This window comes from Pseudomonas sp. UBA4617 (assembly GCF_002386445.1).
Taxonomy (GTDB): Bacteria; Pseudomonadota; Gammaproteobacteria; order Pseudomonadales; family Pseudomonadaceae; genus Aquipseudomonas.
The window spans coordinates 57,251-114,921 of sequence record NZ_DGIR01000036.1; the positions used below are offsets into that span (position 1 = coordinate 57,251).

At 62.9% G+C, this 57,671-nt stretch carries 47 protein-coding genes, 2 tRNA genes and 1 pseudogene (2 of these 50 running past the window's edge); 37 read left to right on the forward strand and 13 right to left on the reverse strand.

Going from position 1 to position 57,671, the window contains the following annotated elements; genetic code table 11:
* The 5 genes from parE to B4L76_RS16205 form a co-directional block, all read left to right on the forward strand.
* Window positions 1-1,198: the 3' portion of a DNA topoisomerase IV subunit B gene (parE, locus tag B4L76_RS16185; RefSeq protein ID WP_225779454.1), read on the forward strand. Its footprint begins 707 nt before the window's first position; only the last 1,198 of its 1,905 coding nucleotides appear in the window; the start codon falls outside the window, past its left edge; its stop codon occupies window positions 1,196-1,198.
* Window positions 1,195-2,181: an esterase-like activity of phytase family protein gene (locus B4L76_RS16190; RefSeq protein WP_296233849.1), complete on the forward strand. Its 987-nt coding sequence runs from the start codon at window positions 1,195-1,197 to the stop codon at window positions 2,179-2,181. Before parE ends, B4L76_RS16190 begins: the two co-directional genes overlap by 4 nt.
* A complete protein-coding gene (locus B4L76_RS16195; protein WP_296233850.1) occupies window positions 2,178-2,696 on the forward strand; it encodes a retropepsin-like aspartic protease family protein in 519 nt (172 codons plus the stop codon). The genes B4L76_RS16190 and B4L76_RS16195 overlap by 4 nt, the downstream gene beginning before the upstream one ends.
* Window positions 2,697-2,706: 10 nt before the next feature.
* The gene (parC, locus tag B4L76_RS16200; protein WP_296233851.1) at window positions 2,707-4,965 is read left to right on the forward strand and encodes a DNA topoisomerase IV subunit A; all 2,259 of its coding nucleotides are present in this window, start codon (window positions 2,707-2,709) and stop codon (window positions 4,963-4,965) included.
* A 172-nt stretch (window positions 4,966-5,137) separates the two neighbouring features.
* Window positions 5,138-5,848: a PqiC family protein gene (locus tag B4L76_RS16205; protein ID WP_296233852.1), complete on the forward strand. Its 711-nt coding sequence runs from the start codon at window positions 5,138-5,140 to the stop codon at window positions 5,846-5,848.
* 101 nt (window positions 5,849-5,949) lie between these two features.
* On the opposite strand, the gene B4L76_RS16210 is transcribed toward B4L76_RS16205, so the two are convergent.
* Entirely contained in the window at window positions 5,950-7,413 is a 1,464-nt protein-coding gene (locus B4L76_RS16210) for an AhpA/YtjB family protein (protein WP_296233853.1), read from the reverse strand.
* A 134-nt stretch (window positions 7,414-7,547) separates the two neighbouring features.
* On the opposite strand from B4L76_RS16210, the gene serB reads away from it, so the two are divergent.
* A complete protein-coding gene (gene serB, locus B4L76_RS16215; protein WP_296233855.1) occupies window positions 7,548-8,762 on the forward strand; it encodes a phosphoserine phosphatase SerB in 1,215 nt (404 codons plus the stop codon).
* A 75-nt stretch (window positions 8,763-8,837) separates the two neighbouring features.
* Here serB and asd read toward each other — a convergent pair whose 3' ends face one another.
* The 3 genes from asd to B4L76_RS16230 are packed head-to-tail and all read right to left on the reverse strand — an operon-like array spanning window position 8,838 to window position 12,100.
* Window positions 8,838-9,701, reverse strand: a complete 864-nt coding sequence (asd, locus tag B4L76_RS16220; protein ID WP_296233856.1) for an archaetidylserine decarboxylase — start codon at window positions 9,699-9,701, stop codon at window positions 8,838-8,840.
* Between the two features lie 9 nt (window positions 9,702-9,710).
* Window positions 9,711-10,520 (reverse strand): rhodanese-like domain-containing protein, encoded by an 810-nt coding sequence (locus tag B4L76_RS16225; RefSeq protein ID WP_296233858.1) that lies wholly within the window; start codon window positions 10,518-10,520, stop codon window positions 9,711-9,713.
* A gap of 44 nt (window positions 10,521-10,564) precedes the next feature.
* A complete protein-coding gene (locus tag B4L76_RS16230) occupies window positions 10,565-12,100 on the reverse strand; it encodes an HDOD domain-containing protein (protein ID WP_296233860.1) in 1,536 nt (511 codons plus the stop codon).
* 130 nt (window positions 12,101-12,230) lie between these two features.
* Between B4L76_RS16230 and motA the strand changes: the two genes are divergently transcribed.
* Both motA and motB read left to right on the forward strand, forming a co-directional pair.
* Window positions 12,231-13,082: a flagellar motor stator protein MotA gene (gene motA / locus B4L76_RS16235; protein WP_296233862.1), complete on the forward strand. Its 852-nt coding sequence runs from the start codon at window positions 12,231-12,233 to the stop codon at window positions 13,080-13,082.
* A gap of 3 nt (window positions 13,083-13,085) precedes the next feature.
* The gene (gene motB / locus B4L76_RS16240) at window positions 13,086-14,099 is read left to right on the forward strand and encodes a flagellar motor protein MotB (protein WP_296233864.1); all 1,014 of its coding nucleotides are present in this window, start codon (window positions 13,086-13,088) and stop codon (window positions 14,097-14,099) included.
* A gap of 159 nt (window positions 14,100-14,258) precedes the next feature.
* On the opposite strand, the gene rsgA is transcribed toward motB, so the two are convergent.
* Window positions 14,259-15,290: a small ribosomal subunit biogenesis GTPase RsgA gene (gene rsgA, locus B4L76_RS16245; protein ID WP_296233866.1), complete on the reverse strand. Its 1,032-nt coding sequence runs from the start codon at window positions 15,288-15,290 to the stop codon at window positions 14,259-14,261.
* A gap of 146 nt (window positions 15,291-15,436) precedes the next feature.
* Between rsgA and orn the strand changes: the two genes are divergently transcribed.
* Together orn and B4L76_RS16255 are read left to right on the forward strand one after the other, a co-directional pair.
* Window positions 15,437-15,979, forward strand: coding sequence for an oligoribonuclease (gene orn, locus B4L76_RS16250; RefSeq protein ID WP_296233868.1), 543 nt, complete (start codon window positions 15,437-15,439; stop codon window positions 15,977-15,979).
* A 100-nt stretch (window positions 15,980-16,079) separates the two neighbouring features.
* Window positions 16,080-16,691 (forward strand): trimeric intracellular cation channel family protein, encoded by a 612-nt coding sequence (locus B4L76_RS16255; protein ID WP_170033022.1) that lies wholly within the window; start codon window positions 16,080-16,082, stop codon window positions 16,689-16,691.
* Between the two features lie 135 nt (window positions 16,692-16,826).
* On the opposite strand, the gene queG is transcribed toward B4L76_RS16255, so the two are convergent.
* Window positions 16,827-17,891: a tRNA epoxyqueuosine(34) reductase QueG gene (gene queG, locus B4L76_RS16260; RefSeq protein ID WP_296233965.1), complete on the reverse strand. Its 1,065-nt coding sequence runs from the start codon at window positions 17,889-17,891 to the stop codon at window positions 16,827-16,829.
* Window positions 17,892-17,956: 65 nt separating this feature from the next.
* Here queG and B4L76_RS16265 point away from each other — a divergent pair, with 65 nt between their 5' ends.
* The 13 genes and pseudogenes from B4L76_RS16265 (at window position 17,957) to B4L76_RS24385 (ending at window position 32,406) form a co-directional block, all read left to right on the forward strand.
* On the forward strand, window positions 17,957-18,817 hold the full coding sequence (locus tag B4L76_RS16265; RefSeq protein ID WP_296233872.1) for an NAD(P)H-hydrate dehydratase: 861 nt from the start codon (window positions 17,957-17,959) through the stop codon (window positions 18,815-18,817).
* Between the two features lie 2 nt (window positions 18,818-18,819).
* Window positions 18,820-19,278 carry a tRNA (adenosine(37)-N6)-threonylcarbamoyltransferase complex ATPase subunit type 1 TsaE gene (gene tsaE, locus B4L76_RS16270; RefSeq protein ID WP_414707207.1) on the forward strand — a complete coding sequence of 153 codons (459 nt, stop codon included), beginning with the start codon at window positions 18,820-18,822 and terminating at the stop codon, window positions 19,276-19,278.
* A gap of 11 nt (window positions 19,279-19,289) precedes the next feature.
* Window positions 19,290-20,720, forward strand: a complete 1,431-nt coding sequence (locus tag B4L76_RS16275) for an N-acetylmuramoyl-L-alanine amidase (RefSeq protein WP_296233876.1) — start codon at window positions 19,290-19,292, stop codon at window positions 20,718-20,720.
* Window positions 20,717-22,615 carry a DNA mismatch repair endonuclease MutL gene (gene mutL, locus B4L76_RS16280; RefSeq protein WP_296233878.1) on the forward strand — a complete coding sequence of 633 codons (1,899 nt, stop codon included), beginning with the start codon at window positions 20,717-20,719 and terminating at the stop codon, window positions 22,613-22,615. The genes B4L76_RS16275 and mutL overlap by 4 nt, the downstream gene beginning before the upstream one ends.
* Before the next feature lies 1 nt (window position 22,616).
* Window positions 22,617-23,588 (forward strand): tRNA (adenosine(37)-N6)-dimethylallyltransferase MiaA, encoded by a 972-nt coding sequence (miaA, locus tag B4L76_RS16285; RefSeq protein WP_296233880.1) that lies wholly within the window; start codon window positions 22,617-22,619, stop codon window positions 23,586-23,588.
* A 94-nt stretch (window positions 23,589-23,682) separates the two neighbouring features.
* The gene (gene hfq, locus B4L76_RS16290) at window positions 23,683-23,943 is read left to right on the forward strand and encodes an RNA chaperone Hfq (protein WP_003258160.1); all 261 of its coding nucleotides are present in this window, start codon (window positions 23,683-23,685) and stop codon (window positions 23,941-23,943) included.
* A 12-nt stretch (window positions 23,944-23,955) separates the two neighbouring features.
* Window positions 23,956-25,257: a ribosome rescue GTPase HflX gene (hflX, locus tag B4L76_RS16295; RefSeq protein WP_296233901.1), complete on the forward strand. Its 1,302-nt coding sequence runs from the start codon at window positions 23,956-23,958 to the stop codon at window positions 25,255-25,257.
* A gap of 96 nt (window positions 25,258-25,353) precedes the next feature.
* Window positions 25,354-26,529, forward strand: a complete 1,176-nt coding sequence (hflK, locus tag B4L76_RS16300) for an FtsH protease activity modulator HflK (protein WP_296233902.1) — start codon at window positions 25,354-25,356, stop codon at window positions 26,527-26,529.
* A complete protein-coding gene (gene hflC / locus B4L76_RS16305) occupies window positions 26,529-27,398 on the forward strand; it encodes a protease modulator HflC (protein WP_296233903.1) in 870 nt (289 codons plus the stop codon). Before hflK ends, hflC begins: the two co-directional genes overlap by 1 nt.
* Before the next feature lie 302 nt (window positions 27,399-27,700).
* The gene (locus tag B4L76_RS16310) at window positions 27,701-28,888 is read left to right on the forward strand and encodes an ATP phosphoribosyltransferase regulatory subunit (RefSeq protein ID WP_296233904.1); all 1,188 of its coding nucleotides are present in this window, start codon (window positions 27,701-27,703) and stop codon (window positions 28,886-28,888) included.
* A gap of 56 nt (window positions 28,889-28,944) precedes the next feature.
* Window positions 28,945-30,237, forward strand: a complete 1,293-nt coding sequence (locus tag B4L76_RS16315; protein WP_063911922.1) for an adenylosuccinate synthase — start codon at window positions 28,945-28,947, stop codon at window positions 30,235-30,237.
* Window positions 30,238-31,287: 1,050 nt separating this feature from the next.
* Window positions 31,288-31,500, forward strand: a pseudogene (locus B4L76_RS24380) (methyl-accepting chemotaxis protein); the annotation flags it as partial.
* A 201-nt stretch (window positions 31,501-31,701) separates the two neighbouring features.
* Window positions 31,702-32,406, forward strand: a complete 705-nt coding sequence (locus B4L76_RS24385; RefSeq protein ID WP_414707208.1) for a methyl-accepting chemotaxis protein — start codon at window positions 31,702-31,704, stop codon at window positions 32,404-32,406.
* 110 nt (window positions 32,407-32,516) lie between these two features.
* Here the strand turns inward: B4L76_RS24385 and B4L76_RS16325 are convergent, their stop codons facing one another.
* The 4 genes from B4L76_RS16325 to B4L76_RS16340 form a co-directional block, all read right to left on the reverse strand.
* Window positions 32,517-34,082: an ABC transporter permease gene (locus B4L76_RS16325; RefSeq protein WP_296233909.1), complete on the reverse strand. Its 1,566-nt coding sequence runs from the start codon at window positions 34,080-34,082 to the stop codon at window positions 32,517-32,519.
* Window positions 34,082-35,095, reverse strand: coding sequence for an extracellular solute-binding protein (locus B4L76_RS16330; protein WP_296233912.1), 1,014 nt, complete (start codon window positions 35,093-35,095; stop codon window positions 34,082-34,084). Before B4L76_RS16330 ends, B4L76_RS16325 begins: the two co-directional genes overlap by 1 nt.
* Before the next feature lie 239 nt (window positions 35,096-35,334).
* Window positions 35,335-35,421 (reverse strand) — tRNA-Leu (locus tag B4L76_RS16335).
* 88 nt (window positions 35,422-35,509) lie between these two features.
* Window positions 35,510-35,596, reverse strand: a tRNA-Leu gene (locus B4L76_RS16340).
* A gap of 271 nt (window positions 35,597-35,867) precedes the next feature.
* On the opposite strand from B4L76_RS16340, the gene rnr reads away from it, so the two are divergent.
* From rnr to B4L76_RS16380, 8 genes are all read left to right on the forward strand, one after another.
* Complete coding sequence (gene rnr, locus B4L76_RS16345) at window positions 35,868-38,444, forward strand: ribonuclease R (RefSeq protein WP_296233913.1); 2,577 nt, start codon at window positions 35,868-35,870, stop codon at window positions 38,442-38,444.
* On the forward strand, window positions 38,441-39,187 hold the full coding sequence (gene rlmB, locus B4L76_RS16350; RefSeq protein WP_170033004.1) for a 23S rRNA (guanosine(2251)-2'-O)-methyltransferase RlmB: 747 nt from the start codon (window positions 38,441-38,443) through the stop codon (window positions 39,185-39,187). Before rnr ends, rlmB begins: the two co-directional genes overlap by 4 nt.
* Window positions 39,188-39,433: 246 nt before the next feature.
* Window positions 39,434-39,859: a 30S ribosomal protein S6 gene (rpsF, locus tag B4L76_RS16355; RefSeq protein WP_013974420.1), complete on the forward strand. Its 426-nt coding sequence runs from the start codon at window positions 39,434-39,436 to the stop codon at window positions 39,857-39,859.
* A gap of 28 nt (window positions 39,860-39,887) precedes the next feature.
* Complete coding sequence (rpsR, locus tag B4L76_RS16360; protein ID WP_003249563.1) at window positions 39,888-40,118, forward strand: 30S ribosomal protein S18; 231 nt, start codon at window positions 39,888-39,890, stop codon at window positions 40,116-40,118.
* 33 nt (window positions 40,119-40,151) lie between these two features.
* The gene (locus tag B4L76_RS16365) at window positions 40,152-41,015 is read left to right on the forward strand and encodes a hypothetical protein (RefSeq protein ID WP_296233920.1); all 864 of its coding nucleotides are present in this window, start codon (window positions 40,152-40,154) and stop codon (window positions 41,013-41,015) included.
* A gap of 20 nt (window positions 41,016-41,035) precedes the next feature.
* Window positions 41,036-41,482: a 50S ribosomal protein L9 gene (rplI, locus tag B4L76_RS16370; protein WP_003249568.1), complete on the forward strand. Its 447-nt coding sequence runs from the start codon at window positions 41,036-41,038 to the stop codon at window positions 41,480-41,482.
* 113 nt (window positions 41,483-41,595) lie between these two features.
* Entirely contained in the window at window positions 41,596-42,993 is a 1,398-nt protein-coding gene (dnaB, locus tag B4L76_RS16375; protein WP_170033000.1) for a replicative DNA helicase, read from the forward strand.
* 127 nt (window positions 42,994-43,120) lie between these two features.
* Window positions 43,121-45,418 (forward strand): YgiQ family radical SAM protein, encoded by a 2,298-nt coding sequence (locus B4L76_RS16380; protein WP_170032998.1) that lies wholly within the window; start codon window positions 43,121-43,123, stop codon window positions 45,416-45,418.
* Window positions 45,419-45,426: 8 nt separating this feature from the next.
* On the opposite strand, the gene B4L76_RS16385 is transcribed toward B4L76_RS16380, so the two are convergent.
* Complete coding sequence (locus tag B4L76_RS16385; protein ID WP_296233922.1) at window positions 45,427-49,629, reverse strand: hypothetical protein; 4,203 nt, start codon at window positions 49,627-49,629, stop codon at window positions 45,427-45,429.
* Window positions 49,630-50,130: 501 nt separating this feature from the next.
* On the opposite strand from B4L76_RS16385, the gene azu reads away from it, so the two are divergent.
* Window positions 50,131-50,580 carry an azurin gene (gene azu / locus B4L76_RS16390; protein WP_289133704.1) on the forward strand — a complete coding sequence of 150 codons (450 nt, stop codon included), beginning with the start codon at window positions 50,131-50,133 and terminating at the stop codon, window positions 50,578-50,580.
* A gap of 111 nt (window positions 50,581-50,691) precedes the next feature.
* On the opposite strand, the gene nadE is transcribed toward azu, so the two are convergent.
* Both nadE and pncB read right to left on the reverse strand, forming a co-directional pair.
* Window positions 50,692-51,519, reverse strand: coding sequence for an ammonia-dependent NAD(+) synthetase (gene nadE / locus B4L76_RS16395; protein ID WP_296233925.1), 828 nt, complete (start codon window positions 51,517-51,519; stop codon window positions 50,692-50,694).
* A 3-nt stretch (window positions 51,520-51,522) separates the two neighbouring features.
* A complete protein-coding gene (pncB, locus tag B4L76_RS16400; RefSeq protein WP_296233927.1) occupies window positions 51,523-52,728 on the reverse strand; it encodes a nicotinate phosphoribosyltransferase in 1,206 nt (401 codons plus the stop codon).
* A gap of 522 nt (window positions 52,729-53,250) precedes the next feature.
* On the opposite strand from pncB, the gene B4L76_RS16405 reads away from it, so the two are divergent.
* From B4L76_RS16405 to B4L76_RS16425, 5 genes are all read left to right on the forward strand, one after another.
* On the forward strand, window positions 53,251-54,387 hold the full coding sequence (locus B4L76_RS16405) for a branched-chain amino acid ABC transporter substrate-binding protein (protein WP_296233929.1): 1,137 nt from the start codon (window positions 53,251-53,253) through the stop codon (window positions 54,385-54,387).
* A gap of 154 nt (window positions 54,388-54,541) precedes the next feature.
* The gene (locus B4L76_RS16410; RefSeq protein WP_013974411.1) at window positions 54,542-55,456 is read left to right on the forward strand and encodes an ABC transporter permease subunit; all 915 of its coding nucleotides are present in this window, start codon (window positions 54,542-54,544) and stop codon (window positions 55,454-55,456) included.
* A 2-nt stretch (window positions 55,457-55,458) separates the two neighbouring features.
* On the forward strand, window positions 55,459-56,760 hold the full coding sequence (gene livM / locus B4L76_RS16415; protein ID WP_296233931.1) for a high-affinity branched-chain amino acid ABC transporter permease LivM: 1,302 nt from the start codon (window positions 55,459-55,461) through the stop codon (window positions 56,758-56,760).
* Window positions 56,757-57,632, forward strand: coding sequence for an ATP-binding cassette domain-containing protein (locus B4L76_RS16420; RefSeq protein WP_296233933.1), 876 nt, complete (start codon window positions 56,757-56,759; stop codon window positions 57,630-57,632). Before livM ends, B4L76_RS16420 begins: the two co-directional genes overlap by 4 nt.
* Window positions 57,629-57,671: the 5' end (the start) of an ABC transporter ATP-binding protein gene (locus tag B4L76_RS16425; RefSeq protein WP_296233935.1), read on the forward strand. It continues 674 nt past the right edge of the window; only the first 43 of its 717 coding nucleotides appear in the window; its start codon is at window positions 57,629-57,631; the stop codon falls past the right edge of the window. Before B4L76_RS16420 ends, B4L76_RS16425 begins: the two co-directional genes overlap by 4 nt.

Sequence of the window (57,671 nt, forward strand, 5' to 3'; positions counted from 1 at the left end):
CCTGCCCGACGAGCCGTTCTGCGGCAGCCTGGCCGGTAATAAGGAAGCCGTCGACTGGGCCTTGCTGTGGCTGCCCGAAGGTGGTGACAGCATCCAGGAAAGTTACGTCAACCTGATCCCCACCGCCCAGGGTGGCACCCACGTCAACGGCCTGCGCCAGGGCCTGCTGGATGCCATGCGCGAGTTCTGCGAATTCCGCAACCTGCTGCCGCGCGGCGTGAAGCTGGCGCCGGAAGACGTCTGGGAACGCATCACCTTCGTGCTGTCGATGAAGATGCAGGATCCGCAATTCTCCGGGCAGACCAAAGAGCGGCTGTCCTCGCGCGAGGCGGCGGCGTTCGTGTCCGGCGTGGTCAAGGACGCCTTCAGTCTTTGGCTGAACGCCCACCCCGAACTGGGCATGCAACTGGCGGAACTGGCGATCAGCAACGCCGGGCGCCGACTCAAGGCCAGCAAGAAGGTCGAGCGCAAGCGCATCACCCAGGGCCCGGCGTTACCCGGCAAGCTGGCCGACTGCGCCGGTCAGGACCCGATGCGCGCCGAGCTGTTCCTGGTCGAAGGTGACTCGGCCGGTGGTTCGGCCAAACAGGCGCGCGACAAGGAATTCCAGGCGATCCTGCCGTTGCGCGGCAAGATCCTCAACACCTGGGAAGTGGACGGCGGTGAAGTGCTGGCCAGCCAGGAAGTGCACAACATCGCCGTGGCCATCGGCGTTGACCCGGGGGCCAGCGACCTGGCGCAACTGCGCTACGGCAAGATCTGCATTCTCGCCGACGCCGACTCCGACGGCCTGCATATCGCCACGCTGCTCTGCGCGCTGTTCGTCCAGCATTTCCGCGCCCTGGTCGAGGCCGGGCATGTGTATGTGGCCATGCCGCCGCTGTACCGCATCGACCTGGGCAAGGAAATCTACTACGCCCTCGACGAAGCGGAGCGCGATGGCATCCTCGACCGCCTGGTGGCCGAGAAGAAGCGCGGCAAGCCGCAGGTCACCCGCTTCAAGGGCCTGGGCGAGATGAACCCGCCCCAGCTGCGTGAAACCACCATGGACCCGAATACCCGGCGCCTGGTGCAACTGACCCTGGACGATGTACAAGCCACCTGCGAGCTGATGGACAAGCTGCTGGCCAAGAAGCGCGCGGGCGATCGCAAGAGCTGGCTGGAAACCAAGGGCAACCTGGCCGAGGTCATGGTTTGATTCGGCGGCTTCTGGCTGCCTGCCTGATGCTGGTTGCCCTGCCAAGCCCGGCGGGCGACTGGCCAGAGCTGAAACTGAGGGCCGAATACCCGATTGACGGCATGCGCGGGGGCAACCTGTCTGGCCTGGCGGAGTGCCGGGGCGGGTTATGGGGCGTGTCCGACCGCGACGACGACCGCATCTACCGCTTCGACCGGCAGGACGCGGCCTGGCGCGCGCAGCCGCTCATCTTCACCCCGCCGCCGGCGCCGGACAGCGGCCTGCCGTGGGGCCTGAAGTCGCGCAACTGGGCGGCGTCGTATATCCGCGGGGGCGAACTGGACTGGGAAGGCATCACCTGCGACCAGGCCGGCAACCTGTACCTGGTCAGCGAGGCTAATGCCGGCGTACTGCAATTGCCACCGGATGGCCAGGCGGGCTGGTTGAAGATCGACCCGGCCATGGTGCGTCAGGCCCGGGCCAGCGGCATGCTGCTGAACTTCAATGCCTTGTTCGAAGGCCTGGCCATCAACCCGGCGGGCGACCGCCTGTGGCTGGCTGCCGAGCGCGAGCGCCGTGGCCTGGTGGCGATCGAACGCCAGCAGTCGGTGTGGGCCTGTGGCCGCAGCTGTGTCCTGCTCAGCGAAGCCGGGGTCGAGTTGCAACCGGCGCAAATGCCTGATGCCCGGGCCCTGTCGCGCGACTTTGCCGACCTGGCCTGGTTCGAGGGCAAGCTGTTCACCCTCGAGCGCAACGCCTACCGGGTGTGCCGGCGTGATGCCGACAGCGGTGCGGTCGAGCGCTGCTGGTCGTTCGCTGCCGACGCCCTGATCGAGTCGCGCCGCTATCAACAGCCGTATGGTCTGGCCGAGGCCCTGGTGATCGATGCCGAGGGCGCCTGGATCGGCGTGGACAACAACAACGGCGCGCGTGCCGATGGCGAGATACGGCCGATCGTCTGGCGTTTCGACGCGCCGCAAGGTGGCTGGAGCGCCAAGCCATGAGCCAGGCACCGGGCAGGCGGGCTGGCAAGGTTCTGATGTTCGTCGCCTGGGCGGCGGCGCTGTTCCTTGCCACACGTTTCTTCGGCCAGTGGGAGGACCGCCAGCGCAACCCCAATGCGCAGGTGCAGTCGTCGCATGGCGAAGGCTTTATCGAAGTGCGCCTGCTGGGTAATGGCCAGGGCCACTTCGTGATGGATGGTGCGATCAACGGCCAGGTCGTGCACTTCATGCTCGACACCGGCGCCACCGACGTGGCCATCCCCGAGGCGCTCGGTCGCGAATTGAGCCTGGAACGTGGTAGCCCGGTGCAGCTCAGTACCGCCAACGGCCGCACCGAAGGCTACCGGACGCGCCTGGCCAGCCTGCAGCTGGGGGACATCCGCCTGCAGGACGTACGCGCCATTGTGGTGCCGGGCCTGGACGGGCAAACCGTATTGCTGGGCATGAGTGCCCTGAAACAACTTGAATTTACCCAGCGCGGCGGCACCATGCTGCTGCGCCAGAACCTGAAATGACGAGGCCCGCATGAGCGACTCACTGGAACTCAGCCTGGACGGCGTCGAACGCCGCTCGCTGGCTGACTTCACCGAACAGGCCTACCTCAACTATTCCATGTACGTGATCATGGACCGCGCCCTGCCGCACATCGGCGATGGCCTGAAGCCGGTGCAGCGACGCATCGTCTACGCCATGAGCGAGTTGGGGCTCGATGCCGACGCCAAGCACAAGAAATCGGCGCGTACTGTCGGCGACGTGCTCGGCAAGTTCCACCCCCACGGCGACTCGGCGTGCTACGAGGCCATGGTGCTGATGGCGCAGCCGTTCAGCTACCGCTACACCCTGGTCGACGGCCAGGGCAACTGGGGTGCGCCGGACGATCCGAAGTCGTTCGCCGCCATGCGCTACACCGAAGCGCGGCTGTCGCGCTATGCCGAAGTGCTGCTCAGCGAAGTCGGCCAGGGCACCGTGGACTGGGTGCCGAACTTCGACGGTACCTTGCAGGAGCCGGCCGTGCTGCCGGCGCGTCTGCCGAACATTCTGCTCAATGGCACCACCGGTATTGCCGTGGGCATGGCCACCGACGTACCGCCGCACAACCTGCGGGAAGTGGCTACGGCCTGTGTGCGCCTGCTTGACGAGCCCAAGGCCAGCATCGAGCAGCTGTGCGAGCACATCCAGGGGCCGGACTACCCGACCGAGGCCGAGATCGTCACGCCGCGGGCAGAAATCCTCAAGATGTACGAAAGCGGCCGCGGCTCGATCCGAATGCGTGCGGTGTACCGCGTGGAAGATGGCGATATCGTCGTCACTGCACTGCCGCACCAGGTTTCCGGGGCCAAGGTGCTGGAGCAGATCGCTGCGCAGATGCAGGCCAAGAAGCTGCCGATGGTCGCCGACCTGCGCGACGAGTCGGACCATGAGAACCCGTGCCGCATCGTCATCATCCCGCGCTCCAATCGCGTCGACGTCGACGAACTGATGCAGCACCTGTTCGCCACCACCGACCTGGAGAGTACCTACCGGGTCAACGTCAACATAATCGGCCTGGACGGTCGGCCACAGCTGAAGAACCTGCGTGCGTTGCTGCTGGAGTGGCTGGAGTTCCGCACCGCTACCGTTCGTCGCCGTTTGCAGCACCGTCTGGACAAGGTGGAGAAGCGCCTGCACCTCCTGGAAGGTTTGCTCACCGCGTTCCTCAACCTGGATGAAGTGATCCACATCATCCGTACCGAGGACCAGCCCAGGCAGGCCCTGATCGCCCGTTTCGACCTGACCGAGATCCAGGCTGACTACATTCTCGAGACTCGCCTGCGGCAGCTGGCGCGTCTGGAAGAGATGAAGATCCGTGGCGAGCAGGACGAACTGCTGAAGGAGCAGGCCAAACTGCTGGCCCTGCTGGGTAGCGACGCCAAGCTGCGCAAGCTGGTCCGCAGCGAGTTGATCAAGGATGCCGAAACCTATGGCGACGATCGCCGCTCGCCGATCGTCGAGCGCGCCGAAGCCAAGGCGCTGTCGGAAAACGAGCTGATGCCGACCGAGCCGGTTACCGTGGTGCTGTCGGAAAAGGGCTGGGTGCGCTGCGCCAAGGGCCACGACATCGACGCCACCGGCCTGTCGTACAAAGCGGGCGATGGTTTCAAGGCCGCAGCCATCGGGCGCTCCAACCAATTCGCCGTGCTGATCGATTCCACCGGCCGCAGCTATTCGCTGGCCGCCCACAGCCTGCCGTCGGCGCGTGGCCAGGGTGAGCCGCTGACCGGGCGCCTGACGCCACCACCGGGGGCCACGTTTGAATGCGTGCTGCTGCCTGATGACGAGGCGCTGTACGTGGTAGCTTCGGATGCCGGCTACGGCTTCGTGGTCAAGGGTGAGGACCTGCAAGCCAAGAACAAGGCCGGCAAGGGTTTGCTCAGCCTGCCCAACGGCGCCAAGGTCATGACCCCCCGCGCGGTGGCCAACCGCGAGCAGGATTGGCTGGCAGCGGTGACTACCGAAGGCCGTCTGCTGGTATTCAAGGTCAGCGATCTGCCCCAGCTGGGTAAAGGCAAGGGCAACAAGATCATCGGTATACCCGGCGATCGAGTGGCCAGCCGTGAAGAATTTGTTACCGATCTTGCTGTGATAGGCGAGGGTGCGACACTTGTATTGCAAGCCGGCAAGCGTACCCTATCCCTGAAAGCGGACGACCTGGAGCATTACAAGGGCGAGCGTGGACGGCGTGGCAGCAAGCTGCCGCGCGGGTTCCAGCGAGTCGACGGATTGCAGGTGGAAGTGCCGGCTTGACCGGTTGAAATGTCTGGAACGGCAATTTCAGCGCTGTTCCGGGCAGAAATGCTGGAGTCGGACGGTTATTTCGCGGATGATATGGCCCTTGCGGTGCCGGCGTGGCCGTGTGCCCGTTTGAATCTACGTGTATCACTGCGGTTGGCCTGTTGGCGACCGCCTGGATGGGATGATGAAACTTCTGCGCCTTCCATTTGCGCTGTTGATGACTGGCCTGCTGGGCCTTGGCGGGTGCACCATGCACCAGCCGGTTGCCCTGTACCAGCTCGACAGTGGTGATCCTGGCCAGCCTTCGCAGAGTGCAGGCATGGCCGTGGTACTCGGCCCGGTATCGGTAGCCGATTACCTGCAACGCGAGACATTCCTGCAGCGTCAGGCCGACGGCAGCCTGAGCTCGGCGACCGACGGTCGTTGGGCTGGTAGCCTTTCGGCAGATATCGACCAGCTGCTGGTGCGCCAGCTTGCCTGGCGTCTGGACAGCCAGCGCGTGGTGCTGGCTCCGGCGACTGCCGGCTTCACCCCGGATGTACAAGTGCTGCTATCGATCACTCGCCTGGATTCGGGCAAGGACCAGCCGGCCATCCTGGACGCCCAGTGGCGCCTGCTGGACCGCCGTGGTCATGTGCGCGACAACCGCATCGTGCACCTTGAGCAACAGCACGAGGGAAGTGAGGCGTCGCAGGTGCAGGCCCAGGGCCAATTGCTGCAGAAGCTGGCCGAACAGCTGAGCACCGCAGTGAAACCGCTGGCCAATCAGCCTGCGATTGCCGAAGAAACGCCCAAGAAATCAGCTGCACCGGTACAGGTGAAAAAGGCTCCGGAGAAATCCAAGATCCCGATGGCTGCGCCGATTCGTACCGATATGGAAGTCTATCGGTTCTGATCGAACCGTCAGTTATAAGAAAGCCCGCATTGGTGCGGGCTTTTTTATGGCTGCAGTAAACCTGTCGAAAGGTTGGCATCGCGAACAGGTATCTACATCTGTCAGGCCCTACGCTCGTGCATCCGCGTCAACTGCCGTTCCAGCATCGATGGGTAGGGCTCCATCAACCGCTCCACGCAGCAGGCTCCTTCCGGGCTGGCAATCGGGCGAATGCGGGCGCGCTGGCGAATCAGCGTGTCATCGCTGATCTGCCGCTCCACCAGCAACAGGTTGCGGCTGTGTTGCGACAGCGCCAGCGCGTCCTGGGCCTTCTCGGTCATCAGCAGGTCTACCAGCTCCAGGCCTTGCAGGTCGTTACCCAAGGCCAGGCCCAGTTGCAACTGCAAGGTGATGCCGCTGTCCGCCACTTCGATCTGCAGGGCATGGCCCAGGGCGCGCAGCAGCTCGCCGCAGCAGATGGCGTTGGTCAGGTACTCCTCGCCGCAGTCGCGGCTGTGGAACAGCACCAAGGTGCTACCGTCGTTGAGCGTGTGGGTTTCGCCGTCATAGAGCGAGGCCGCGTGCTCCAGGCAGTCGCGGTAGCGCTCGGTCAACTCGGTCAGGCGCGTGCGTGGCAGGCGACGCAGCTGTTCCTGGGAACCCAGCTGTACGGCAAGCACGGCGGTGAACTGCGGCTCGTCGGACTCAACCACGGCAACCCTTGGGGCGTTGTCGTCGTCCAGCAGGCCGGCGAAGGCCTCGTCGTCATCTTCATCGGCCTGGGCGGCAACCTTGGCGCGTGGTGCGGCTTTCGCTGCGACAGGGGCGTCCTGCAGGTCGTGAAAATGCTCGTCGTCTTCTTCCTCCAGCTCCAGCTCCGGCTCCGGTGGTGGCGGCGGCGCCAGGCGTGCGTGCAGCTGGCGGGCGATATCGCCGATCTCGTCCTGGCGGTCGGTAGCCGGGGTATGGGGCTGCGGGTCGCGCAGCCAGACCCGCAATTGCAGCAGCGGCAAGGTGATGAAGCGGCCCTGGCGCAGGCTCAGGGTCAGCGCCAGCACCAGCAGGATGGCGGCGAGGATGCCCATGCTCTGCAAGCTGATAAGCATCGGCTGCTGGAACTGGCTCATGTCCAGGCTGATACGCAGTTGCCCGGCGGTCACGTCCTGGAAGGTGATCTTGGTCTGGTACAGGCCTTCGGCCTCGCCCAGCAGGCTGTTGCGCGGACGCTGGCCGGCTTCGGCGAGAATGCGGTTGTCCACGCTATAGATGGCGGCATGGGCTACCAACGGGTTCTTCACCAGGTTACCCAGCAGCACGTTGAGGCTGAGGATATCGTTGGCCACCAGCAGTTCGGTCGCCGAGGTGGCGGTCTGGGTGGTCAGGCTCTGGCCCAGGGCATCGGCCTGCTCGTGCATGGCCTGCTTGAATTGCAGGCCCATCACGCAGGCGTAGATCACCAGCGCCAGTGCCACCAGGAAAATGTTGGTGCAGGCGATGCGCAGTGCCAGCGGCACGCGACGTTGACTCAGGGCGCGATAGATCATCAGGAAGAAGTTGTCTGGTTTGACGGGCGTGGGCCGGTTCACTGAGCTCGGCTCTTAATGGCATGAAAGTGTGGGGAGTATAGCGAGCCGGGTTTTGTCGGCAAAGTATCGTCGGCGCCCGATGGTCACGGAAAATCGGTAGAATGCGCATTTTTCATCGAAGTCGGAGCCAGGTTGTGCGCGAAATCGTCCTGATCAACATCACCGGTGAGGACCGTCCCGGTCTCACTGCGGCCATCACCGGCGTCCTGCTGCAGGGCGGTGTGAGTATCCTCGACATCGGCCTGGCCGTCATGCACGGCACCCTGTCGTTCGGCATCCTGGTCGACCTTCCGGACAACGAAGTGGCCACAGCCCTGCTGCAAAGCGTGCAGGCCAAGGCCCACGAACTGAACCTGCAGGCCCGCTACACGCCGATTTCCGAAGCCGACTACCAGCACTGGGCCGACGGCCAGGGTGAGGCGCGCCACATCGTCACCCTGCTTAGCCGCAAGGTCACCCCCGAGCAACTGCAGCGGGTGAGTGCGGTGATCAGCCAGTACGGCCTGACCATCGAGCGTATCGAGCGCCTGTCGGCCCGTGTCGCGCTGGATGCCCAGACTGGCAAAGGCAAGGCGGCCATCGAGATCTCCGTGCGTGGTGTGCCGAGCGACGGCCAGGCCCTGCGTGCCGATTTCTTCGCCCTGGCCGAGGAACTGAGCATTGATATCGCCTTCCAGAAGGACGACCTGTTCCGCCGCAACCGTCGTCTGGCGGTGTTCGACATGGACTCGACGCTGATCGAAGCCGAAGTCATCGATGAACTGGCCAAGGCCGCTGGTGTGGGCGACCAGGTGGCGGCAATCACCGAGCGCGCCATGCGTGGCGAGCTGGACTTCCGCGCCAGCTTCAAGGAGCGCATGGCCCTGCTCAAAGGCCTGGACGTCGGGGTGCTGGACGAAATCGGCGCTTCGCTGCGCCTGACCGAGGGGGCCGAGAACCTGTTCGCCGAGCTCAAGCGCCTGGGCTACAAGACCGCGATCCTGTCTGGTGGCTTTACTTACTTCGCGCGCCAGGTGCAGGCGCGCCTGGGTATCGACTACGTGTTTGCCAACGAGCTGGAAGTGGTCGACGGCAAGGTGACCGGCGTGGCCGTGGAACCCATCGTTGATGCTCAGCGCAAGGCCGAGCTACTGCAGAAGCTGGCCAGCGAAGAAGGCCTGGAGCTGGAACAGACCATTGCCGTGGGCGATGGTGCCAACGACCTGCCGATGCTGTCACTGGCTGGCCTGGGCGTGGCGTTTCGTGCCAAGCCACTGGTGCGCCAGTCGGCCAAACAGGCGATTTCCACCCTTGGGCTGGATGGTGTGTTGTACCTGCTCGGCGTGCGTGACCGCGACGCACGCGGCTGATCGCGACCTGGAGGCAGCGTAGCGGCCCCAATAAAAAGGCCCTGCTCGTGCAGGGCCTTTTTCATGCTGCTTGAATCAGGCCTGCACAGGCATCGCCAACTGCTGCCCCATGCGTACAGCCGAGCCGGCACCCAGCGTCTCGGCCCATTTCACCTGCTCTGGCCCGAACAGCACGATAGCGGTCGAGCCCAGCTTGAAGCGGCCCAGCTCGGCACCTTTTTCCAGGTGAATCGGCGCGCGGCTGGCTTCGTCGTAACGGAAGGTTTTCAGCTCGCGCTTGGGCGGCGTCACCAGCCCGGCCCACACGGTCTCGATCGAGGCGACGATCATCGCACCTACCAGCACCACGGCCATTGGCCCGCGCTCGGTATCGAACAGGCACACCACGCGTTCGTTGCGAGCGAACAGCTCAGGGACGTTTTCAGCGGTGGTCTGGTTGACCGAGAACAGGCGGCCCGGCACATAGACCATTTCGCGCAGGGTACCGGCCAGCGGCATGTGTACGCGGTGGTAGTCCTTCGGCGACAGGTAGATGGTGGCGAATTCGCCACCCATGAACGGTGCGGCCAGCGCCGGGTCACCGCCCAGCAGTTCCTGGGCGCTGAAGCCGTGGCCCTTGGCCTGGAATATGCGGCCGTGCTCGATCGGACCAAGCTGGCTGACGGCACCGTCGGCCGGGCACAGGATGGCGCCCGGGGTTTCGTCCAACGGGCGTGCGCCTGGCTTCAGGGCGCGGGTGAAGAACGCATTGAAGTGCTCGTAGGCGCTCAGGTCTTCGACCAGAGCTTCAGCCATGTTCACCTGGTAGCGCTTGGCGAACCAGGCGGTAAAGGCGTTCTTGAACCAGCGTACACGGCATTCGGCGATGCAGCCTGCCAGGCGCGACAGCAGATGGTGCGGCAGCAGGTACTGGCTGATGATGAACAAACGGGATTTCATGCAGGTTCCTTAGACTTCTACAGGCGTGTCCGGGTGGTTGCCCCATTCGCTCCACGAGCCGGCGTAGGCCTTGACGCGTGGGTAGCCGAGGGCCTTGGCCACCAGGTAGGTGAAACCGGAGCGGCGATGGGATTGGCAATGGGTGATCACTTCCTTGTCGGGGGTGATACCCAGGTTCTGCAGGACTTGAGCGATGTCCGGGCGGATGCGCAGGTGGTCGTTGAGGTCCATGCCGGCAGTCCACTCGAAATTGATGGCACCGGGAATGTGGCCGCCCCTGGCTGCCAGCACTTTCTCGCCGCGGAATTCCTGCGGGCCACGGGCATCCCAGATGACCAGGTCTTCCGCGCCCAGGCGGCTTTGCAGGTACTCGCGGGTGGCTGTGGGCGCCGTGTCGATGCGCAGTTGCACGGGGGTGTTAGCGCTGGCGGGCACTTCGGTGGAGAGTTTGTCGGCCGGCCAGGCCTGTATGCCGCCGTTCAGGTAGTGATAGCGCTTGTGGCCGATCACATCGAGCAGCCAGATGAAACGCCCGGCCCAGCCGCCACCTTCATCGTCGTATACCACATACACCGCATCGTCGCGGTGGCCAAGCTCGCTGAACAGTTTTTCCAGCTCGCCCTGGGTTGGCAGCAAGCCGGGCGCAGGGGGCTGGCCGAGCTGGGTGCGCTTGCCTTCGACGAAGCGTGCACCGGGGATGTGCCCGCTGGTATAGCGGTTGCTATTGCTCAGGTCGACCAGGATCAGCTGTGGCGAACCGAGGCGCGGCAGCAAGTCTGCAGCTTCTATTACCAGGGGCAGGCCGGAAAAGTCAGTCATCCACGGTCTCCAGTTGCAAAGAGGGGGAGATTGTAGCGCAAGGCTCAGGCCTTGCGGTTGGCAAACACCGACAGCGCCCGCTCGGTGCATTGTGCGGTCTTGGCGAAAGCCTGCACGCTGACATCTGCCAGCGGTCGGCTGCCTTGGTCAGCCACCATCAGCATCAACACCTGGTCGTTCACCGCCAGCGAGCGCAGCAGCACGTGCTCGCTGCTGAACAAGGCCTGCAGTGGGGCCGGCAGCAGCGCCGAGAACTGGCTGTGGTTCTGCGGGGTAATGCGTAACTGGCCGGCCTGGGCCAGCAGCTTCTGCAGCAATTTGTTCTGCGATACCTGCAGGGTAAGCGCCCCGGCCTCCTTGGGCAGGCCGGCGAACTGCTGCACACGCAGTTGATCGCTGGCCTTGTCCAGGCTCAGCAGCAGGACGCGCTGCATGCCGCAGGCCAACAGGGCTTCAAGGACCTGGGTGGCCAGGTGCACGCCGTTGGTGAACGGGCTGGGTTGGGCCAGCAGGTGTTGGCACAGCTTGCGCCAGCGCGTCAGGTCGTCGTTGCCGGGCGGTGGCGAGGTCAGCATGTCCGGATGCGGGCGGCGCTGGTGCCAAGGCCAGATCAGCGCTTCGGCCGGATGGAACAGGGCGTGCTGGGCATGGCGGCGGGCACTGGCTGCTGCCTGTTGGTGCACCTGCTGCTGCACGTCTTCCAGCGAGGTCTGCAGGTACAGCGCGGTCAACAGTTGCCAGCGCAGCAGGTGCGGGTTGTCCCAGCCCACCTGCGCCGCCAGGGCCAGGTTGTTGGCCAAAAGCACGGTATTGGCCGGCTGGTTGAACCAGCGACGCAGGCCGGGCTCGGCGTCCAGGCGATGTTGCTGGCTGAGCAGGTCCGGATCGCGGGCGATGTTGAGCACCTGGGCCAGTTGTTCGCGTTCTTCCAGCAGCAGGCGATAACCCTGGGTCACCCACTGTGGCAGGCGCCAGTACTCTGCCATGGTCTGGCACAGCGTCATGATGCGCACGCCAAACAGCTGTTCCTCGACATGGGCGGCGTCTTCGCCCTTGTGGATAACCCGCAGTTCCCAGGTGTCGAGCAGCTTGGGGTAGGCCAGCGCCAGCGGCCACAGTGGTGCCAGGAACAGCAGGCTACCCCAGTGAATTTCCTGCCATAGCCGTGCCAGGCGGCTGGCGAACAGGCCGCTGGCCTGCTGCGAGGCGTGCTGGCTGATCAGCTGGAATTGGCACAGTACCGGCGGGATCTCTTCCGCAGGCAGCGCAGGCAGGCGCTTGAGTAGCTGTTCGCTGCGCTCCAGGCCCAGGCGGTTGATGGCGACTTCCAGGCTCTCGGCCGGCTCGGCCAGGCTGGCATTGGTGGGGTGATTGGCTTCGCGCATCACCGACAGCACCAGCGCCGGGCTATCCTGCATCAGTTCGGCGATATCGCGCAGCGAGCGGCGGCTATCGTGGATCGCGGTCATGACCCGGTCGTAGCTGTGCTTCGGCACCGGGATGCGAACACCCTCGAGCAGCTTTACCCAGGCCTCTAGCGTACGTGGGGCCTGAGCGGGCACCTTGGTTTCAATTGTCATTTTGACATCAGTCCGAACTGGCTTTTCGCAATGAGTGGCTATAGTCTGGCGCAGTTCTGCCGATAAGTAGAAGAAGAGTTTTCAGGCTCCCGTCTCTTCCCCTGACCACGACAGCAAGTGCTTTGAACCTATGGCTAAAATTATCGGCATCATCGTCGTATTCGCGAGCGTGCTCGGCGGATACGTACTCTCTCACGGCAAGATCGCGGCGCTGATTCAGCCGTTCGAAGTACTGATCATTGGCGGTGCGGCCTTTGGTGCGTTCCTGCAGGCCAACCCTGGCTACATGACCATGCACGTCATCAAGAAGTCGATGAAGATGTTCGGCTCGCGCTTCAGTCATGCCTTCTACCTGGAAGTACTGGGCCTGGTGTACGAAATCCTCAACAAGAGCCGTCGTGAGGGCATGATGGCCATCGAGGCCGACATCGAGGATGCCGCAGCCAGCCCGATTTTCGCCAAGTACCCGACAGTGCTGGCCGACGAGCGCATGACCGCATTCATCTGCGACTACCTGCGCATCATGTCCACCGGCAACATGGCGCCGCACGAGCTCGAAGGTCTGTTCGACATGGAGCTGTTGAGCATGAAGGAAGAGCTGGAGCACCCGTCCCATGCGGTGAACGGCATCGCCGACGGCATGCCAGGTTTCGGTATCGTTGCGGCGGTACTGGGTATCGTGGTGACCATGGCTTCGCTCGGCGATGGTGACCAGGCCTCCATCGGCCTCCATGTGGGGGCGGCGCTGGTAGGTACCTTCTTCGGTATTCTGGCGGCCTACGGCTTCTTTGGTCCGCTGGCCAAGTGCCTGGAGCACGATGCCAAGGAAGAGCTGAACCTCTACGAATCGATCAAGGCTTCGCTGGTGGCCTCGGCCTCGGGCATGCCGCCTTCGCTGGCGGTGGAATTCGGGCGCAAGGTGCTGTACCCCAAGCACCGCCCGAGCTTTGCCGAACTGGAACAAGCGGTTCGCGGTCGCTGAATCATGGAGAACAATCAGCCCATCATCGTCAAGCGCGTCAAGCGCTATGGCGGCGGCCATCACGGCGGCGCGTGGAAAATTGCCTTCGCCGACTTCGCCACGGCGATGATGGCGTTCTTCCTGGTGCTGTGGTTGTTGTCCACGGCCACGCCGGAGCAGAAGATCGCCATTGCCGGCTACTTCAAGGACCCGATCGGCTTCTCGGAAAGCGGTACGCCGTACATCATCGACCTCGGTGGCTCACCGCAGCTGGCCCCGGAAAAGACCATCAACCCCGAGGCCAAGTCGGAGCCGACGCCTGATACCAGCATCCAGCTGGACAAGGATCAGGTGGAAACCATGGCCGAGCAGGTCGAGCGCGAGCGTCTGGAGCTGTTGCTGCAAGAGCTGCAGAACAAGGTTGAGGAAAACCCGCAACTGCAGAAGTTCAAGGACCAGATCCTGTTCGAGATCACCCAGGACGGCCTGCGCATCCAGATCATGGATGCGGAGAACCGGCCCATGTTCGACATCGGCAGTGCGCGCCTGCAGCCTTACTTCGAAGACATCCTGCTGGCCATGGCTGACACCATCAAGGCGGTGCCGAACAAGATCAGCATCAGTGGTCACACCGATGCCAAGCCGTATGCGGGCAGCGGTGAGTTCGGCAACTGGGAGCTGTCGGCCAACCGCGCCAACGCAGCGCGTCGTGCGCTGGTGGCCGGTGGCTATCCGGATGGCCAGGTGGCGCGCGTGGTGGGGTATGCCTCGTCGTCGCTGTTCGACCGCAACAACCCGTTCAACCCGGTCAACCGCCGCATCGACATCATCGTGCTGACCAAGAAGGCCCAGCGCAACATCGAGGGTGAGCAGGGCGCGCCAGAAGCACCGGCTGCCGAGCCTACACCTCCGGCCGCTGCGGCACCGGCTGTGCCAGGGGGGGCCGAGCAGGCACCCATGCAGCCGCGTGAACTGCGCCAGAAGCTGAACATCTTCGAAGAGGGGACGTTGAAGATGGATGAGACCAAGGAGCAGTAAACCCTACAGGATCGCGCTGTAGCTGAAGCAAGCGCGGAACCTGTGGGAGCGGGCTTGCCCGCGAACACGGGCGAAGCCCGTGCCAAGCACCGCGGTGCCTGCTCCCACAGGATTGGCGTGGCCCTTGAGCCTTGTGTAGTACCTGCGAGAGCGGGCAGGTCAGTAGGCGTCTTCCGGCAGGCTGGCGATGATCGAGCGGTAGCTGCTCATGCGCTGCGGCTTGATGCGCCCCTCATCCAGCGCCTTGAGCAGCGCACAGCCCGGTTCGCGATCATGCTTGCAATCGCGGAAGCGGCAGGTGCCGAACAGGTCGCGGAACTCGATGAAGCCATCCTCCACATCGCTGCGGCTGACGTGGCCAAGGCCGAATTCGCGGATGCCCGGCGAGTCGATCAGGTCACCGCCATTAGGGAAGTGGTACAGCCGCGCAGTGGTGGTGGTGTGGGTGCCCTGGCCAGACCATTCCGACAGGTCGCCGACGCGTGTGCCGGCATCCGGCAGCAGGCTGTTGACCAGCGACGACTTGCCCACCCCCGACTGGCCGACGAACACGCTGATGTGGCCATCGAGCATCTGCTGCAGGCGTTGCATGCCGTCACCGTGGTGTGCCGATACTTCCAGCAGCGGGTAGCCCAGCTCGCGGTACACCTCAAGCAGTGCATGCAGGCCCGGGCCGTTCTGGTCATCGATCAGGTCGGCCTTGTTCAGCAGCAGCAGTGGGCGAATGCCGGCGTGTTCCGCCGCGACCAGGTAACGGTCGATCAGGTTGGGGTGCGGTTCGGGGGCCGGGGCGAAGACGATCACGATCAGGTCGACGTTGGCCGCCACCGGCTTCAGCTGGCCATGGTTGTTCGGCCGGCACAGCTCGGTGCTGCGCGGCATCTGCGCGACGATCACGCCGATGCCCTGGTTGCCCGCGCGCCAGACCACGCGGTCGCCGGTGACCAGGGCCGGCAGGTTGGCGCGCAAGTGGCAGCGGAACACCTGGCCCGCGGCTTCGCCGTCCTGGGCTTCCACTTCTACCTGCACACCGAAGTGTGCGATCACCAGGCCCAGTTGCTCCGGCCCCAAGTCGCCACCCTCCAGCTCCTGCAGCACATGCTGCTCACGTTTGGCCGCACGCGCGGCGCGCTCGTTCTGGATTTTTTCGATGCGCCAGTTTTGGCGGCGGTTGAGCTGGCGTTTGGCCATGGAGGTTCCGTGGGTGGTGGGGCAGGTTGAAAACGGCAGGCAGTTTAGCATGCCAGGCGCCGGACCATTTCGCTTACCTGCATGGTGTGAATGGGCGTGCCCTGGCCACTGCGCTACTATGAACGCCTATAGGAGGAGCCCCCTGCATGCAAAACCCACAGAACCTGATCTGGATCGACCTGGAAATGACCGGCCTGGATCCGGACAGCGACGTCATTATCGAAATGGCCACCATCGTCACCGACAGCGAGCTGAACACCTTGGCCGAAGGGCCGGTGATTGCCATCCACCACAGTGACGAGGTGTTGGCGCGCATGGACGAGTGGAACACCCGCACCCATGGCGCTTCGGGCCTGACCCAGCGCGTGCGCGAGAGCAAGGTCGGCATGGCCGAAGCCGAGGCGCAGACCATTGCTTTCCTCGAGCAGTGGGTGCCGAAAGGCAAGTCGCCGATCTGCGGCAACAGCATCTGCCAGGACCGCCGTTTCCTCTACCGCCACATGCGCGACCTGGAAAACTACTTCCACTATCGCAACCTGGATGTCTCCACCTTGAAGGAGCTGGCAGCACGCTGGGCACCTGATGTGCGTGACAGCTTCAGGAAGGGTAACACTCACCTGGCGCTGGACGACATCCGCGAATCGATCGCCGAGCTGCGCCACTACCGCGAACACTTCATCAAGGTGTGAATCGAAAAGGCGCAGATATTGTATCTGTGCCCCCTTTTGGTGCCATGTGCAACTGGTTAGACTGCGCGCCTTTCTTGCCCGCCCGCACGGACCCCGCACCATGCTGTTGATGCTCTACCTCATTGCCATCACCGCCGAAGCCATGACCGGCGCGTTGTCTGCCGGCCGCCGCGGCATGGACTGGTTCGGCGTGGTGCTGATCGCCTGCGTCACCGCCCTGGGGGGCGGCTCGGTGCGCGACGTGCTGCTCGGACATTACCCGCTGACTTGGGTAAAGCACCCGGAATACCTGGTGCTGACCAGCTGTGCAGCGCTGCTGACCATTTTCATCGCGCCGATGATGCGCCGCCTGCGCTCGCTGTTCCTGGTGCTCGATGCCCTGGGGCTGGTGGCCTTTACCCTGATTGGCTGCATGACTGCGCTGGAAATGGGGCAGGGCATGCTGGTGGCTTCGCTCAGTGGGGTGATTACCGGAGTGTTTGGCGGGATCCTGCGGGACATCTTCTGCAATGACATTCCCTTGGTGTTCCGTCGCGAGTTGTATGCCAGCGTGTCGTTTGCAGCGGCCTGGTTCTACCTTGGCTGCGTCTACTTCAAGGTGCCGGCGGAGCAGGCGATGCTGCTCACGTTGTTTGGCGGCTTTCTGTTGCGCCTGCTGGCGATCCGTTTCCACTGGGAAATGCCCAAGTTCCACTACAACGACCAGCAGTGAGGCTGAAGCGGTCCATATAGGAACGGATCAATTCGCGAAGCAGGGGACGCGGTGGATGGCACCGGCTGTGCCGGTGATCGCGGCTGAAGCCGCTCCTGCAGGTTGGCGCAGTTCAAGGGGGACGCAAACCTTTAACTATCGAATGCCGTGCTGCGCCAACGCCCACTCCACGTGTTCGCGCACCAGTGCCGAGGCATCCTCGCGCCGCGCCTTCAATGCCTCGATCACCGGAATCGTCGATGGCGCGTTGCCAAGCCCCACTGCGAGGTTGCGCAACCAGCGCTCATACCCGGCCCGGCGCAACGGCCCGCCCTCGGTCTTGCGCAGGAACGTCCTTTCATCCCACAGGAACATTTCGGCCAGTTCGGCATTTTCCAGGCCGTGGCGTGGCTGGAAGTCCTGCTCCTGGCTGGGCCTGGCAAAGCGGTTCCACGGGCAGACGATCTGGCAATCATCGCAACCGAACACCCGGTTACCCATCTTGGCGCGCAACTCGACGGGAATCGGCCCCCTCAGCTCGATGGTCAGGTACGAGATGCAACGTCGCGCATCCAGCACATAGGGCCCGACGAATGCCTGGGTCGGGCAAATGTCCAGGCACGCCTGGCAGCGCCCGCAATGCTCGCTGCTGGTAGCTTCGTCCACCGGCAGCGGCAGGTCGACGAACAGTTCGGCGAGGAAGAAGTAGCTGCCCGCCTTGCGGTTGAGCAACAGCGTGTTCTTGCCGATCCAACCCAGCCCGGCCTGCTCGGCCAGGGCCTTTTCCAGCACGGGGGCGCTGTCGACGAAGGCGCGGTAGCCGAACGGGCCGATGGCCTCCTGAATACGGTCAGCGAGGAACTGCACGCGCTTGCGCACCAGTTTGTGGTAGTCCCGCCCCAGTGCATAGCGCGACACATAGGCCTTTTCCGGCTGCGCCAGGCGCTGCGCCATCTGCGTGTCGCCGGGCAGGTAGTCCATGCGCAGCGATACCACGCGCACCGTGCCGGGGATCAGTTGCTCCGGGTGCGCGCGCTTGCTGCCGTGGGCGCCCAGGTACTCCATCTCGCCCTGGTAGCCGGCATCGAGCCAGCGTTGCAAGTGGTGTTCGTGTTCGCCAAGGTCGACCCCGGCGATGCCAACGTGGGCAAAACCGAGTTCTTGGCCCCAAATCTTGATGGATTGGGCCAGTTGGGCGAGGTCAGGCGTACAAGCGGACATGGATGGACAAGGCATTACGGGCTCAGGTGCGTATAATTCTGCCAGACATTGGAGCCTTTGACCGCATGCCGCAGACCAAACACCCCAGCCATGCCCCGCAACTGCTCAGCAGCGTGAGTGTCGCCCGCCTGCCGGGGCGACAGGCGCAGGCTCACAAAGGCGACTTCGGCCATGTGCTGGTGGTCGGTGGCGACCTCGGCACCGGTGGCGCCGTGTTGCTCAGCGCCGAAGCCGCGCTGCGCTGTGGAGCCGGGCTGGTCAGCGTGGCGACCCGCCCTGAACATGTGGCTGCCGGCCTCACCCGCATGCCGGAGACGATGTGCCTGGGAGTCGAATCGGCCAATCAGTTGATGGCGGTGCTGGAGCGTGCTTCGGTGCTGGTGGTCGGCCCCGGCCTGGGTCAGGCCGCTTGGGGCCGCAGCCTGCTGTCGGCGGTGGCCAATGCCGAGCGTCCGCAGGTGTGGGATGCCGATGCCCTGAACCTGCTGGCGCGCACCCCGCTGGCCCTGCCCAGTGGCAGCATTCTCACCCCGCACCCGGGCGAGGCGGCGCGGCTGCTGGGGATTTCCACCGAGGCGGTGCAGGCCGACCGTCATGGCGCCGCGCGCAAGCTGGCGCGCCGTTACAACAGTGTTTGCGTGCTCAAGGGGGCTGGCACGCTGGTCGCCGATCCGGCCGGCCAGCTGCTGCTGTGTGAGCGTGGGCACCCGGCGATGGCCGGTGCCGGGCTGGGCGATGTGCTGACGGGTGTGCTGGCGGCGCTGTTGGCCCAAGGCCTGGATGCCTGGCAGGCCGCGGGCCTGGGGGTATGGCTGCACGCCTGTGCGGGCGAGCGCCTGGGAAGCAAAGGTAGAGGCCTGGCCGCCAGCGATCTGGCACCGGTCATTCGTGAGTTGTTGGAGGAGCATTCTGCGTGTCTGGCTTAAACCTGTTTCTGGCCGATGAAGCGGCCACGGTCGCCTTCGGCGCACAACTGGCCGAGGTGACCGGCGGTCACGGCGTGATCTTTCTGGAAGGTGACCTGGGAGCCGGCAAAACCACGCTGTCGCGTGGCCTGATCCGTGGCCTGGGCCATACTGGTGCAGTGAAAAGCCCGACCTTCACCGTGGTCGAACCCTACGAGATCGGTGAGATCCGGGCGTTCCACTTCGACCTGTACCGCCTGGTCGATCCGGAAGAGCTGGAGTTCATGGGGATTCGTGACTATTTCGAGGGCGACCCGCTGTGCCTGTTCGAGTGGCCACAAAAGGGTGCGGGCGTTTTGCCAAAGCCTGACCTGACCATTACCATAAGCCCCCAAGCGGGCGGACGCTCGCTGAAACTTTCGCCGCAGGGGGCTCGCGGCGAGGCCTGGTGCGTGGCACTGGCCGAACATCATAAACAGTAAGTGGGGTAGGTATGCGCATACGCGCACTGGTCGCCATCGTTGGGCTGCTGCTGACAACGGTGACCGTTGACGCTCTGGCCGTCACTCAAGTCAAGAGCATGCGCCTGTGGCGCGCGCCAGACAACACGCGGCTGGTCTTCGACCTGTCTGGCCCCGTGCAGCATAGCGTCTTCACCCTGAGCGCACCGGATCGCCTGGTTATCGACATCAATGGCGCGACCCTGGCCGCGCCGTTGAACGTGGCCACCTCCAACACACCGATCAGCAGCGTGCGTTCGGCCCAGCGCACCCCGACCGACCTGCGTGTGGTGGTCGACCTGAAAAAGTCGGTCACCCCGAAGAGCTTCACCCTGGCGCCCAATGCCCAGTACGGCAACCGCCTGGTGGTCGACCTGTACGACCTGGAAGCCGACGCCATTGCCGCCAGTGCGCCAAGCGCGCCACCGGCCCCGGTACAGGCGCCGGCAACCACGCCGGCCGTGCCTGTCACTCCGGCCCAACCCGCGATCAAGCTGCCACCGGTACCCAACGGCAAGCGCGACATCGTGGTGGCCATCGACGCCGGTCACGGTGGCGAAGACCCGGGCGCCTCCGGCTCGCGTGGCCAGCATGAGAAGGACATCGTGCTGCAGATCGCCAAGGAGCTGCAGCGCCAGATCAACACTGAAAAAGGCTTCCGTGCCGAGTTGACCCGCACCGGCGACTATTTCATCCCGCTGCGCAAGCGTACGGAAATTGCCCGCAAGAAGGGCGCCGACCTGTTCATCTCGATCCATGCCGATGCTGCGCCGTCGCGTGCCGCCTTTGGCGCCTCGGTATTCGCCCTGTCCGACCGCGGCGCAACCTCCGAGACCGCGCGCTGGCTGGCCGATACGGAAAACCGATCCGACCTGATCGGTGGCGCCGGTAACGTCAGCCTCGACGACAAGGACCGCATGCTCGCCGGGGTACTGCTCGACCTGTCCATGACCGCCACGCTCAGCTCCAGCCTCAACGTCGGGCAGAAGGTGCTGGGCAACATGGGGCGTATCACCTCGCTGCACAAGCAGCGCGTGGAGCAGGCTGGCTTCATGGTGCTGAAGTCGCCGGATATTCCGTCGATCCTCGTTGAAACCGGGTTCATCTCGAACAACAACGAAGCCGCCAAGCTCGCCACTGCGAGCCACCAGCAGGCCCTCGCCCGTTCGATCCATACCGGTGTGCGCCAGTACTTCCAGCAGAACCCGCCGCCTGGCACCTACATCGCCTGGCTGCGTGACACCGGCAAGATCGCCGCAGGCCCGCGGGAACACACGGTGCGCCCTGGCGAGACCCTGGCGATGATCGCGGTCCGCTACCAGGTCAGCGTGACCAGCCTGCGCAGTAGCAACAGCCTCAAGACCGATGAGCTGAAGGTTGGCCAGCGCCTCGATATTCCTGCCACCACATTGGCCTCGCAATGAGTGGCGGTTCGCGCATCCAGCTGCTCAGCCCGCGGCTGGCCAACCAGATTGCCGCCGGCGAAGTTGTCGAGCGGCCGGCCTCGGTCGCCAAGGAACTGCTGGAAAACAGCCTCGACTCTGGTGCCCGCCGCATCGACGTGGAAGTGGAGCAAGGTGGCGTCAAGCTGCTGCGGGTGCGTGACGATGGCAGTGGCATTTCCGCCGACGACCTGCCGCTGGCCCTTGCCCGCCACGCCACCAGCAAGATCCGCGAGCTGGAAGACCTCGAAGGGGTGTTGAGCCTGGGCTTCCGCGGCGAGGCCCTGGCCTCGATCAGCTCGGTGGCGCGCCTGACCCTCACTTCACGTACTGCCAGCGCGACCGAGGCCTGGCAGGTGGAAACCGAAGGCCGTGACATGACCCCGCGGGTCCAGCCGGCGGCACATCCGGTAGGCACGTCGGTGGAAGTGCGCGACCTGTTCTTCAACACCCCGGCCCGGCGCAAGTTCCTCAAGGCCGAAAAAACCGAATTCGACCACCTGCAGGAAGTCATCCGGCGCCTGGCACTGGCGCGCTTCGATGTCGGCTTCCACCTGCGCCACAACGGCAAGAGCGTCCTCAGCTTGCATGAGGCTCACGACGAAACCGCACGTGCGCGGCGGGTCGGCGCCATCTGCGGCCCAGGCTTCATGGAGCAGGCGCTGCCGATCGATGTGGAGCGCAACGGCCTGCGCCTGTGGGGCTGGGTCGGCCTGCCGACTTTCTCGCGCAGCCAGGCCGACCTGCAGTATTTCTTCGTCAATGGCCGTGCAGTGCGCGACAAGCTGGTCGCCCACGCCGTGCGTCAGGCCTACCGCGACGTGCTGTTCAATGGTCGACACCCGACCTTCGTGCTGTTCCTGGAGCTGGAGCCCAACGGCGTCGACGTCAACGTGCACCCGACCAAGCATGAAGTGCGTTTCCGCGAGGGGCGCGCGGTGCACGACTTCCTCTATGGCACCCTGCATCGCGCCTTGGCCGACGTGCGCCCGGAAGACCAGCTGGCTGCGCCTGCCGCCGTGCCTGAAATCATCCGCCCCACCGGGCCGCGGGCCGGCGAGTTCGGCCCACAGGGCGAAATGCGCCTGGCCTCGCCTGTGCTCGAACAGCCACGTGCCCCGCAGCAGTCTTATGCGGGTGGCGGCAGTGGTGCGGGTTACCAGTACCAGTACACCCCGCGCCCTGCGCAACCGCTGCCGGCCGCCGAGGCGCAGGCGGTGTATCGCGAGTTCTACAAGCCGCTGGATGAAGGCGTGGTCCCGGTGGCGACGCTGCCCGAAAGCCAGGGCGACATTCCCCCGCTGGGCTACGCCCTGGCGCAGCTCAAGGGCATCTACATTCTCGCCGAGAACGCCATCGGCCTGGTGCTGGTCGACATGCACGCAGCCCACGAACGCATCATGTACGAGCGCCTGAAGGTGGCCATGGCCAGTGAAGGCCTCAGTGGCCAGCCGCTGCTGGTGCCCGAAACACTGGCCCTGAGCCAGCGCGAAGCCGATTGCGCCGAAGAGCACGCGCAGTGGTTCCAGCGTCTGGGCTTCGAACTGCAGCGCCTGGGCCCGGAAACCCTGGCGATTCGCCAGATCCCGGCCTTGCTCAAGCAGGCCGAGGCCAACCGCCTGGTGCAGGATGTGCTCGCCGACCTGATGGAATACGGCACCAGCGACCGTATCCAGGCGCACCTGAACGAGCTGCTCGGCACCATGGCTTGCCACGGCGCCGTGCGCGCCAACCGGCGCCTGGCGATCCCCGAGATGAACGCACTGCTGCGCGACATGGAAAATACCGAGCGCAGCGGCCAGTGCAACCACGGCCGGCCCACCTGGACCCAGATGGGCCTGGACGACCTGGACAAACTCTTCCTGCGCGGTCGATGACATGAGCGGCAAGCCCCCTGCAATATTCCTGATGGGCCCAACGGCAGCCGGCAAGACCGACCTGGCCATCGAACTGACCAAGGTTCTGCCCTGCGAGTTGATCAGTGTCGACTCGGCACTGGTCTACCGCGGCATGGACATCGGTTCGGCCAAGCCTTCGAAGGAAATCCTCGCCGCCCACCCGCACCGGCTGATCGACATTCGCGATCCGGCCGAGAGCTATTCGGCAGCGCAGTTCCGTGCCGATGCCCTGGAGGCGATGGCCGAAATCACCGGGCGCGGCAAGATCCCCTTGTTGGTGGGCGGCACCATGCTCTATTACAAGGCGTTGATCGATGGGCTGGCCGACATGCCGGCCGCCGACGCTGCGATACGTGCCGAGCTGGAGGCCCAGGCCGAAGCTGTGGGCCTGGCCGAGCTGCACCGCCAACTGGCCGAGGTCGATCCGGAATCGGCGGCGCGCATCCACCCCAACGACCCGCAACGGTTGATCCGGGCGCTGGAGGTATATCGGGTGAGTGGCGAGAGCATGACAGTCCATCGTCGGCGTCAATTCGCGGAAAGTCGCGACGCAGACGCAGGCGCTGGCGGACATTTGCCCTATACTGTCGCGAGTTTGGCGATTGCTCCTACAGATCGTCACATTTTGCATCAGCGAATTGCGTTACGATTTTCGCAAATGTTGGAACAGGGCTTTGTCGATGAGGTCCGATCGCTGCGAGCCAGAAGTGACTTGCACGCGGGGCTGCCGTCTATACGGGCAGTGGGGTATCGGCAAGTCTGGGACTACCTCGATGGCAAGCTGACTGAGAATGAGATGCGTGAACGCGGTATCATTGCCACCCGGCAGCTGGCCAAGCGGCAGTTTACCTGGTTGCGTGGCTGGCCTGACGTGCACTGGCTTGACAGCCTGGCCTGCGACAATCTGTCCCGCACCTTGAAATACCTCGGGGCCATCTCCATATTGAGCTGAGTCCCTGCTGATTGCCGTCTATTCTTGCGAAGGGGCGGCCTAATTTATCGATTTTCTTGATTTTCTATTATTGATCCTTACAGGAGTGCGGCATATGTCAAAAGGGCATTCGCTACAAGACCCTTACTTGAACACCTTGAGAAAAGAAAAGGTCCCGGTATCCATTTACCTGGTCAACGGCATCAAGCTGCAGGGCTCGATCGAATCTTTCGACCAGTTCGTAGTACTGCTGAAGAACACCGTCAGCCAGATGGTCTACAAGCACGCCATCTCGACCGTGGTTCCTGCGCGTCCGGTTCGCCTGCCAAGCCCGTCCGATTCCGAACACGGCGACAGCGAGCCAGGCAACGCCTGATAGGAGCCTGCATTGTTCTTTGAGCGCCACGGTGGTGGTGAGCGGGCGTTGCTCGTTCACTTGGAAGGTCAGAACCCTGAGGCGCGCGAAGACCCGCAGGAGTTTCAGGAACTGGCATTGTCGGCCGGTGCCGACATCGTCTCGCTGGTCACGGTGTCAAGGCATCAGCCTTCCGCCAAATACCTGATTGGCAGCGGCAAGGTCGAAGAGTTGCACGACCTGGTCCATGCCGAACAGGTAGACCTGGTGATTTTCAATCACACCCTCACGCCCAGTCAGGAGCGCAACCTCGAGCGCGTGTTCGAGTGCCGTGTGCTCGACCGTACCGGGCTGATCCTCGATATCTTCGCCCAGCGGGCGCGTACCCATGAAGGCAAGCTGCAGGTCGAACTGGCCCAGCTCGAGCACATGAGCACGCGTCTGGTCCGCGGTTGGACCCACCTTGAACGGCAGAAGGGTGGTATCGGCCTGCGCGGCCCGGGTGAAACCCAGCTGGAAACCGACCGCCGTCTGTTGCGGGTACGCATCCGCCAGATCAAGTCGCGCCTGGAGAAGGTGCGCAGCCAGCGCGAGCAGGCACGTCGCGGGCGCAAGCGCGCGGATATCCCGTCGGTGTCGCTGGTGGGTTATACCAACGCCGGCAAATCCACGCTGTTCAATGCTCTGACTGCATCCGAGGTGTATGCCGCGGACCAGCTGTTCGCCACTCTCGACCCCACCCTGCGTCGGCTCGAGCTGAACGACCTGGGGCCGATCGTGCTGGCAGACACCGTGGGTTTCATTCGCCACCTGCCGCACAAGCTGGTCGAGGCATTTCGGGCTACGCTCGAAGAGTCGAGCAATTCCGACCTGTTGCTGCATGTGATCGACGCCCATGAGCCAGAGCGCATGGAGCAGATCGAGCAGGTACTGGCAGTATTGGGCGAGATTGGTGCCGAAGGGTTGCCGATCCTCGAGGTGTATAACAAACTCGACTTGCTCGAAGATGTCGAGCCGCAGATCCAGCGCAATGCCGATGGCAAGCCAGAGCGGGTCTGGGTATCGGCACGCGATGGGCGTGGCCTGGAGCTGGTCGGCCAGGCGATTGCCGAGTTGCTGGGGGATGATCTGTTTGTCGGTACCCTGTGTCTGGAGCAGCGTTTTGCCCGCTTGCGCGCGCAATTCTTTGCCCTGGGTGCCGTGCAGGGTGAAGCGCATGATGAAGAAGGGCGCAGCCTGCTGAGCGTGCGACTGCCCAGGGTGGAACTGAATCGCCTGGTCAGCCGTGAAGGCATGGAGCCGCAAGTGTTTGTCGAGCAACACACTTTGCAATAAATGCTCGTCGAGGTCGCCGGGCAGCAGTGACAGGCATTCTGTAGCATTGGACGGCGCGCCGTGGGCGCGTCTTTGCTTTATCAGATGGAGAGCGCTATGGCTTGGAACGAGCCGGGTGGCAACTCGAACAATCAGGATCCCTGGGGCGGCCGCCGCGGTGGCGGCGGCGGTGACAAGAAAGGTCCGCCGGATCTGGACGAGGCCTTCCGCAAATTGCAGGACAGCCTGAACGGCATGTTCGGCAGTGGCAAGAAACGTGGCGGTGGCGACCGCAATGTCGGCAAGGGCGGTGGCCTGGGCCTGCTGGGTATCGGCCTGGCGGTACTGGCTGCAATCTGGCTGTACAGCGCCGTGTATGTGGTCGACGAGCAGGAGCAGGCCGTGGTGCTGCGCTTCGGCAAGTACTATGAAACGGTCGGTCCCGGCCTGAACATCTACTTCCCACCGATCGATCGCAAGTACATGGAAAACGTCACGCGCGAGCGTGCCTACACCAAGCAGGGCCAGATGCTGACCGAAGACGAGAATATCGTCGAGGTGCCGCTGACCGTCCAGTACAAGATCAGCAACCTGCAGGACTTCGTGCTTAACGTCGACCAGCCCGAGGTCAGCCTGCAGCACGCGACCGAAAGCGCCCTGCGCCACGTGGTGGGCTCCACCTCGATGGACCAGGTGCTGACCGAAGGCCGCGAGCAGATGGCCGTGGATATCCGCGAACGCCTGCAGCGCTTCCTCGACAACTACCGCACGGGTATCACCGTTACCCAGGTCAACGTGCAGAGCGCGGCAGCCCCGCGTGAAGTGCAGGAGGCCTTCGACGACGTGATCCGTGCGCGCGAAGACGAGCAGCGCGCGCGCAACCAGGCCGAGTCCTACGCCAACGGCGTGGTGCCGGAAGCCCGTGGTCAGGCCCAGCGCATCATCGAGGATGCAAACGGTTACCGTGACGAAGTCATTGCCCGGGCCAAGGGTGAGGCCGACCGCTTCAGCAAGCTGGTTGCCGAGTACCGCAAGGCACCTGACGTGACCCGTCAGCGCCTGTACCTGGAAACCATGCAGGAGGTCTACAGCAATTCGAGCAAGGTCATGGTGGCGACCAAGGATGGGCAGAACAACCTGCTCTACCTGCCGCTGGACAAGATGGTCGAAGGCAGCCGCAACCCGTCCGCGCCAACCACCAGCGTGTCACCATCGGTCAACGATGCGGCCGCCCGTGCGGCGCAGGACCTGCAACAGCAACAGCAGCCGCTGCGCACTAGGGAGAGCCGCTGATGAGCAACCGATCGCTGATCGCCCTGATCGCCGCCGTGGTCCTGGCCATCGTTGCCTGGAACAGTTTTTATATCGTGGCCCAGACCGAGCGCGCGGTAATGCTGCGCTTCGGCAAGGTGGTCCAGGCGGATGTCCAGCCGGGCCTGCACGTGAAGATTCCGTACGTGAACCAGGTACGCAAGTTCGACGCCCGCCTGATGACCCTCGACGCCCCGACCCAGCGGTTCCTGACCCTGGAGAAGAAAGCGGTGATGGTCGACGCCTACGCCAAATGGCGCGTCAAGGATGCCGAGCGCTTCTACACCGCCACTTCCGGCATGAAACAGATCGCCGACGAGCGTCTGTCGCGTCGTCTGGAAAGCGGCTTGCGTGACCAGTTCGGTAAACGCACCCTGCACGAGGTGGTTTCCGGTGAACGTGATGCGCTGATGGCTGACATCACTGCATCGCTGAACCGCATGGCCGCCAAGGAGCTGGGTATCGAGGTGGTCGACGTACGCGTCAAGGCCATCGACCTGCCGAAGGAAGTCAACCGCAGCGTGTTCGATCGCATGAGCACCGAGCGTGAGCGTGAAGCCCGCGAGCACCGCGCCAAGGGTAACGAGCTGGCTGAGGGTATCCGTGCCGATGCCGACCGTCAGCGCCGCGTACTGCTGGCCGAAGCTTATCGCGAAGCAGAAGAAACCCGCGGTGATGGCGATGCCCAGGCGGCCGCCATCTACGCCAAGGCCTACACCCAGGACGCCGATTTCTATGCGTTCTACCGTAGCCTGCAGGCGTACCGCGAGAGCTTCTCGAGCAAGAGCGACGTGCTGGTCCTGGACCCGAAAAACGAGTTCTTCCGTTTCCTGGACAAGAGCAGGCCGTGATGCTCAGGCCCTGATTTTCAATGTAGCGGCACCCCGCCTGGCAGCTAAAACACCTGGCGGGGTGCATCCTGATTGAAAAGGGGTGTATGATGAGGCAGCCGGGAAATTTCCCGGCTTTTTTGCGTCTGCAAGGTTGATTGGCAAACCGCCAGTTGACGGTTTGGTCAGGTCGCATGGCAATTCGAGGGTATCGGGTACGGTGGCTGCGCTGGGATCAGTGCTGCCCGCTGCTGTGCGCGATACCGGCTTTACTGACGGCTCGCCTGCTGGCAAGCCACCCGGACCAGAGGGGAAATGGCGTAATGGCAACGGTAGACCGCTGGCTACTGCCAGATGGCATCGAGGAAGTACTGCCACCTGAGGCTGCGCGCATCGAAATCGCGCGTCGCCAGGTGTTGGACCTGTTCCAGAGTTGGGGCTACGAACTGGTCGTCACCCCGCATATCGAGTACCTGGAGTCGCTGCTCACCGGCGCCGGCCAGGACCTGGATCAGCGCACCTTCAAGGTGGTGGACCCGCAGTCCGGCCGCCTGATGGGCTTCCGCGCCGACTTCACCCCGCAGGTGGCGCGCATCGACGCCCACACCCTGCGCCGTGAAGGCCCGAGCCGCCTGTGCTATGCCGGCAGCGTGCTGCACGCCCAACCGCGCGCCCTGTCCACCTCGCGCAGCCCGATCCAGCTGGGTGCCGAGTTGTACGGCGATGCCAGCCCAACCAGCGATGTCGAGGTCATCAGCCTGATGCTCGCCACGTTGCAATTGACTGATGTCCCGGACGTGCACATGGACCTCGGCCACGTCGGTATCTACCGTGGCCTGGCCCACGCTGCCGGCCTGTCTGGTGCGGTCGAGCAGCAACTTTTCGACGCCCTGCAGCGCAAGGCCGTCGATGAGGTCCAGGCGTTGACCGCCGACCTGCCGAAGGACCTGGGCAACATGCTGCGCGCGCTGGTCGAGCTGTGCGGTGGTCGTGAGGTGCTGGCAGAGGCCCGCGTGCGCCTGGGCCGTGCCCCGGCCAGCGTGCTGGCGGCGCTGGATGACCTGCTGGCGATCGCCGATCGCCTGGCATCGCGCTTCCCCGAACTGCCGTTGTACTTCGACCTCGGCGAACTGCGCGGTTACCACTACCACACCGGCGTGGTATTCGCCGTGTTCGTGCCTGGCGAAGGCCAATCGATCGCCCAGGGCGGGCGCTACGACGACATCGGCGCCGACTTTGGCCGGGCACGCCCGGCCACCGGTTTCTCCACGGATTTGAAGACCCTGGTCACACTGGGGCGAGCGGAGGTCGTATTGCCAGCTGGCGGCATCTGGATGCCGGACAGTGGCGACGCGGCCCTCTGGCAGCAAGTCTGCCAGTTGCGCAACGAGGGCCAGCGTGTGGTTCAGGCCCTGCCTGGCCAGCCGTTGAGTGCTGCTCTCGAGGCGGATTGTGATCGGCAATTGATTCAGCAAGACGGGCGCTGGCAGGTTCTGCCGCTGACCCAGTGAGTTTCTGCGTCGGCAACAGGCCGACAACCAAGTTTGCGTGAATGAGGACCAATGTAATGGGTAAGAATGTCGTCGTCCTGGGCACCCAGTGGGGTGATGAGGGCAAAGGCAAGATCGTCGATCTGCTGACCGAACATGCTGCCGCCGTAGTGCGCTACCAGGGTGGCCACAACGCGGGTCACACCCTGGTGATCAACGGTGAGAAGACCGTTCTGCACCTGATTCCCTCGGGCATCCTGCGTGAAGGCGTACAGTGCCTGATCGGCAACGGCGTGGTCGTTGCACCGGACGCGCTGATGCGTGAAATCACCAAGCTGGAAGAGAAAGGCGTACCGGTGCGCGAGCGCCTGCGCATTTCCCCGGCTGCGCCGCTGATCCTGTCGTACCACGTGGCCCTTGACCAGGCCCGCGAAAAAGCCCGTGGCGAAGCCAAGATCGGCACCACCGGCCGTGGTATCGGCCCAGCCTATGAAGACAAGGTCGCCCGTCGCGGCCTGCGCGTGGGCGACCTGTTCCACCGTGAGCGTTTCGCTGCCAAGCTGGGTGAGCTGCTGGACTACCACAACTTCCAGCTGGTGAACTACTACAAAGAGCCGGCCATCGACTTCCAGCAGACCCTGGACGAGTGCATGGCCTACGCCGAACAGCTCAAGCCGATGATGCTCGACGTCACTGCCGAGCTGCACAACCTGCGTCGCGCCGGCAAGGACATCATGTTCGAAGGCGCCCAGGGTTCGCTGCTGGACATCGACCACGGTACCTACCCGTACGTCACCAGCTCCAACACCACCGCTGGCGGTATCTCCACCGGTTCCGGCGTTGGCCCGATGTACCTCGACTACATCCTCGGTATCACCAAGGCCTACACCACTCGCGTGGGTTCCGGTCCGTTCCCGACCGAACTGTTCGACGAGACTGGCGCTACCTTGGCCAAGCGCGGCCACGAGTTCGGTTCGACCACTGGCCGTGCCCGCCGTTGCGGCTGGTTCGATGCCGTCATCCTGCGTCGCGCCATCGACGTCAACAGTATCTCGGGCATCTGCCTGACCAAGCTGGACGTACTGGACGGCCTCGAAACCATCAACATCTGCGTGGGCTACAAGAACGAGAACGGTGCCGTCATCGACGCGCCTTCCGATGCCGACAGCTACATCGGCCTGGAGCCGGTGTACGAAGAGATGCCGGGCTGGAGCGAGTCGACCCTGGGCGTGAAAACCCTGGAAGAACTGCCAGCCAATGCGCGTGCCTACATCAAGCGCATCGAAGCGCTGATCGGTGCGCCGATCGACATCATCTCCACCGGCCCGGACCGCAACGAGACCATCGTGCTGCGCCATCCGTTCGCCTGATCTGCCTCCCAGGCTGATCTGACGCCGTGGTCCCGATAGGGGCCGCGGCGTTTTCATTTGTGGCTAAGGCCCTGTGTGCGAACTATGCGAGCGGGGCTGCCGGCGAAGAGGCTGCTACAGGCAACCTGCTGAACCTTGGCACTTATCCCCGCTGCCACCGGCACAACCCTTGCTGTAAGAAGTTTCTGTAGATGCCATCAAAGTAGTGGCGCCAGAATACACGAGGGTTTCACCGTGTCTGCCATCCTCTCACTGTTACGAAGCCGCCTTTTGCGGCCTGTGTTTGTTGCCCTTGGTATCGCCCTTTTGGTGCAAGTGCTGGTAGCCGTTGCGCTTACCCGCAGCACGGTCACGTCACTGGAAGCCGAACTGGGCGAACGCCTGGGTAACGACAGCCGCGAACTTGCCAGCGATCTGGAGCAAGCCGGGCAAGATGTCCGCTCGGGGCTCGACAGCCTGTCCAGCAGCACTCGCCAGCGCCTGAGCGCAGGGTTGTCGGCACGCCTGCAAAGCGAACAGCAGCAACTGCGCGGTACCCTGGAAAAGAACCTCAAGGACTCCGCCAACGACATGGCCCAGCTGTTGGCGTCGGTGGCCCCGCGTGCGATCTGGGACAACGATGTACCGGTGCTCTCGGACTTTGCCCGGCGCGCCCAGCGCAATCCCAACGTGTTGTTCGTGGTATATGACGATGCCCAAGGCCAGCACCTGACCCGCTACCTGAACCGGCAAAACCCGATCAACCAGGCGTTGATGGACAAAGGCCAGGGCGAGCGCGCGCTGGACAAGGTGATCGATGCCGCCCGACGCGACCCGGCGGTGTACTTCGTCGAAGCCTCGATCAGCCCCAATGGCGCGGAAATCGGCAAGGTGATCATGGGCGTTTCCACGGCCGGCATCGATCAGGAGCTCAGGGCCCTCGACCAGCGCTTCACCGCCCTGATCGCCAGTGGCGAGCAACTGGTCGGCGATAGCCTGGGCGGTGCTGCTGCGGAGAGTGGCAAGACCCTGCGCGAGCGTCTGCAGAAGGCGCAGGGCAGTGCTGCTGCCATGCAGGCCAACACCGCCCAGACCGTGCGCGATGCCGCTGCCGAGCTGCGCTGGCGTATCGGCCTGGGCCTGGTACTGGTCGGGCTGGGCGTTCTGCTGGTGGTGGCCGTGGTGCTTGGTCGCCGGGTGCTGAGCAAGTTGCGCCTGCTGATTGCCGCCCTCGACGACCTGGCGGCCGGCGAAGGCGACCTGACCAAGCGCGTGCCGCTCGACAGTCACGACGAGATCGGCGACATGGCCTCAGCGGTGAACCGCTTCGTCGACAAACTGCAGCCCATCGTCCGCGAGGCGGGCGAGGTGGCGCAGCGCACCGGCGTGGAAATTGGCGCGATGGCCCAGCGCAATGCCGGCGCCGACGCCGCGGCCGCGCTGCAGCGCGATGAAGTGGCGGCCAGCCTGCGCGACCTGTCAAGCATGGCTGATGAGGCCCAGGCCGAAAGCCAGGCGATGCAGGCGGCCCTGCAGCAGGTTGTGGATATTCGTCAGGCTACCGATGAAAACAGCCGCACTTCGACCCAGCTGGCCGGTTTGATCGAGAATCTGGCCGGGCAGGTGGAAACCGGCTCACAGGTAATCGAGCGCCTGGCCAAGCAGAGTGAACAGATTGAAGTGGTGCTGACGGTCATCCACGGTATTGCCGAACAGACCAACCTGTTGGCTCTCAACGCAGCCATCGAGGCGGCCCGGGCGGGTGAGACCGGGCGCGGGTTCGCTGTTGTGGCTGACGAAGTGCGGGCGCTGGCGAGCAAGACGCAAAGCTCCACCGGTGACATCCAGGCGCATATCGCCGCTTTGCAGAAAGGTGCCAAGGAGGCAGTGGCAACAATCAGCCAGGCCGGGCTCAAGGCCAGTGAGGGGCTGCTGGTGCTGCGTGACAACGAACGTCGCCAGCAGTCGGTGCAGGCGGCGGTCGAGCAGGTGCATGCGGCCATCGGCCTGGCGACCCGGGCAGCCGAACAGCAGGCCCATGGTGCGCAGGCGGTACGGGGACGAGTGGAGAACATCCATGCACAGGCCGAGCGTTCGGCCGAAGTAGTGATGCAGACCACGGCCAGCAGCAAGGTGCTGGATGACCTGGCGGCACAACTGCGGGCAAGCCTGGGTCAGTTCAGAGCCTGACGCGGCCGCCTCTACATCCTGCCGGCCGGCAAGGCTCACGGGCCTGTCGTGCGGCGCATGCCATGTAACATCGCCTGACGGCCTCTTCGCGGGCAAGCCCGCGAAGCAGGTTACGCCTTGTTCAGATACATCCGCGTAGTCAGCAGGTAGACCGGCAACCCTGACACCACGATCAGCAGTGCCGCATAAGGCGCTGCTGCCGCGAACTCGACGTTGGCGGTATGGGCCCAAACCTCGGTGGCCAAGGTGGTCATGCCGGTAGGGCTGAGCAGCAATGTCGCGGTCAATTCTTTCATGGCATCCAGAAACACCAGCGCAAAGGCCGCTGCCATGGCCGGGAAGATGATCGGCAAGGTCACCCGGCAGAACGCGGCAAAGCTGTTCGCGCCCAAGGTGCGTGCGGCTTCCTCCAGCGTCGGCGAAGCCTTGTTCAACGCAGTACGCACAGGCGACTGGGCCAGTGGAAGGAACAGCAGCGCGTAGGCGAGCAACAACAAGGCCGTGGTCTGGTAAAGCGCCGGTACGTAGTGCAGGGCGAAGAACACCAGGGTCAGGGCGATCACCAGGCCGGGCAGGGCGTGCAGCAGGTACGGCAGGCGTTCGGCCCAGATCGCCAGGCGCCCTTTGTAGCGCACCACCAGGAAGCTGATCGGCAGCGCCAGCAGCACGCAGAAGCCCGCGCCGCCAAGCGAAACCGACAGCGAGGTGACCAGCGCCTTGGAGATGGCTGCCACCGGAAATGCCGCCGATGAGCCCACGCTCAGCCAGTAGCCGAGCATGGCCAGCGGAATGCCGCTGCCAAGTACCGCCAGGGCGACACAGAACAGCTGCGCCAGTACGCCCCAGCCGCGTAGCCGCACCAGCTGTGCGCGGCGTGCCACGCCCTGGCCGATGCGCACGTGGCGGGCCTTGCCGCGAACGCGCAATTCCAGCCACAGCATCACCAGGCACAGCGCCAGCAGTACTGCCGACAGCATGGCCGCATTGGCATTGCTGAACTCCAGTTCGAACTGCTGGTAGATCGCCGTAGTGAAGGTCTGCAGGCCGAGGATCGACAACGCGCCGAACTCCACCAGCATGTGCAAGGCAATCAGCAGTGCGCCGCCGAGCATCGACGGCCAAAGCAGCGGCAGGGTGACCTTGACGAACACGCCCCAGCGGCTGCAACCCAAGGTACGCGCCGACTCCTCCAGCGAGGTGTCAAGGTTGCGCAGGGTTGCGGCCACCGGCAGGAATACCAAAGGATACTTGGACAGGGCCATGACCAGGATCGCCCCGCCCAGGCCTTCGAAATCCGAGCTCAACGACACCCAGGTGAAGCTGCTGACGAACGACGGCACGGCAAAAGGCAGGCACAGCACCACACCCCACAGCCGGCGGCCGGTCAGGTTGCTGCGCTCCAGCAGCCAGGCCAGGGCCAGGCCGGCCACCAGGCAGGCCAGCGTTACCCCGACCATCAGCATCAGGGTGTTGCGCATCAACCCCCAGACAAACGGCCGCCACAGCAGGTGCAACGCCTCGCGCCAGCCGGCTTCCCAGGCTTTGATGGCGACATACAGCAGCGGCAGCAAGCTCATCGCCACCAGGAACAGCACAGGCAGCACCACCCAGATGGAGGGGCGCTTGCGGCGCGGTACGAAGCGTACCGGCACCGGCTCGGACAGGGCGGCAGTCATCAGAGCAGACCGACCTCGCGTTCAAGCTCGATGGCTTCCTCGGCATTGCCCAGGTCCGCAGGCGAAATCTTCGGCGGGCGCAGCTCTTCGAACGGTTTCAGGCCGCGGTCGGAAACCATGCCCTTGTGCAGCGGGTACTCGGCGGTGGTCTGGGTGATCACGCGCTGGCCTTCTTCGCTAGCCATCCAGTTGAGCAGGGCCTGGGCTTCCTTCGGGTGCTTGCTGGCCTTGACCGCTGCTGCATCGGAGATGGTTACCAGGTTGCCGGCATCGCCATCGGCCAGGTAGTACAACCTGGAATCGAGCTTGCCGCGCTCGCGTTCCAGGGCGTACCAGTAATAGTTGTTCACCAGCACCGCAGCGACTTCGCCTTTTTCCACGGCCTTCAGGGCGACCATGTTGTTGGTGTAGGTCTTGCCGAAGGCTTTCAGGCCCGTCAACCATTCTTCGGTGGCTTCACGCCCGTGCAGCTTCAGGATGGCCACAGCCTGCTCCTGGAACGCGCCGCTGGTAGGCACATAGCCGACGCGGCCGTCCCATTCAGGGCCGGCAAAATCCATGACAGTGGTTGGCAGGTCTTTCTCGTCGATCTTCTTCGGGTTGTACACGACGACGCGGGTGCGTGCCGTGACGCCCATCCAGGTGCCGTTGGCGCCTACGTACTCCTTGGGAAGCATGTTCAGCGTGGCATCGTCGATCCTGGCCAGCAGGCCCAGCTCGCCCAGATTGTTCAGGGGCGGAGACTCTTCGGTGTAGATGATATCGGCCGGCGAGCGTTCGCCTTCCTCGATGATCTGGCTGGCCAGCTGGTTGCTGCTGCCCTTGCGGATATTGATGTGGATACCGGTCTTGGCCTCGTAGGCCTTGGCGATGGCTTCGCCGATTTCCTTGTGCTGGCCGTTGTACATGGTCAGGGTGACCGGTGCATCTGCCATGGCGGCCGGAGCGCCGATGACCAGGCTCAGCACGGCGGCGGCCAAGGTACGCATCAGCGGTTGCGGGCGGATCGTCATGCGGGTACTTCCTCGCTTACGGCTACATATTTGGAAACAATGGTAAACGAAATCGTTTCTCAAGTGGCCGGATGAGGATAAATTCATGGGCAGACTTTGGGCGGGGCCGGTAGATCTTCGCTGATAGGCGGGCTTTGCAGGGTGAGATAGAACGCCGGAGCTAATTCGGCGAGCGAGAAGGGCGATACCAAAAATCGCAGGCAAGAAAAAACCCACTAGCAAGCTAGTGGGTTTTTGTATGGTGCCCAGGAGAAGACTCGAACTTCCACGACCGTTAAGTCACTGATACCTGAAACCAGCGCGTCTACCAATTCCGCCACCTGGGCAAAGCTTTACATCATCTGCAGAAGGCGACTATCGTTCGCTTTCACACAGTAGTAACAGATCCTTGGTCATCTGTTACTTGAAAATATTTGGTGCCCAGGAGAAGACTCGAACTTCCACGGCCGTTAAGCCACTGATACCTGAAACCAGCGCGTCTACCAATTCCGCCACCTGGGCACACATTCGAGATTAAAAGATGCTTTACAGCGTCGTTCATCTCTACTACAACTTCGGGGTTGTCCGTCGTTGTGGTGCGCACTATACGGACGGTCCGGGGGGCTGTAAACCCCCTGAGCAAAAAAAATTTCAAAAAATTCAACTTGTTGATTCCGCAGGACTATTCCTGTCCGCACGAGGTGCCGGTGGGGCTGTCCAAGCCTGACATTTCCGGTTTCAATACGCCTATGCCAGAATTCCTATCTATATACCCCAAGGTGAACCCCTTCTGATGGCCGATTGGCAATCCCTCGATCCCGAGGCCGCTCGCGAAGCGGAAAAATACGACAACCCCATTCCCAGCCGTGAGCTGATCCTGCAGCGCCTCGCCGACCGCGGCGAACCGGCCGCGCGCGAGGAGCTGGCGGCCGAGTTCGGTCTTCATGACGAAGACCAGATCGAAGCCCTGCGCCGCCGCCTGCGTGCCATGGAGCGTGACGGCCAGCTTATCTATACCCGGCGCGGCACTTATGCCCCGGTAGACAAGCTGGACCTGATCTGCGGCCGCGTCTCTGGCCACCGTGACGGCTTCGGCTTCCTGATCCCGGATGACGGCAGCGAAGACCTGTTCCTCAGCCCGGCGCAGATGCGCCTGGTGTTCGACGGTGACCGCGGCCTGGCCCGCGTGTCTGGTGTCGACCGCCGTGGCCGGCGCGAAGGCGTGCTGGTCGAGATCATTTCCCGTGCCCACGAAAGCGTGGTCGGCCGTTACTTCGAAGAAGGCGGCATTGGCTACGTGACCCCGGACAACCCCAAGATCCAGCAGGAAGTGCTGGTGACCGCCGGGCGCAATGGTGGGGCGAAGATCGGCCAGTTCGTCGAAATCAGGATCACCCACTGGCCAACCCCGCGCTTCCAGCCGCAAGGCGACGTTGTCGAAGTCATCGGCAACTACATGGCGCCGGGCATGGAAATCGACGTGGCCCTGCGCAGCTACGACATCCCGCACGTCTGGCCCAAGGAAGTGATCAAGGAAGCGCGCAAGTTCCGCTCCGAAGTCGAAGAGAAGGACAAGGAGAAGCGGGTCGACCTGCGCCACCTGCCGTTCGTCACCATTGACGGCGAGGATGCCCGCGACTTCGACGACGCCGTGTATTGCGAGCCGCTGGGCAAGCTGCGGCTGTTCTCCGGCGGCTGGCGCCTGTATGTGGCGATCGCCGATGTGTCCAGCTATGTGCGCCTGGGTTCGGCCCTGGACGTCGAGGCGCAGCAGCGCGGTAACTCGGTATACTTCCCCGAGCGCGTGGTGCCGATGCTCCCCGAGGAGCTGTCCAATGGCCTGTGCTCGCTGAACCCGCATGTCGATCGTCTGGCCATGGTCTGTGAAATGACCATGAACAAGGCCGGCCAGATGGTCGACTACCAGTTCTACGAAGGTGTCATCCACTCCCACGCCCGCCTGACCTACAACAAGGTCAGCAGCATGCTCGAGCACTCCCGCACCCGTGAGGGCAAGGCGTTGCGCGAGGAGTACAAGGCAGTGGTGCCGGACCTGAAGAACCTGTACAACCTGTACAAGGTACTGGTGGCCGCACGCCACACCCGTGGTGCGATCGACTTCGAAACCCAGGAAACCCGCATCATCTTCGGCGACGAGCGCAAGATCGCGGAAATCCGCCCGACCGTGCGCAACGACGCCCACAAGCTGATCGAGGAGTGCATGCTGGCGGCGAACGTGGCCACCGCCGAATTCCTGCAGAAGCATGGCGTGCCTGCGTTGTACCGCGTGCACGACGGCCCGCCGCCGGAGCGGCTGGAAAAGCTGCGCGCCTTCCTCGGCGAGCTGGGCCTGACCTTGCACAAGGGCAAGGACCCGTCGCCGAAGGATTACCAGGCCCTGCTGGCAAGCATCGCCGGGCGTCCGGACTACCACCTGATCCAGACCGTGATGCTGCGCTCGCTGAGCCAGGCGGTATACAGCACCGAAAACAACGGCCACTTCGGGCTGAACTACGAGGCGTACACCCACTTTACCTCGCCCATTCGCCGTTATCCGGACCTGCTGGTGCACCGCGCCATCCGCAGCATCATCCGCTCCCGGGTCGATACACCGCACGTCAAGCGTGCCGGTGCCATGAGCATTCCCAAGGCACGTATCTACCCGTACGACGAGAATACGCTCGAGCAACTCGGCGAGCAGTGCTCGATGACCGAACGCCGGGCCGACGAAGCCACCCGTGACGTGGTCAACTGGCTCAAGTGCGAGTTCATGAAAGACCGCGTGGGCGAGACCTTCCCGGGCGTGATCACCGCAGTGACCGGGTTCGGCCTGTTCGTCGAGCTGACCGACATCTATGTAGAAGGCCTGGTGCACGTGAGTGCGCTGCCGGGTGACTACTACCACTTCGATCCGGTGCACCACCGCCTGTCCGGCGAACGCACAGGACGCAGCTTCCGCCTGGGTGACACGATCGAAGTCAAGGTGATGCGCGTCGACCTCGATGAGCGCAAGATCGACTTCGAAGTGTCGGAAAACACCCTTGCCGCGCCGATCGGCCGCAAGCAGCGTGGCGCCGCGCCGGCTGCCGGCCAGGGCGAGCCGGCACCGGTCGAGGCCAAGGCCACGCCCAAGCCACGCAGCCGCAAGAGCGAGACTGCCGAGGCATACTTCCCGAAAGACGCCGTGCAGCGTAACGCCGAAGTGCGCAAGAGCCGGGAAATGAAGAAGGCGCTGATGAGCGAGGCGCGTAGCAGCGGCCATGCCGGCAGCAAGTCGGACAAGGGTGGCAAGTCCTCTGGCAAGCCGACCAAGCACCGAAAAGGCCCGCCGAAGTCCGGCGCACCACGCAAGAGCAAGAACAAGTCATGAGTCAGTTGGAAAAGATCTACGGCGTGCACGCCGTGCAGGCGTTGCTGCAACACCATCCGAAGCGGGTCAAGCAGATCTGGCTGTCGGAGGGGCGCAGCGAGCCGCGCATCCAGGCGTTGCTGGCGCTGGCCGCAGAAAACCGCGTGGCGGTTGGCCAGGCCGAGCGTCGTGAGCTGGATGCCTGGGTCGAAGGTGTGCACCAGGGCGTGGTTGCCGAGGTGAGCCCGAGCCAGGTGTGGGGCGAGTTGATGCTCGAGGAGCTGCTCGAGCGCAGCGAAACGCCGCCGCTGATCCTGGTGCTGGACGGCGTCACCGACCCGCATAACCTGGGTGCCTGCCTGCGTACCGCCGATGCGGCCGGTGCCACGGCGGTGATCGTGCCCAAGGACAAGTCTGCAACCCTGACCCCGGTGGTGCGCAAGGTGGCTTGCGGTGCGGCGGAAGTGATCCCGCTGGTGGCCGTGACCAACCTGGCGCGCACCCTGGAGAAGTTGCAGCAGCGTGGCCTGTGGGTGGTCGGTACTGCTGGTGAAGCCGAGCAGGAGATCTACCAGCAGGACCTGACCGGGCCCCTGGTGATGATCATGGGGGCGGAAGGCAAGGGTATGCGCCGGCTGACCCGTGAACATTGCGATTTCCTGGTGAAGCTGCCCATGGCCGGTAGCGTCAGCAGCCTGAACGTCTCGGTGGCGACCGGGGTCTGCCTGTTCGAGGCCGTGCGCCAGCGTCAGGCCAAACGCTGATCCTTGGCCGGCGCCGGCTTCTTCGCAGGTAAACTCGCGAAGAAGCCCGTGCGGGGGCAAAGTGTTTCCGGCTGTTCAAATAATCGCCAATTTCCTTGCTTGTGTGTTCCGCCTTCTCTACAATTGCGCCCCTTGCCGAGCTGGCAGGTGCGCATGTGCCTCTACTCCCTGGCAAGACACACCAGTGTCATTCACTCCTTGTCTGACCAGATCCACTGGCAGACTACTAACCCGTAAGGAGCATTCATGCGTCATTACGAAATCATCTTCCTGGTTCACCCGGACCAGAGCGAGCAAGTCGGCGGCATGGTTGAGCGTTACACCAAGCTGATCGAAGAAGATGGTGGCAAGATCCACCGCCTGGAAGACTGGGGCCGTCGTCAGCTGGCCTACGCAATCAACAATGTTCACAAGGCTCACTACGTGATGCTGAACGTTGAGTGCACCGGCAAGGCCCTGGCCGAGCTGGAAGACAACTTCCGCTACAACGATGCCGTTATCCGTAACCTGGTCATCCGTCGCGACGAAGCCGTTACCGGCCAGTCCGAGATGCTGAAGGCTGAAGAAAACCGCAGCGAGCGCCGTGAGCGTCGTGAGCGTCCTGAGCATGCTGAATCCGCCGACGGCGACGACAGCAATGACAGCGACTCCAGCGATAACGCTGACGAGTAATCCACGGACCTTTAGAGGAGCCTATTAAATGGCACGTTTCTTCCGTCGTCGTAAATTCTGCCGCTTCACTGCTGAAGACGTGAAAGAGATCGACTTCAAAGATCTCAACACCCTGAAAGCTTACGTATCCGAAACCGGCAAGATCGTTCCAAGCCGTATCACCGGTACCAAAGCTCGTTATCAGCGTCAGCTGGCTACCGCTATCAAGCGCGCCCGCTTCCTGGCCCTGCTGCCCTACACCGACAGCCACGGCCGCTGAGACCGGGTCGTCGACAAGCAGTAAGGGATTAGCATGCGAGCGTTAGCAAGTTTCATCATGCGCGGTCGTGTGCAGGCCACCCTGGTGGTGGTCATCAGTGCGGTATTGCCGCTGCTGTTCTGGTTGAGTGCCGCTGCCGGCAGCCTGGTGCTGCTGCGGCGTGGGTTCAAGGATGCTACTACGGTCATCGCCGGCGGCCTGCTGGCCGGGCTGGCCGTGTGGGTCATGGGCGATCCGATCACCTTCCTGGTGATCGCGGGTGCCCTGGGCCTGGCTGCGCTGCTGCGCGCCGAGCATCCCTGGAGCCGGGTGTTGGTGGTCAGTGCCGTGTTCGCCGTGGCTTTCAGCCTCGTGCTCGATCTGGCGCTGGCGCAAACCTTCGACGGGTTGGCCAAGGCGTTTGCCGAAGCCATGCCGAAAATCGAAGGGCAACCGGTGCTTTCCGGTGAGCTGATCCGCCCTGTGCTGGTCGCTTCCACAGCAGTGACGGTGCAATTGTTCAGCGTGTTGGCCCTGGTGCTGGCGCGCTACTGGCAGGCAGCGTTGTACAACCCTGGAGGCTTCGGACGCGAGTTTCGCGCCCTGAAGTTGCCGAAACAGACCATGGCGGTCTTGGTGGCAGTGATGGTGGTGGCCCCGTTCATCGGGCCGCAGTTCATCGTCCTGGCATCGGCCTCGAGCCTGGTACTGGTGCTGGCCGGCATCGCCTTGATGCATGGGCTGGTGGCGCAGGGCCGACTGGCCGGTTTCTGGCTGGTGGGGATGTACGTGACGTTGCCGCTGATCATGCAGCTGATGTATCCGTTGCTGGTGGTCTTGGCCATTGTCGACAGCCTGATTGATTTTCGCGGTCGCAAGTCCCCCAAGGGGAATGACTCCGCGAACGGTGAAGGTTAAAAGTTAAGAGGTTTTACCAAATGGAACTGATCCTGCTGGAAAAAGTCGCTAACCTGGGCAACCTGGGCGACAAAGTAAAGGTTAAGGCTGGTTACGGCCGTAACTTCCTGCTGCCATTCGGCAAGGCCACCGTTGCCAACGCCGCCAACCTGGCTGCGTTCGAAGAGCGTCGTGCCGAGCTGGAAAAAGCAGCCGCTGACAAGAAAGCTTCGGCTGAAAGCCGCGCTGCCCAACTGGCCGAGCTGGAAGTGACCATCACTGCCACCGCTGGCGACGAAGGCAAGCTGTTCGGTTCGATCGGCACCCACGACATCGCTGACGCACTGACCGCCTCCGGCGTTGAAGTGGCCAAGGCTGAAGTTCGTCTGCCGAACGGCACCATCCGTCAGGTTGGCGAATACGACGTAGCCGTGCACCTGCACAGCGACGTTGAAGCCACCGTACGTGTGGTCGTCGTAGCTGCCTAAGCTGCGCTGACTGGCTGGCTCCTCGTGAGCCGGGCGGTTAACATCGGGCACGGTCCTGTTTTCGACAGGCCGTGCCCTTTGTCTTTTTCATCCTCAAGAATTCTTTCGTGGCCATGAACGAGATCACCACCCCCGAACAGCTTGACCTGCAAACCGCAGCCCTGAAGGTGCCGCCGCATTCCATCGAGGCCGAACAGGCCGTGCTCGGTGGCCTGATGCTGGATAACAACGCCTGGGAGCGGGTACTGGACCAGGTATCGGACGGAGATTTCTACCGGCATGACCACCGCCTGATCTTCCGTGCGGTGCACAAGCTGGCGGACGCCAACCAGCCCTTCGACGTGGTCACGCTGCATGAGCAGCTCGACAAGGAAGGGTTGTCCTCGCAGGTCGGTGGCCTGGCCTACCTGGCCGAACTGGCGAAGAACACCCCGTCGGTGGCCAACATCAAGGCCTACGCCGCGATCATTCGCGAGCGTGCCACCCTGCGTCAGCTGATCAGCATCAGTACCGATATCGCCGACAACGCATTCAACCCGCAAGGGCGCAATGCCGAAGAGATTCTCGACGATGCCGAGCGGCAGATCTTCCAGATCGCCGAGGCGCGGCCGAAAACCGGCGGCCCGGTAGGGGTCAACGAACTGTTGACCATGGCCATCGACCGTATCGATACGCTGTTCAACTCTGACAGCGACATCACCGGTGTTTCCACCGGCTTCACCGACCTCGACGAGAAAACCAGCGGCCTGCAGCCGGCCGACCTGATCATCGTTGCCGGCCGTCCGTCGATGGGCAAGACCACGTTCGCCATGAACCTGGTGGAAAACGCCGTACTGCGTACCGACAAGGCGGTGCTGGTGTTCTCGCTCGAGATGCCAGGTGAATCGCTGATCATGCGTATGCTCTCCTCGCTGGGCCGTATCGACCAGACCAAAGTGCGTTCCGGCCAGCTGGACGATGACGACTGGCCGCGCCTGACCTCGGCCGTGAACCTGCTCAACGACCGCAAGCTGTTCATCGACGACACCGCCGGCATCAGCCCTTCGGAAATGCGCGCGCGCACCCGGCGCCTGGCTCGTGAACACGGCGAAATCGCCATGATCATGGTCGACTACCTGCAGCTGATGCAGATCCCTGGTTCGGCCGGTGACAACCGTACCAACGAAATCTCCGAGATTTCCCGCTCGCTCAAGGCCCTGGCCAAGGAGTTCAACTGCCCGGTGATTGCCCTGTCGCAGCTGAACCGCTCCCTGGAACAGCGGCCGAACAAACGCCCGGTGAACTCCGACTTGCGTGAATCCGGTGCGATCGAGCAAGACGCCGACGTGATCATGTTCGTCTACCGCGACGAGGTGTATCACCCCGAGACCGAGCACAAGGGCGTGGCGGAAATCATCATCGGTAAGCAGCGTAACGGCCCCATCGGCTTCGTGCGCCTGGCGTTCATCGGCAAGTACACCCGCTTCGAGAACCTTGCCCCGGGCATGTACAACTTCGACGACGACGAATAACCGGCGCGCGCAGGAGCGGCGTTGTTCATCGGTATCCATGAATCCGACAACCATCGTCGGATTTGGTCAAAATTTGTGCTATATTCCGCGCCCGCGATTTTCCTGCACACCAGAACCGGTCACTGACATGCAAGCAGCCAAACCACTCTACGACTATCCCAAGTACTGGGCCGAATGCTTCGGGCCAGCACCTTTCCTGCCGATGAGCAGGGAGGAGATGGATCTGCTCGGCTGGGATTCCTGCGACATCATCATCGTGACCGGCGATGCCTACGTCGACCACCCGTCGTTCGGCATGGCCATCATCGGCCGCCTGCTGGAGGCCCAGGGCTTCCGCGTGGGCATCATCGCCCAGCCGAACTGGCAGTCGAAAGACGACTTCATGAAGCTCGGCGAGCCGAACCTGTTCTTCGGCGTGGCTGCGGGCAACATGGACTCGATGATCAACCGCTACACCGCGGACAAGAAGATCCGTTCCGACGACGCCTACACCCCCGGCGGCCTGGCCGGCAAGCGCCCGGACCGCGCCAGCCTGGTCTACAGCCAGCGCTGCAAGGAAGCCTACAAGCACGTGCCGATCGTGCTGGGTGGCATCGAAGCCTCGCTGCGCCGGATCGCCCACTACGACTACTGGCAGGACAAGGTGCGCCATTCGATCCTGATCGACGCCAGCGCCGACATCCTGTTGTTCGGCAACGCCGAGCGCGCAGTGGTCGAAGTGGCTCAGCGCCTGGCCAGCGGCGAGAAGATCGAAAGCATCACCGACGTGCGCGGTACTGCCTTCGTGCGCCGCGATACTCCCGAAGGCTGGTACGAGATCGATTCCACGCGCATCGACCGCCCGGGCCGCGTGGACAAGATCATCAACCCGTACGTGAACACCCAGGACACCCAGGCCTGCGCCATCGAGCAGGCCAAGGGCGAGGTGGAAGACCCGAACGAAGCCAAGGTGGTGCAGATTCTCGACAGCCCGCGCATGACCCGCGACAAGTCGGTTATCCGCCTGCCGTCGTTCGAGAAGGTGCGTAACGACCCGGTGCTGTATGCCCACGCCAACCGTGTTCTGCACCTGGAAACCAACCCCGGCAACGCCCGCGCCCTGGTGCAAAAGCATGGCGAAGTGGATGTGTGGTTCAACCCGCCACCCATTCCCATGACCACCGAGGAAATGGACTACGTGTTCGGCATGCCGTACGCTCGCGTGCCGCACCCGGCCTATGGCAAGGAGCGCATCCCGGCCTACGAGATGATCCGTTTCTCGGTGAACATCATGCGCGGCTGCTTCGGTGGCTGCACCTTCTGCTCGATCACCGAGCACGAAGGCCGCATCATCCAGAACCGTTCGCACGAGTCGATCCTGCACGAGATCGAGGAGATGCGCGACAAGGTGCCGGGCTTCACCGGCGTGGTTTCCGACCTGGGCGGCCCGACCGCCAACATGTACCGCATCGCCTGCAAAAGTCCTGACATCGAGAAGCACTGCCGCAAGCCGTCGTGCGTGTTCCCGGGCATCTGCGAGAACCTCAACACCGACCACAGCTCGCTGATCGAGCTGTACCGCAAGGCGCGTGCCCTGCCAGGTGTAAAGAAGATCCTGATTGCTTCGGGCCTGCGTTACGACCTGGCCGTGGAGTCGCCGGAATACGTCAAGGAGCTGGTCACCCACCATGTCGGTGGCTACCTGAAGATCGCCCCGGAGCACACCGAGCGTGGCCCGCTGGACAAGATGATGAAGCCGGGCATCGGTACCTACGACCGCTTCAAGCGCATGTTCGAGAAGTTCTCGAAAGAGGCGGGCAAGGAGCAGTACCTGATCCCCTACTTCATCGCCGCGCACCCGGGCACCACCGACGAAGACATGATGAACCTGGCCCTGTGGCTGAAGGGCAACGGCTTCCGCGCCGACCAGGTGCAGGCGTTCTACCCGTCGCCGATGGCCTCGGCCACGGCCATGTACCACTCGGGCAAGAACCCGCTGCGCAAGGTGACCTACAAGAGCGAAGGCGTGGAAATCGTCAAGAGCGAGGAGCAGCGCCGCCTGCACAAGGCGTTCCTGCGCTACCACGACCCGAAGGGCTGGCCGATGCTGCGTGAAGCGCTGCAGCGCATGGGCCGCGCCGACCTGATCGGGCCGGGCAAGCACCAGCTGATCCCGTTGCACCAGCCGCAGACCGACAGCTACCAGAGCGCGCGCCGCAAGAACTCGACCCCGGCGGGTAGCCACAAGGTGGGCAAGGAGCAGAAGATCCTTACCCAGCACACCGGCCTGCCGCCACGTGGCAGTGATGGCAGCAAGCCGTGGGACAAGCGCGAAAAGGCCAAGGCCGAGGCGTTTGCGCGCAACCAGCAGGCGGCCAAAGAGCGCAAGGAAGCGGGCAAGGGTGGCAAAGGCAAAAAGCCGCGTCAGCCCGTGATCCCACGCTGATCAATGGTTCAGTGCCTATTCGGCAAGCCTTCGAACACCCGTAGGCTGCCGTTGCGCATCAGGCTCTGCAACTTGAACAGCACTTCGGTGCACGAGGGACAGACTGGCAGTTTCGAGTACAAGGTTGCTGAGCTGATGGTTTCGAAGTCGATGCCATCAGCCTTGAGCTTTTCCAGAATGTGGTTTTCCGAATCACGCATTCTGGGGTTCGGGTCGCTTTTGACAAACTTCCACGGTGTCGATGTATCAGGAAGCGCAAACGAGGGCTTGCGCCTTCTCAGTTCGTTGCGGGTCGGTTGCGCATCGATATAGCGAGTACCGTCCGGGTTGACTGCGACCTTCCCCTCTCTCCGCCATCCGGCAAAGCTTGCCGAATCTGCCCCTTTGATGAAGCGCGTAAGCTTTGTTTCGAACCCATTGCCTGCGTGTCCCGACACGCTGAAATAGACTGCGGATGTGGTGGGCGTGGTATTGAAGGTGACTTTCAGGTAAGCCAGGTTCTGTTGATTGGCAATGGCCCTGACGACTGCGGGTTGGGTTATCCGGTCGATGTCGTAGTGTCGCCGCGGGCTGAGAATCCGATCGAGCTGGGTGGCAATGTCACTCAGGTCCGAGTGGGCTGTGCGTTGGCTGACCGTGCTCCATGACTGTGCTGCAGCTCGCGTAGCCTGGTTCAGGCGCAGTTGAGTGAAGTGGCAAAACAGCGCAGCCTGTGCCGCCGTAGTGCCCATGTCGAAATGGTTGCTCATGAACACATCGAACTGAGGCAGGCCACGATAATTAGCCAGGTGTTGGGTGACTTTCGCAAGCTGCGCGTTCAGTTCTTCCGCGCGCAGCGGAAGGATCTTCACATGGGCGTCGTAACTGCCGGCGTAGATCAAGGCGAGAGTGTCGTTCTCATCGGGGGATGCCGGGATGGGGCGGTTCGGGCGGAACTTCGCAAGCGTCACCACGCCATCGCCCGGACTCCAGCGCCCGCTGTAGTAAACGCCGGGGTCAACACGTGTCACCAGGAATGTGACGCCATCCGAGCGGCGGGGGGCGAGCACCGCAGAGAGCGTGTGGCTTTCGCTGAAACCTGTGTAAATACCGCCCCGGATCTTGATTGCCTTGAACACCTCGTTGCCGCCGAGTACCTCTACTTCGATGGTGGGATTGTACTGGTCATAGCTCAGCGCCCTGTTTCTCGGTATTTGTCTCGAGTTTCGAAGCCGCCATCGCATGCGGTCGAACACGTACTTGTGGTTCTGCGTCTGTACTGTCCGGTCGTTGAACCACGGCACAACATCACGGCCTGAAGTATGCTCGCGGGGAAACGTTCCGCTGCCAATCAGGCAGACAATCCTGCCAGGACCCTCGCGCAGGCGGCGACAGTGGGACAGGTTCGCCAGCGGTTTCTGAATTTGTAGCGAGGCGCGGTCGACTCGCTGTAGTTGCATGTCGACCCGTTTGTATAACAAGTCTTTGGACTTCAGAAAAAGATCGTCCCCCCAGCGTACCCACTGCTTGGACAGATCTGGCAATGAATCGACGATCTGCGCTGTTGCGCCACTGCCATTGATCGGCAGCACTTCGGGCGGCCTCAGGCTCAGGCTGCCGAAATCATCGATTTCCACGAGCCTTGGCCCGTAGGGTCTGGCGGTGTGAAGGTCGACCAGATAACGGGCAGAGGCGCTCTCGTGGCCTGATTGCACCCATTGGGTGACAACCCTGGTTTGCTGTTCTACGCGGCGTAATTGGTAACCAGGCTGTTTTTCCGGGTAATCGCCTGCAAGGGTGGGTTTTACCCGCGTCATGCCGGCACTGTAGTTCTTTACCCTGTCCAATGTTTTCCTGACGGTTTTTACGGCAGTACGTAGTTGACGAAGTGCGCTTGCCGTCAAGCGCAGGATTTTCGGCCCAGCGCTGGCCGACAGGTGTACCAGTCCGTAAAACGGGATGACCACGCCTGCGATGTTGTGGCTGGCGACGATCAACAGTCGAGTGAACGAGCGCGTCAGGGCGGGCACGGCCAGGCGCGCGCTGATATAAGCTGCACGAACGCCGGAGTTGGAGCCGATCATGATGGTACGCAAGGCAACGGTGTGCAGTTGCTGCAGGGCGACACGGCTGAGGGAGCCAATTTGTCTCAAAGGCGTTCCAATCGTGATCAGGTCCATCAGGCTGGTTCCGATGCCATGACGTATCAGCCCGGGCCGGTCTTCCCTGACTCCCTGGATGATGTCCTCGACGGGCTTCCAGAATGGGATGAACGCCTTGAGCAAGGTGTATAGCCGATTTGGCGCCTCACTGTCGGTCATACCCTTGGCCTGCTGACGAAGGCTGGCTGTGTTTGCCAGGAAGTGAGTTTCGCAGGCCAGGAAGGCGAAACGTTCGAGCAGGTGCTGGAAGGAATAGTGGCTGCCCGGGATGTGAGCGATGCGTTGGATGATGACGCTGGATTTCTGCCCGCTTCGCGGCAGTGCCAAGCCCTGATAGGCATCCCAGTCCAGCGCCTGGCGAGTGCCTGAGTGCCAGCCAGGGTGGCTGTTAGAGCCTAACGGGTTGCCGTGGAGCGGCGCGGGATAATGGATCTGGCCCCCTTCACTGAATTCGAACTCGCCACGCCGAATAACTTCCCCCGCCAGTGGGAACACTTCGTAGCAACGTCGCTTGCCTGCCTTGACCACACGTAGCAGCAACCCGGCGCGACCGACCAGGTGGCTGGTGCCAGCTGTCTCGTCATAGCTGACCGTTCGCCCACTCGCCACCCTCACCTGAAACAGTTCAAGCTCAGCCTGGTCAATGAAATGGCGCTCTGAGGCGGGCAACTGGGCGAGCAGCTCCGTGAGCTGCCACTTCAGCGCAGTTTCAAAACTGGCGAGCCATGTGTCGAAATCCTTCTCGAACTTGGCGCTGATGTCCGGCAGGCCCAGTGATCCTAGGCTTCGGCTGTTCAATGGGTTCCAGGTCGCGAAATCGCCGGAGGTATAGACCTCCCAGGCCGGACGTGAGCGGTCTCTGTCCCAAGTGACGAAGCCTCCGGCGCCTTTGATGGGCTCCATCGAATAGCACGGTGTGTCCGGGTCGACGCCATACTTGAGTAATTCGGCCTTGGCCATCTCGAAACGCACAGGCATGGGGGTGGCAAGCGCGGTATTGCTGCCGATCAACTGTGCCTGGTAAGCATTGAAGTCGACATGCGCCTGCTTCACATCAGCGTCACTGAACGTCTCTGTCGGTGAGAAGGAAATCTTGCCGTTGGCCATTGCCCATTCCAGCACTGGCTGCGCGGTCGCACTCTCGTACAGGGTGACAAAGTCATCCGGATGACGCTTTTTCAACGTGTTGGGCAGCAACAGGATTTCAGTACTGGACCTGCGTCGTGTGTCGCCTGGACTGAGCAGTTCGCTGAGGTTCACGGCACTCTGGAAATGAACCCACCATGCACTGCTGCGATAAACCATCTCGCCCGGCAGGTCGCTGATCTGGAATGCTGCCGGGAAACGGGGCATGAGCAGATAGCGCGCAAGCGGCAGGTGGCCACGATATGTCAGTGAACCAGCGCTGAGCAGATGCTGGTCTAGCGCGCTGAAAATCTCGTCGATGGTCATGCCTGCATGGCTGGCATCGGTGAAATTGAAGCCCAGCAGGTTGTTGTCCGGGTCCAGGGCCAAGGCCAGGCAGTGGCGCAACAGTTTCAGCCAAAGAATAGGGGACTGGGGTTCGCTGGCGTCCGAACCCAACCACTGCAAGGTTTTCTGGACACGGGCCACGAGATTGCGCATGCACGGCGCTTGTTCGGCATCGGCCAGCAACGTAGCCGGCTGGTGGAACCTGTCTTGAATATTCGCTTCCTTGGCCCAGGCTTCAAGAATGGTATCGAATAGAATGCCCTCGCCCGGTTCGAACGCTGTGACCATCTCGGCCACAATCAGTCGGTTCTGGTCGATGCTCAACAGTGGGTGAGCCTCGGCACTATGGCGGATGAGGTGGTCGAGCAGCAGTTCCTGCAGCTTGATCAGGTGCACGTGCAACGCCTGCAGCGCCGTTGCCGAGGTGGGTATGGGCTGGCCTATCTGCCTGAGTGCGTTTACGGCCCATTGCTGCCTGCCGAAGTCATCCGGCGACTGTAGTGTCGTACAGTACTCGCGCAGGCGTGCGATATTGTCGAGTCTCGGGGTGTTCCACGCGGCGTAGGGTGGAGTGAAGGGAGGCGTGATAGTGTTCATGGCTGAAACCTGAAGCTGGTGGTGCTTCAAGTTCAGCAATGGTCAGCCGGCTTGGTGTGTTAGTTATTCATGCAATTGCCCAGGCCCGGTTCGTGTTGCACCCATGTTGGCAGCGCCGGCGACTCGATCCGTGCCATTGCGTCCAGTAACTCATCGGGCTGCTGCGCCAGCAGCATCGCCCGATGTAAGCCCATGCCCTACAATCCAGGGCAGGTTTCACTCCGGACGGGAGAATTCGCAGATCGCACCCGTCGCGCCATGGGCGTAGGCCGCAAGCAGGCTGTTCATCAGGCTACCAAGGGTCATTTCGTATTGCTCCTAAATGAGAGGTTGTCCCATCGTCCAGTAAAAGGGCATGATGTGCTCTTGAATTGGTTGTATACAATCGATTGAACAATTCTACTAGCCGGCCGCTTGACAGCCCCTTGACCCACATCAGCAAGGGGCGCAACGGTTTCAGGCAGTCTCGCAATTGATAAAACCCTGCCAAGGAGATTCATGATGTTTGCGAAAGCTGTAGCGGTATCCCTGCTGACCCTCGCCAGCGCCTCTGTCTTCGCAGCCGAGTGCTCGGTGACTGTCGACTCGACCGACCAGATGTCCTACAACACCAAGGAAATCACCGTCGACAAGAGCTGCAAGGAATTCACTGTCAAACTCACCCACTCCGGTAGCCTGGCGAAGAACGTCATGGGTCACAACCTGGTAATCAGCAAGACTGCCGACATGCAGGGGATTGCCACCGAAGGCATGAGCCAAGGCCTGGACAAGGACTACATCAAGGCAGACAACGCCGCGATCATCGCCCACACCAAGATGATCGGCGCGCCTGAAAAAGAAACCGAAGTGAAGTTCGACACCAGCAAACTGGAAGCCGGTGGCGACTACAGCTTCTTCTGCACCTTCCCGGGCCACATCTCGATGATGAAGGGCAAGGTCGTCGTCAAGTAATCAAAGCCTGACGGTGAACCCTGTGGGAGCGGGTTCACCCGCGAATGCGTCGGTGGCTTTACCATCGTATTCGCGGGTGAACCCGCTCCCACAGGTCTTTCTACAGCCTGATCAAGGGGCGAACGGCAGTTCGCGCTTGTGCTGGGTCTTGCGGTAGGTGGCGACGATGATGTCGAACGCTTCCTGGTCAACCGGCTGCCCATGCAGGAAGGCATCGATCTGCTGGTAGGTCACGCCATGTGAGGCTTCGTCCGGCTTGCCCGGGGCCAGGTCTTCCAGGTCCGCAGTCGGCACCTTCTCCACCAGTGATTCCGGCGCACCAAAGCTGCGCGCAATCGCCCGTACCTGGTTTTTCACCAGCCCGCTCAGCGGCGCCAGGTCGCAGGCCCCATCACCGAACTTGGTAAAGAAGCCCATCACCGCTTCGGCAGCGTGGTCGGTACCGATCACCAGGCCCCCGCGTGCACCGGCCAAGGTGTACTGGGCGACCATGCGGGTGCGCGCCTTGACGTTACCGACGACGAAATCCACCAAGGTCGGCGAACCGTTCTTCAGTTCCTCTACTTCGCCAGCCAGGGCTTTTACCGCCGGGGCGATATCGATGGTGTGTACTTCATCGGCCTTGATCACTTCCAGGCAGGCCTGGGCGTCATGCTCGTCATGCTGGACATGGTAAGGCAGGCGCACCGCGATGAAGGTATAGGCCTTGTCACCGGTCTCGGCACGCAGCTCGTTGATGGCGCGTTGGGCGAGCAGGGCAGCGGCCAGCGAGTCGACGCCGCCGCTGATGCCCAGCACCAGGGTCTTGAGCCGGGCATTGGCCAGGCAATCCTTGATAAACGCCACGCGCCGGGCCACTTCGGCGTCGAGCGCGGCGGCGTCGGCGAACGGCGGCTGAACCTTCAGCGCCTGGGCAATCTCTTGCTGAACCGCTTGCATGGGTTACTCCTTGCTGGGGACTTTGAATACGTGGCGCATATAGGCGACGAAGTTGTCGTCGCGGCATTGGGTCTTGGCGGCTTCATCGGAAATCTTCGCCACTGGCGCGCCATTGCAGTCGGTCATTTTAAGCACGATGCTCATCGGCGCCACGCCCGGGATGTCACAGGTGAGGTTGGTGCCGATGCCAAAGCTCACGTTGATGCGACCGCGCAGCGCGCGGAAGATTTCCAGAGAACGGGTCAGGTTGAGACCGTCGGAGAACACCAGGGTTTTGGTCATCGGGTCGATCCCCAGTTTCTGGTAATGAGCGATGGCCTTTTCTGCCCAGGCCACTGGTTCGCCGGAGTCATGCCGCAAACCGTCGAACAGCTTGGCGAAGTACAGGTCGAAATCACCGAGGAAGGCATCCATGGTGATGCAGTCGGTCAGGGCGATGCCGAGCAGGCCACGGTACTCGCGCACCCAGCAGTCCAGCGCGGCGATCTGGCTGTCGATCAGGCGCGGGCCGAGTTGCTGGTGGGCCATGATCCATTCATGGGCCATGGTGCCCAGTGGCTTGATATCCAGTTTCCATGCCAGGTCGACGTTGCTGGTGCCGACGAAACGGGCCGGGAAGTCGTCGCGCAGCACGCGCACCACCTCTTCCTGCACGCGGCTGGAAAAGCGTCGGCGGGTGCCGAAGTCGGCCACTTGCAGCTCGGCCAGTTCATCGGCGCTGGCATGTGCGCGCAGCCAGTCGAACTTGCGGTATAGCTGGTCGCGCGCTTCGGCCAGACGCATGCGAGGGTGCAGGTGGCGGTTGCGCACTTCGCTGATCATCGCCAGCAGCGGCACTTCGAAAAGGATCACATGCAGCCACGGGCCTTTCAGGCGCAGGAACAGCTGGTTGTCTTCTATCCCCAGGCGCACGTAACGCAGGTTGAAGCGGAACAGGCGCAGAAAGCGCAGGAAGTCGGGTTTGAGGAAGCTGATGCGTTCGAGAAAGGCCAGCTGGCCGTCGTCCAGGGTAAGGTCGCTGAGCTTTTCCAGCTGGTTGCGGATCTCGCCGAGATAGGGGCGAAGGTCTTCGCCGTTGCGGCAGCGGAATTCCCATTCGACGTCGGCGTCCGGGTAGTTGTGCAACACGCCCTGCATCATCGTAAGTTTGTAGAAGTCGGTGTCGAGCAGGTTGTGCACGATGCGCTCGGCAAATGCGCTCTCGCTCATCAAGGGGGCTCCGGAAGCGGCGAATGGCGGACATTGTGCCAGCCTTTTGCGCCTTGTTGTGGCTGCGCCAGCCTCTTTGCGGGCCCCGGTCGCTACCACAGGCACCTCATAACGGCGCTATTGAACTTGTTCACGTGCCAGCGGGCGTGCCCGCGAAGAGGCCGGAACAGCCAAAACAGCGTGTGTTTCGGTGCGCTCGCCAGCCTTGAAACGGTGCCGCCTGTAGCAGTCGCGCACCAGCAGTGTGCAGTTCGGTGACGTCCGCTGTTACAGGCCGGTTGCACGTAAACACTTGCCGGGTTGCAATGATGGCACTCGACGGTTGCTCCTTGTCTGTACGTGTGGTGGCGCCCGCAGCGCGGCAGACGGTTGCACGCTCAATAAAGAAAAGGACGCCGGTCGCCTGCAGACGCTCCTGTGGTGTGTTTTCCCGCAAGACAAAACCGATGGCACGGCCCTTGCTCGGAGCACAGGGCTGAGAAGTTGTAGTGCCAACCAAAAAAACTCTAGGAGCACCACCTCATGTCGCAGACGTTTTACAAGAAAGGTTTCCTGGCTCTGGCCGTAGCTACGGCACTGGGTGTTTCTTCGTATGTTCAGGCCGACGTCAAGATCGGTGTAGCAGGCCCGATGACCGGGGCCAACGCAGCGTTTGGCGAGCAGTACATGAAAGGTGCGCAGGCAGCGGCCGACAAGATCAACGCCGCCGGCGGCGTGAACGGCGAGAAGATCGTCCTGGTCAAGGGCGATGACGCCTGCGAACCGAAGCAGGCCGTGGCTGTGGCCAACCGTCTGGTCGACCAGGACAAGGTGATCGGCGTGGTCGGTCACTTCTGTTCCTCCAATACCATCCCGGCTTCCGAGGTATACGACGAAGCTGGCGTCATCGCCATCACCCCAGGCTCTACCAACCCGCAGGTGACCGAGCGTGGCCTTTCCGCCATGTTCCGCATGTGCGGGCGTGACGACCAGCAGGGTATCGTCGCCGGCGACTACATTGTCGACGTGCTCAAGGGCGAGAAGGTCGCGGTGCTGCACGACAAGGACACCTACGGCCAGGGCCTGGCCGACGCAACCAAGGCGCAGCTGGAGAAACGCGGTGTCAAGCCGGTGCTGTACGAAGGCCTGACCCGTGGCGAGAAAGACTTCAGCGCCGTTGTCACCAAGATCCGCTCCACCGGTGCCGACGTGGTGTACTTCGGTGGCCTGCACCCGGAAGCCGGCCCGCTGGTGCGCCAGCTGCGCGAGCAGGGCCTGAAGGACGTCAAGTTCATGTCTGACGACGGCATCGTCACCGACGAGCTGGTGTCCACCGCAGGCGGCGCGCAGTACGTCGATGGCGTGTACATGACCTTCGGTGCCGACCCGCGCCTGCTGCCGGACAGCAAGGCGGTGGTGGAGGAATTCCGCAAGAACGGCACCGAGCCTGAAGGCTACACCCTGTACGCCTACGCCTCGCTGCAGGCCCTGGCCGCTGCGTTCAACGGCGCCAAGTCGAACAAGGGCGAAGACGCTGCCGAGTGGCTCAAGGCCAACCCGGTGCAGACCGTCATGGGCGAGAAGAAGTGGGACCAGAAGGGTGACCTGACCGTGTCCGACTACGTGGTCTACCAGTGGGATGCCCAAGGCAAGTACCACCAGCTGGAAAAACAAAAATAACAATGGCCCACGGCCCGGGTTCACCCCCGGGCCCAAGCCCCGCGGTACCTGTCTTTATCCGTAGATCTGCACAGTACTGCGCTGCGAGGGCCGCCTAGTCCCAAGGCCCGCCGTGGACGGCGCTCGTGCAATCTCAATCAGGTGAGATTGCGTTATGGATGGTATTTTCCTGCAGCAACTGGTCAACGGCCTGACCCTCGGGTCGGTCTATGGCCTGATCGCCATCGGCTACACAATGGTCTATGGCATTATCGGCATGATCAACTTCGCGCACGGCGAGGTGTACATGATTTCCGCGTACCTCGCGGCAATCAGCCTGGCATTGCTGGCTTACTTCGGTATCGAGTCGTTTCCCCTGCTGATGCTGGGCACCCTGTTGTTCACCATCGTCGTCACCGGTGTGTACGGCTTCACCATCGAACGCATCGCCTACAAACCCCTGCGCAACTCCACCCGCCTGGCACCGCTGATCAGTGCCATCGGCATTTCGCTGATCCTGCAGAACTACGCGCAGATCAGCCAGGGCGCCCGCCAGCAAGGCGTGCCGACCCTGCTCGAAGGTGCCTGGCGCGTCGAAGTTGGCACCGGCTTCGTGCAGCTGACCTACACCAAGATCTTCATCCTGGTGGCCGCCTTCGTGGGCATGGGCCTGCTCACCTACGTGATCAAGTACACCAAGCTCGGCCGTATGTGCCGGGCTACCCAGCAAGACCGCAAGATGGCCTCGATCCTCGGCATCAACACTGACCGGGTGATCTCCTACGTGTTCGTCATCGGTGCGGTGATGGCCGCCCTGGCCGGCGTGCTGATCACCATGAACTACGGCACCTTCGACTTCTATGCCGGCTTCATCATCGGTATCAAAGCCTTCACCGCCGCGGTGCTCGGCGGGATCGGCTCGCTGCCTGGCGCCATGCTCGGCGGGATCATCCTGGGTATTTCCGAGTCGCTGTTCTCTGGCCTGATCAACTCCGACTACAAGGATGTGTTCAGCTTCTCGCTGCTGGTGATGATCCTTATCTTCCGCCCGCAAGGCCTGCTGGGTCGCCCGCTCGTGGCTAAGGTGTGAACATGTCCATTGCCAAAACTGCCGTTGTTCCCGAAACCAAGGGTTTCGACCTTAAACGCAGCCTGCTGGAGACCATCGTCGCCGGCCTGCTGGCACTCATCGTGTTTGGCCCGGTCGTCGGTGTGGTGCTCGATGGCTACAGCTTCAATGCCGAGCCGCGTCGCGTGGCCTGGCTGGTCGGCGGGGTAATGCTGGGGCGCTTCCTGCTCAGCCTGTACCTGCAGACCGCCGCCGGTACGCGCATGCTGCAGGGCTTCGAAAGCGGTGGCTCCGGCGTGCATGTGCGCGCGCCGAACTACGTGTCGCGGCTGCGCTACATCATTCCGGCGCTGGTAGTGATTGCCATCGTCTTCCCGATCTTCGCCAACAAGTACCTGTTGACCGTGGTCATCCTTGGCCTGATCTACGTGCTGCTCGGCCTCGGCCTGAACATCGTGGTCGGCCTGGCCGGCTTGCTCGACCTCGGCTACGTGGCGTTCTATGCCATCGGTGCCTATGGCCTGGCGCTGGGCTACCAGTACCTCGGCCTGGGCTTCTGGAGCGTGCTGCCACTGGCGGCCATCGCGGCGGCGCTGGCGGGCTGCATCCTTGGCTTCCCGGTGCTGCGGATGCATGGTGACTACCTGGCGATCGTGACCCTGGGCTTCGGTGAGATCATCCGTCTGGTACTGAACAACTGGCTGTCGTTCACCGGTGGCCCGAACGGCATGCCGGCACCGTCGCCGACCTTCTTCGGCCTGGAATTCGGCCGTCGGGCCAAGGACGGTGGTGTACCGATCCACGAGTTCTTCGGCTTCGAATACAACGCCAACCTCAAGTTCGTGTTCATCTACGCCGTGCTGTTCATGGTCGTGCTGGCGGTGCTGTACATCAAGCACCGCCTGACTCGCATGCCGGTCGGCCGGGCCTGGGAGGCGCTGCGCGAGGACGAGATCGCCTGCCGCGCAATGGGCCTCAACCACGTGTTGGTGAAACTCTCGGCGTTTACCCTGGGCGCCTCCACTGCCGGCTTGGCGGGGGTGTTCTTCGCGACCTACCAGGGCTTCGTCAACCCGTCGTCGTTCACCTTCTTCGAGTCGGCACTGATCCTTGCCATTGTCGTGCTCGGCGGCATGGGCTCGACCGTAGGCGTGGTGATTGCGGCCTTCGTCCTGACCGTGGCGCCGGAGCTGCTGCGCAGCTTCTCGGAATACCGGGTGCTGCTGTTCGGTGTGCTCATGGTGTTGATGATGATCTGGCGACCGCGTGGGCTGATCCGCATCAGCCGTACCGGTGTGACCCCGCGTAAAGGAGTGGCGCCATGAGCGACGATATCATTCTCTCGGTCGATAACCTGATGATGCAGTTCGGTGGCATCAAGGCGCTCAGCGATGTCAGCCTGAAGGTCAGGCGCAACCAGATCTTCGCCCTGATCGGCCCCAACGGCGCCGGCAAGACCACGGTGTTCAACTGCCTCACCGGCTTCTACAAGGCCAGCGGCGGGCGCATCGAGCTGAATGTACGCGGCAGCCACACCAATGTCATCCAGCTGCTCGGCGAGCGCTTCCAGGCCGCGGATTTCGCATCGCCGGCGCGCTTTGCCAACCGCCTCTACTACAAGATGTTCGGCGGTACCCACCTGGTCAACCGCGCCGGGCTGGCACGCACCTTCCAGAACATTCGGCTGTTCAAGGAAATGTCGGTGGTGGAAAACCTGCTGGTGGCCCAGCACATGTGGGTCAACCGCAATCTGCTAGCCGGGGTGCTCAACACCAAGGCCTACCGCAAGGCTGAAAGCGATGCGTTGGACCACGCGTTCTACTGGCTGGAGGTGGTCGACCTGGTCGATTGCGCCAACCGCCTGGCCGGTGAGTTGTCATATGGCCAGCAGCGCCGCCTGGAAATCGCCCGGGCCATGTGCACCCGGCCGAAAATCATCTGTCTGGACGAACCGGCGGCGGGCCTCAACCCGCAGGAAACCGAGGCCCTCAGCCGCATGATCCGGGTGCTGCGTGACGAGCACGACATCACCGTGGTGCTGATCGAGCACGACATGGGCATGGTCATGAGTATTTCCGACCATATCGTGGTGCTCGACCATGGCAACGTGATTGCCGAAGGCGCGCCGCAGGATATCCGCCATAACCCGACGGTGATCGCCGCCTACCTGGGTGCCGATGAAGAGGAACTGGTATGACTGCACCCATTCTCGAACTGAAGGACCTGGACGTCTTCT

Coding starts and splice junctions, on each gene's coding strand:
- B4L76_RS16195 (WP_296233850.1), top strand. CDS start 2,178: ATGAGCCAGGCACCGGGCAGGCGGGCTGGCAAGGTTCTGATGTTCGTC.
- parC (WP_296233851.1), top strand. CDS start 2,707: ATGAGCGACTCACTGGAACTCAGCCTGGACGGCGTCGAACGCCGCTCG.
- B4L76_RS16205 (WP_296233852.1), top strand. CDS start 5,138: ATGAAACTTCTGCGCCTTCCATTTGCGCTGTTGATGACTGGCCTGCTG.
- asd (WP_296233856.1), bottom strand. CDS start 9,701: ATGAAATCCCGTTTGTTCATCATCAGCCAGTACCTGCTGCCGCACCAT.
- B4L76_RS16225 (WP_296233858.1), bottom strand. CDS start 10,520: ATGACTGACTTTTCCGGCCTGCCCCTGGTAATAGAAGCTGCAGACTTG.
- B4L76_RS16230 (WP_296233860.1), bottom strand. CDS start 12,100: ATGACAATTGAAACCAAGGTGCCCGCTCAGGCCCCACGTACGCTAGAG.
- motA (WP_296233862.1), top strand. CDS start 12,231: ATGGCTAAAATTATCGGCATCATCGTCGTATTCGCGAGCGTGCTCGGC.
- motB (WP_296233864.1), top strand. CDS start 13,086: ATGGAGAACAATCAGCCCATCATCGTCAAGCGCGTCAAGCGCTATGGC.
- rsgA (WP_296233866.1), bottom strand. CDS start 15,290: ATGGCCAAACGCCAGCTCAACCGCCGCCAAAACTGGCGCATCGAAAAA.
- orn (WP_296233868.1), top strand. CDS start 15,437: ATGCAAAACCCACAGAACCTGATCTGGATCGACCTGGAAATGACCGGC.
- B4L76_RS16255 (WP_170033022.1), top strand. CDS start 16,080: ATGCTGTTGATGCTCTACCTCATTGCCATCACCGCCGAAGCCATGACC.
- queG (WP_296233965.1), bottom strand. CDS start 17,891: ATGTCCGCTTGTACGCCTGACCTCGCCCAACTGGCCCAATCCATCAAG.
- B4L76_RS16265 (WP_296233872.1), top strand. CDS start 17,957: ATGCCGCAGACCAAACACCCCAGCCATGCCCCGCAACTGCTCAGCAGC.
- B4L76_RS16275 (WP_296233876.1), top strand. CDS start 19,290: ATGCGCATACGCGCACTGGTCGCCATCGTTGGGCTGCTGCTGACAACG.
- mutL (WP_296233878.1), top strand. CDS start 20,717: ATGAGTGGCGGTTCGCGCATCCAGCTGCTCAGCCCGCGGCTGGCCAAC.
- miaA (WP_296233880.1), top strand. CDS start 22,617: ATGAGCGGCAAGCCCCCTGCAATATTCCTGATGGGCCCAACGGCAGCC.
- hfq (WP_003258160.1), top strand. CDS start 23,683: ATGTCAAAAGGGCATTCGCTACAAGACCCTTACTTGAACACCTTGAGA.
- hflK (WP_296233902.1), top strand. CDS start 25,354: ATGGCTTGGAACGAGCCGGGTGGCAACTCGAACAATCAGGATCCCTGG.
- hflC (WP_296233903.1), top strand. CDS start 26,529: ATGAGCAACCGATCGCTGATCGCCCTGATCGCCGCCGTGGTCCTGGCC.
- B4L76_RS16310 (WP_296233904.1), top strand. CDS start 27,701: ATGGCAACGGTAGACCGCTGGCTACTGCCAGATGGCATCGAGGAAGTA.
- B4L76_RS16315 (WP_063911922.1), top strand. CDS start 28,945: ATGGGTAAGAATGTCGTCGTCCTGGGCACCCAGTGGGGTGATGAGGGC.
- B4L76_RS24385 (WP_414707208.1), top strand. CDS start 31,702: ATGGCTGATGAGGCCCAGGCCGAAAGCCAGGCGATGCAGGCGGCCCTG.
- B4L76_RS16325 (WP_296233909.1), bottom strand. CDS start 34,082: ATGACTGCCGCCCTGTCCGAGCCGGTGCCGGTACGCTTCGTACCGCGC.
- B4L76_RS16330 (WP_296233912.1), bottom strand. CDS start 35,095: ATGACGATCCGCCCGCAACCGCTGATGCGTACCTTGGCCGCCGCCGTG.
- rnr (WP_296233913.1), top strand. CDS start 35,868: ATGGCCGATTGGCAATCCCTCGATCCCGAGGCCGCTCGCGAAGCGGAA.
- rlmB (WP_170033004.1), top strand. CDS start 38,441: ATGAGTCAGTTGGAAAAGATCTACGGCGTGCACGCCGTGCAGGCGTTG.
- rpsF (WP_013974420.1), top strand. CDS start 39,434: ATGCGTCATTACGAAATCATCTTCCTGGTTCACCCGGACCAGAGCGAG.
- rpsR (WP_003249563.1), top strand. CDS start 39,888: ATGGCACGTTTCTTCCGTCGTCGTAAATTCTGCCGCTTCACTGCTGAA.
- B4L76_RS16365 (WP_296233920.1), top strand. CDS start 40,152: ATGCGAGCGTTAGCAAGTTTCATCATGCGCGGTCGTGTGCAGGCCACC.
- rplI (WP_003249568.1), top strand. CDS start 41,036: ATGGAACTGATCCTGCTGGAAAAAGTCGCTAACCTGGGCAACCTGGGC.
- dnaB (WP_170033000.1), top strand. CDS start 41,596: ATGAACGAGATCACCACCCCCGAACAGCTTGACCTGCAAACCGCAGCC.
- B4L76_RS16380 (WP_170032998.1), top strand. CDS start 43,121: ATGCAAGCAGCCAAACCACTCTACGACTATCCCAAGTACTGGGCCGAA.
- B4L76_RS16385 (WP_296233922.1), bottom strand. CDS start 49,629: ATGAACACTATCACGCCTCCCTTCACTCCACCCTACGCCGCGTGGAAC.
- azu (WP_289133704.1), top strand. CDS start 50,131: ATGTTTGCGAAAGCTGTAGCGGTATCCCTGCTGACCCTCGCCAGCGCC.
- nadE (WP_296233925.1), bottom strand. CDS start 51,519: ATGCAAGCGGTTCAGCAAGAGATTGCCCAGGCGCTGAAGGTTCAGCCG.
- pncB (WP_296233927.1), bottom strand. CDS start 52,728: ATGAGCGAGAGCGCATTTGCCGAGCGCATCGTGCACAACCTGCTCGAC.
- B4L76_RS16405 (WP_296233929.1), top strand. CDS start 53,251: ATGTCGCAGACGTTTTACAAGAAAGGTTTCCTGGCTCTGGCCGTAGCT.
- B4L76_RS16410 (WP_013974411.1), top strand. CDS start 54,542: ATGGATGGTATTTTCCTGCAGCAACTGGTCAACGGCCTGACCCTCGGG.
- livM (WP_296233931.1), top strand. CDS start 55,459: ATGTCCATTGCCAAAACTGCCGTTGTTCCCGAAACCAAGGGTTTCGAC.
- B4L76_RS16420 (WP_296233933.1), top strand. CDS start 56,757: ATGAGCGACGATATCATTCTCTCGGTCGATAACCTGATGATGCAGTTC.